This is a genomic window from Rhabdaerophilum sp. SD176 (genome assembly GCF_030143245.1).
Lineage (GTDB): Bacteria > Pseudomonadota > Alphaproteobacteria > Rhizobiales > Beijerinckiaceae > Rhabdaerophilum.
The window spans coordinates 1-56691 of sequence record NZ_JARJNS010000002.1 but is presented as its reverse complement, the minus strand read 5'-3'; the positions used below and the strand labels follow the sequence as shown (position 1 = coordinate 56691).

Annotated in this window: 51 protein-coding genes and 2 tRNA genes (1 of these 53 only partly in view); 26 read left to right on the top strand and 27 right to left on the bottom strand. The window is 64.8% G+C overall.

Annotated elements, in window-relative coordinates; translation table 11 throughout:
- Positions 1–19, top strand: the 3' portion of a protein-coding gene (locus P0652_RS03985) for a GNAT family N-acetyltransferase (protein WP_284177474.1). The gene continues 590 nt to the left of window position 1, outside the view; the window shows 19 of its 609 coding nt (coding positions 591–609); its start codon lies beyond the left edge, outside the window; it ends in the stop codon at positions 17–19.
- An 81-nt stretch (positions 20–100) separates the two neighbouring features.
- Here P0652_RS03985 and P0652_RS03980 read toward each other — a convergent pair whose 3' ends face one another.
- Positions 101–742, bottom strand: coding sequence for an AprI/Inh family metalloprotease inhibitor (locus tag P0652_RS03980; RefSeq protein WP_284177473.1), 642 nt, complete (start codon positions 740–742; stop codon positions 101–103).
- 202 nt (positions 743–944) lie between these two features.
- Here P0652_RS03980 and P0652_RS03975 point away from each other — a divergent pair, with 202 nt between their 5' ends.
- Positions 945–1328 (top strand): MAPEG family protein, encoded by a 384-nt coding sequence (locus tag P0652_RS03975; protein ID WP_284177472.1) that lies wholly within the window; start codon positions 945–947, stop codon positions 1326–1328.
- A gap of 60 nt (positions 1329–1388) precedes the next feature.
- Here the strand turns inward: P0652_RS03975 and P0652_RS03970 are convergent, their stop codons facing one another.
- From P0652_RS03970 to P0652_RS03940, 7 genes are all read right to left on the bottom strand, one after another.
- Entirely contained in the window at positions 1389–2168 is a 780-nt protein-coding gene (locus tag P0652_RS03970; protein ID WP_284177471.1) for a succinate dehydrogenase iron-sulfur subunit, read from the bottom strand.
- 10 nt (positions 2169–2178) lie between these two features.
- Positions 2179–4017, bottom strand: a complete 1839-nt coding sequence (gene sdhA, locus P0652_RS03965; protein WP_284177470.1) for a succinate dehydrogenase flavoprotein subunit — start codon at positions 4015–4017, stop codon at positions 2179–2181.
- Between the two features lie 15 nt (positions 4018–4032).
- Positions 4033–4431: a succinate dehydrogenase, hydrophobic membrane anchor protein gene (gene sdhD, locus P0652_RS03960; protein ID WP_284177469.1), complete on the bottom strand. Its 399-nt coding sequence runs from the start codon at positions 4429–4431 to the stop codon at positions 4033–4035.
- A 4-nt stretch (positions 4432–4435) separates the two neighbouring features.
- Positions 4436–4828, bottom strand: coding sequence for a succinate dehydrogenase, cytochrome b556 subunit (gene sdhC, locus P0652_RS03955; RefSeq protein WP_284177468.1), 393 nt, complete (start codon positions 4826–4828; stop codon positions 4436–4438).
- Positions 4829–4985: 157 nt separating this feature from the next.
- Complete coding sequence (locus P0652_RS03950) at positions 4986–5327, bottom strand: DUF167 family protein (RefSeq protein ID WP_284177467.1); 342 nt, start codon at positions 5325–5327, stop codon at positions 4986–4988.
- Positions 5324–5872, bottom strand: a complete 549-nt coding sequence (locus P0652_RS03945) for a cytochrome P460 family protein (protein ID WP_284177466.1) — start codon at positions 5870–5872, stop codon at positions 5324–5326. The genes P0652_RS03950 and P0652_RS03945 overlap by 4 nt, the downstream gene beginning before the upstream one ends.
- Positions 5873–5929: 57 nt before the next feature.
- Complete coding sequence (locus P0652_RS03940; RefSeq protein ID WP_284177465.1) at positions 5930–6214, bottom strand: YggT family protein; 285 nt, start codon at positions 6212–6214, stop codon at positions 5930–5932.
- A 154-nt stretch (positions 6215–6368) separates the two neighbouring features.
- On the opposite strand from P0652_RS03940, the gene P0652_RS03935 reads away from it, so the two are divergent.
- Positions 6369–6444 (top strand) — tRNA-Ala (locus P0652_RS03935).
- A 258-nt stretch (positions 6445–6702) separates the two neighbouring features.
- The gene (locus tag P0652_RS03930) at positions 6703–9615 is read left to right on the top strand and encodes an EAL domain-containing protein (protein ID WP_284177464.1); all 2913 of its coding nucleotides are present in this window, start codon (positions 6703–6705) and stop codon (positions 9613–9615) included.
- Between the two features lie 38 nt (positions 9616–9653).
- Here the strand turns inward: P0652_RS03930 and P0652_RS03925 are convergent, their stop codons facing one another.
- A complete protein-coding gene (locus P0652_RS03925) occupies positions 9654–10088 on the bottom strand; it encodes a Fur family transcriptional regulator (RefSeq protein ID WP_284177463.1) in 435 nt (144 codons plus the stop codon).
- Positions 10089–10267: 179 nt separating this feature from the next.
- On the opposite strand from P0652_RS03925, the gene P0652_RS03920 reads away from it, so the two are divergent.
- Together P0652_RS03920 and P0652_RS03915 are read left to right on the top strand one after the other, a co-directional pair.
- Complete coding sequence (locus P0652_RS03920; RefSeq protein WP_284177462.1) at positions 10268–11422, top strand: efflux RND transporter periplasmic adaptor subunit; 1155 nt, start codon at positions 10268–10270, stop codon at positions 11420–11422.
- 62 nt (positions 11423–11484) lie between these two features.
- Positions 11485–14658: an efflux RND transporter permease subunit gene (locus tag P0652_RS03915; RefSeq protein ID WP_284177461.1), complete on the top strand. Its 3174-nt coding sequence runs from the start codon at positions 11485–11487 to the stop codon at positions 14656–14658.
- Between the two features lie 136 nt (positions 14659–14794).
- Here P0652_RS03915 and P0652_RS03910 read toward each other — a convergent pair.
- The 3 genes from P0652_RS03910 to mnmA form a co-directional block, all read right to left on the bottom strand.
- Positions 14795–14871 (bottom strand) — tRNA-Met (locus P0652_RS03910).
- 78 nt (positions 14872–14949) lie between these two features.
- Positions 14950–15609: a class I SAM-dependent methyltransferase gene (locus P0652_RS03905; protein WP_284177460.1), complete on the bottom strand. Its 660-nt coding sequence runs from the start codon at positions 15607–15609 to the stop codon at positions 14950–14952.
- Between the two features lie 36 nt (positions 15610–15645).
- Positions 15646–16827, bottom strand: a complete 1182-nt coding sequence (gene mnmA, locus P0652_RS03900; protein ID WP_284177459.1) for a tRNA 2-thiouridine(34) synthase MnmA — start codon at positions 16825–16827, stop codon at positions 15646–15648.
- Between the two features lie 211 nt (positions 16828–17038).
- On the opposite strand from mnmA, the gene P0652_RS03895 reads away from it, so the two are divergent.
- From P0652_RS03895 to sciP, 3 genes are all read left to right on the top strand, one after another.
- Positions 17039–18553: a flagellar hook-length control protein FliK gene (locus P0652_RS03895; protein WP_284177458.1), complete on the top strand. Its 1515-nt coding sequence runs from the start codon at positions 17039–17041 to the stop codon at positions 18551–18553.
- 13 nt (positions 18554–18566) lie between these two features.
- Complete coding sequence (locus P0652_RS03890) at positions 18567–19220, top strand: flagellar hook assembly protein FlgD (protein WP_284177457.1); 654 nt, start codon at positions 18567–18569, stop codon at positions 19218–19220.
- Positions 19221–19299: 79 nt separating this feature from the next.
- Positions 19300–19575 (top strand): CtrA inhibitor SciP, encoded by a 276-nt coding sequence (sciP, locus tag P0652_RS03885; RefSeq protein ID WP_284177456.1) that lies wholly within the window; start codon positions 19300–19302, stop codon positions 19573–19575.
- A 57-nt stretch (positions 19576–19632) separates the two neighbouring features.
- Here sciP and pdxA read toward each other — a convergent pair whose 3' ends face one another.
- Entirely contained in the window at positions 19633–20631 is a 999-nt protein-coding gene (gene pdxA, locus P0652_RS03880) for a 4-hydroxythreonine-4-phosphate dehydrogenase PdxA (protein WP_284177455.1), read from the bottom strand.
- 186 nt (positions 20632–20817) lie between these two features.
- Here pdxA and fliF point away from each other — a divergent pair, with 186 nt between their 5' ends.
- The 6 genes from fliF (at position 20818) to flhA (ending at position 28305) form a co-directional block, all read left to right on the top strand.
- Complete coding sequence (gene fliF / locus P0652_RS03875; RefSeq protein ID WP_284177454.1) at positions 20818–22506, top strand: flagellar basal-body MS-ring/collar protein FliF; 1689 nt, start codon at positions 20818–20820, stop codon at positions 22504–22506.
- Positions 22507–22546: 40 nt separating this feature from the next.
- Positions 22547–23608 (top strand): flagellar motor switch protein FliG, encoded by a 1062-nt coding sequence (gene fliG, locus P0652_RS03870; RefSeq protein WP_284177453.1) that lies wholly within the window; start codon positions 22547–22549, stop codon positions 23606–23608.
- A 10-nt stretch (positions 23609–23618) separates the two neighbouring features.
- Positions 23619–24266 carry a FliH/SctL family protein gene (locus P0652_RS03865; protein ID WP_284177452.1) on the top strand — a complete coding sequence of 216 codons (648 nt, stop codon included), beginning with the start codon at positions 23619–23621 and terminating at the stop codon, positions 24264–24266.
- Positions 24267–24306: 40 nt separating this feature from the next.
- Positions 24307–24654 (top strand): flagellar motor switch protein FliN, encoded by a 348-nt coding sequence (fliN, locus tag P0652_RS03860; protein ID WP_284177451.1) that lies wholly within the window; start codon positions 24307–24309, stop codon positions 24652–24654.
- 29 nt (positions 24655–24683) lie between these two features.
- Positions 24684–26051 carry a sigma-54-dependent transcriptional regulator FlbD gene (gene flbD, locus P0652_RS03855; RefSeq protein WP_284177450.1) on the top strand — a complete coding sequence of 456 codons (1368 nt, stop codon included), beginning with the start codon at positions 24684–24686 and terminating at the stop codon, positions 26049–26051.
- A 112-nt stretch (positions 26052–26163) separates the two neighbouring features.
- On the top strand, positions 26164–28305 hold the full coding sequence (flhA, locus tag P0652_RS03850) for a flagellar biosynthesis protein FlhA (protein ID WP_502947455.1): 2142 nt from the start codon (positions 26164–26166) through the stop codon (positions 28303–28305).
- A 40-nt stretch (positions 28306–28345) separates the two neighbouring features.
- Here the strand turns inward: flhA and P0652_RS03845 are convergent, their stop codons facing one another.
- Positions 28346–29368, bottom strand: a complete 1023-nt coding sequence (locus P0652_RS03845; RefSeq protein WP_284177449.1) for a lysylphosphatidylglycerol synthase transmembrane domain-containing protein — start codon at positions 29366–29368, stop codon at positions 28346–28348.
- 203 nt (positions 29369–29571) lie between these two features.
- Between P0652_RS03845 and P0652_RS03840 the strand changes: the two genes are divergently transcribed.
- On the top strand, positions 29572–30168 hold the full coding sequence (locus P0652_RS03840) for a GNAT family N-acetyltransferase (RefSeq protein WP_284177448.1): 597 nt from the start codon (positions 29572–29574) through the stop codon (positions 30166–30168).
- Positions 30169–30225: 57 nt separating this feature from the next.
- On the opposite strand, the gene fliJ is transcribed toward P0652_RS03840, so the two are convergent.
- Both fliJ and fliI read right to left on the bottom strand, forming a co-directional pair.
- Positions 30226–30645 carry a flagellar export protein FliJ gene (gene fliJ, locus P0652_RS03835; protein ID WP_284177447.1) on the bottom strand — a complete coding sequence of 140 codons (420 nt, stop codon included), beginning with the start codon at positions 30643–30645 and terminating at the stop codon, positions 30226–30228.
- Between the two features lie 50 nt (positions 30646–30695).
- Entirely contained in the window at positions 30696–32039 is a 1344-nt protein-coding gene (gene fliI / locus P0652_RS03830; protein ID WP_284177446.1) for a flagellar protein export ATPase FliI, read from the bottom strand.
- 429 nt (positions 32040–32468) lie between these two features.
- Between fliI and ctrA the strand changes: the two genes are divergently transcribed.
- Positions 32469–33170 (top strand): response regulator transcription factor CtrA, encoded by a 702-nt coding sequence (gene ctrA, locus P0652_RS03825; RefSeq protein WP_284177445.1) that lies wholly within the window; start codon positions 32469–32471, stop codon positions 33168–33170.
- Positions 33171–33343: 173 nt separating this feature from the next.
- Here ctrA and P0652_RS03820 read toward each other — a convergent pair whose 3' ends face one another.
- The 6 genes from P0652_RS03820 to chpT all read right to left on the bottom strand — a co-directional run bounded on the left by P0652_RS03820 (position 33344) and on the right by chpT (position 39884).
- Positions 33344–34189: a CheR family methyltransferase gene (locus P0652_RS03820; RefSeq protein ID WP_284177444.1), complete on the bottom strand. Its 846-nt coding sequence runs from the start codon at positions 34187–34189 to the stop codon at positions 33344–33346.
- Positions 34186–35430 (bottom strand): chemotaxis-specific protein-glutamate methyltransferase CheB, encoded by a 1245-nt coding sequence (gene cheB, locus P0652_RS03815; protein ID WP_284177443.1) that lies wholly within the window; start codon positions 35428–35430, stop codon positions 34186–34188. Before cheB ends, P0652_RS03820 begins: the two co-directional genes overlap by 4 nt.
- 64 nt (positions 35431–35494) lie before the next feature.
- Positions 35495–35860, bottom strand: a complete 366-nt coding sequence (locus tag P0652_RS03810; RefSeq protein ID WP_284177442.1) for a response regulator — start codon at positions 35858–35860, stop codon at positions 35495–35497.
- A 14-nt stretch (positions 35861–35874) separates the two neighbouring features.
- The gene (locus P0652_RS03805) at positions 35875–36360 is read right to left on the bottom strand and encodes a chemotaxis protein CheW (protein ID WP_284177441.1); all 486 of its coding nucleotides are present in this window, start codon (positions 36358–36360) and stop codon (positions 35875–35877) included.
- Positions 36357–39104, bottom strand: a complete 2748-nt coding sequence (locus P0652_RS03800) for a hybrid sensor histidine kinase/response regulator (protein WP_284177440.1) — start codon at positions 39102–39104, stop codon at positions 36357–36359. The genes P0652_RS03805 and P0652_RS03800 overlap by 4 nt, the downstream gene beginning before the upstream one ends.
- 120 nt (positions 39105–39224) lie before the next feature.
- Entirely contained in the window at positions 39225–39884 is a 660-nt protein-coding gene (gene chpT, locus P0652_RS03795) for a histidine phosphotransferase ChpT (protein ID WP_284177439.1), read from the bottom strand.
- A gap of 143 nt (positions 39885–40027) precedes the next feature.
- Between chpT and P0652_RS03790 the strand changes: the two genes are divergently transcribed.
- Positions 40028–40807: a 3'(2'),5'-bisphosphate nucleotidase CysQ family protein gene (locus P0652_RS03790; protein ID WP_284177438.1), complete on the top strand. Its 780-nt coding sequence runs from the start codon at positions 40028–40030 to the stop codon at positions 40805–40807.
- Between the two features lie 15 nt (positions 40808–40822).
- On the opposite strand, the gene P0652_RS03785 is transcribed toward P0652_RS03790, so the two are convergent.
- Complete coding sequence (locus P0652_RS03785) at positions 40823–41302, bottom strand: YHS domain-containing (seleno)protein (protein ID WP_284177437.1); 480 nt, start codon at positions 41300–41302, stop codon at positions 40823–40825.
- Between the two features lie 136 nt (positions 41303–41438).
- Here P0652_RS03785 and P0652_RS03780 point away from each other — a divergent pair, with 136 nt between their 5' ends.
- The 3 genes from P0652_RS03780 to P0652_RS03770 all read left to right on the top strand — a co-directional run bounded on the left by P0652_RS03780 (position 41439) and on the right by P0652_RS03770 (position 45393).
- Entirely contained in the window at positions 41439–42086 is a 648-nt protein-coding gene (locus tag P0652_RS03780; protein ID WP_284177436.1) for a DUF1134 domain-containing protein, read from the top strand.
- Positions 42087–42173: 87 nt separating this feature from the next.
- Positions 42174–42905 (top strand): hypothetical protein, encoded by a 732-nt coding sequence (locus tag P0652_RS03775; RefSeq protein ID WP_284177435.1) that lies wholly within the window; start codon positions 42174–42176, stop codon positions 42903–42905.
- A gap of 82 nt (positions 42906–42987) precedes the next feature.
- Complete coding sequence (locus P0652_RS03770) at positions 42988–45393, top strand: thiamine pyrophosphate-binding protein (protein WP_284177434.1); 2406 nt, start codon at positions 42988–42990, stop codon at positions 45391–45393.
- 22 nt (positions 45394–45415) lie between these two features.
- Here P0652_RS03770 and P0652_RS03765 read toward each other — a convergent pair whose 3' ends face one another.
- The 4 genes from P0652_RS03765 to P0652_RS03750 all read right to left on the bottom strand — a co-directional run bounded on the left by P0652_RS03765 (position 45416) and on the right by P0652_RS03750 (position 51914).
- On the bottom strand, positions 45416–48787 hold the full coding sequence (locus P0652_RS03765) for an error-prone DNA polymerase (RefSeq protein ID WP_284177433.1): 3372 nt from the start codon (positions 48785–48787) through the stop codon (positions 45416–45418).
- Positions 48784–50340, bottom strand: a complete 1557-nt coding sequence (locus P0652_RS03760) for a Y-family DNA polymerase (RefSeq protein WP_284177432.1) — start codon at positions 50338–50340, stop codon at positions 48784–48786. Before P0652_RS03760 ends, P0652_RS03765 begins: the two co-directional genes overlap by 4 nt.
- Positions 50228–51109 (bottom strand): ImuA family protein, encoded by an 882-nt coding sequence (locus P0652_RS03755; RefSeq protein WP_284177431.1) that lies wholly within the window; start codon positions 51107–51109, stop codon positions 50228–50230. Before P0652_RS03755 ends, P0652_RS03760 begins: the two co-directional genes overlap by 113 nt.
- Before the next feature lie 109 nt (positions 51110–51218).
- Positions 51219–51914 (bottom strand): GntR family transcriptional regulator, encoded by a 696-nt coding sequence (locus P0652_RS03750; RefSeq protein WP_284177430.1) that lies wholly within the window; start codon positions 51912–51914, stop codon positions 51219–51221.
- 190 nt (positions 51915–52104) lie between these two features.
- Here P0652_RS03750 and P0652_RS03745 point away from each other — a divergent pair, with 190 nt between their 5' ends.
- From P0652_RS03745 to P0652_RS03725, 5 genes are read left to right on the top strand one after another with little or no spacing between them, the layout of a single operon-like run.
- Positions 52105–53202 (top strand): polyamine ABC transporter substrate-binding protein, encoded by a 1098-nt coding sequence (locus P0652_RS03745; RefSeq protein WP_284177429.1) that lies wholly within the window; start codon positions 52105–52107, stop codon positions 53200–53202.
- 9 nt (positions 53203–53211) lie between these two features.
- Positions 53212–54363 carry an ABC transporter ATP-binding protein gene (locus P0652_RS03740; protein WP_284177428.1) on the top strand — a complete coding sequence of 384 codons (1152 nt, stop codon included), beginning with the start codon at positions 53212–53214 and terminating at the stop codon, positions 54361–54363.
- A gap of 4 nt (positions 54364–54367) precedes the next feature.
- Positions 54368–55279 carry an ABC transporter permease subunit gene (locus P0652_RS03735; RefSeq protein ID WP_284177427.1) on the top strand — a complete coding sequence of 304 codons (912 nt, stop codon included), beginning with the start codon at positions 54368–54370 and terminating at the stop codon, positions 55277–55279.
- Positions 55276–56064, top strand: coding sequence for an ABC transporter permease subunit (locus P0652_RS03730; protein ID WP_284177426.1), 789 nt, complete (start codon positions 55276–55278; stop codon positions 56062–56064). The genes P0652_RS03735 and P0652_RS03730 overlap by 4 nt, the downstream gene beginning before the upstream one ends.
- Before the next feature lie 24 nt (positions 56065–56088).
- The gene (locus P0652_RS03725; protein ID WP_284177425.1) at positions 56089–56478 is read left to right on the top strand and encodes a DUF3307 domain-containing protein; all 390 of its coding nucleotides are present in this window, start codon (positions 56089–56091) and stop codon (positions 56476–56478) included.
- Positions 56479–56691: the final 213 nt, after the last annotated feature.

Genomic DNA, 56691 nt, shown 5'->3' with positions numbered 1-56691 from the left:
GGCCTCGCGCGTCGGCTGAGGCGTTCAGCCGCTCGGCATTGCGGCGGGCACATGAGGTGATAGGGCCACTTCCAACCTGGAAGAGCCCTGATCCGGCCCCTTATTTGGACATGGTCAGCGGAGCGCCGGATTTCGCGGTCGCGCCAGAGAAGTTCTGCTGGCCGGCCTGGCGAAGCCGGGCCACGACACCACCGCCGGGCTCATAAAGGATGACTTCGCTGCCCGCCAGCTCCCAGGCATTGACACGCTGCAACTCCCGATTCTGGCAGCCGGACGTACCGGCGCCATAAAGATCGAGCTTCGGCGCGCTGGAAAGCGTGACACGGCAGCTGGCGCCATTGCTCTCGCGCACGGACCAGTTCCCGATCAGGCCCGTCCGGGTCGGAGCCGATGGCGTGGTATTGACCGGTGGAGCGACCGGCGCGGTCGCGACACGATTGGCGGGGTTGGCGCCTGGAACAGGTGTTTGCGGCGCGGCCGGCGGGTTGATCGTCCCGGTCGCCGGCGGAAAGGGATCGCCGGGCGCAACCGGCGGCGGAGCCGTTGCGACATTGGCGCCCGGAGGAGGCGGCAGAGCCGAAGATTCGACTTCTCCTGCCGGCGCCGGGGTCAATGGAGGCGGCGCGGCGACAATCTCGTTGCGAGGAGCCGGGCGATACGGCTCGCCGGGCAGCAGGGAACCAAGTCGCGAACTGGCCTCGCACCCTGCGAGCAAGCCGCCCAGCGGCAGCAGCAGAAACATCCGGAATCGAAGGCCTTGACGCACGTGAACCACCCTGTCCCAAAACCCGGTTTCTGCAGGTTTCTGCCCATATAATTGCTGACAAGCCATGAACAAGGCCTGACTTTCCGCCCGGAAGCGGACTTGACCGAGGAATCAGGCTTCTTCGAGGCATCCAGCCCGCTGCACCGGGCGTAAGTTGAGGGCCAACCAGGATTCGCCCATGCCTTTTGCTCTCTGGAGCCTGCTGATCGCAGGCCTGATGCCCTACTTCACCGTGGCACTCGCGAAGGCGGGCCCGAACCGGTATGATAACGGAAACCCGAGAGATTGGGCCGGCTCATTGCAGGGTTTCGCCCGGCGCGCGCATGCCGCACACCAGAACCATTTCGAGTTCCTGCCCTTTTACACGGCAGGGATCCTTGTCGCCCATCTCCGTCTCGGTGCGAACGGGGCCGTGGATTGGCTCGCTTTCGGCATCCTGCTCGCCCGGATCGCCTATACCATCGCTTATCTGATGGACCGGCCGACCCTGCGCTCGATCGTCTGGAGCCTCGCCATTTTCGGGGTGATCGGCCTGTTCGCCCTGGCAGGGCGCGGCACCTGACACGAAAAAGGCCGGGGAATGCCCGGCCTTCCTGTCGATCCCGCGTGCCGCACGACCTTTTCAGACCTGCCGCGCCACCATCATCTTCTTGATCTCGGCAATCGCCTTGGCGGGGTTCAGCCCCTTCGGGCAGGCATTCGAGCAATTCATGATCGTGTGGCAACGATAGAGCCGGAACGGATCCTCGAGATTGTCGAGCCGGTCGCCAGTGGCCTCGTCGCGACTGTCGATCAGCCAGCGATAGGCCTGAAGCAGGGCAGCGGGGCCGAGATAACGGTCGCCGTTCCACCAGTAGCTCGGGCAGGAGGTGGAGCAGCAGGCGCAGAGAATGCACTCGTACAGGCCGTCGAGATGCTCGCGGTCCGAGGGCGATTGCCGCCATTCCTTCTCTGGCGCCGGTGTCTCGGTCTTGAGCCAGGGCTCGATCGAGGCATGCTGCGCGTAGAAGCGCGTCAGGTCAGGAACCAGATCCTTCACCACCGGCATATGCGGCAGCGGGTAGATCCTGACCGCGCCGGAAACCTCATCCATGCCCTTGGTGCAGGCGAGGGTGTTGGTCCCGTCGATATTCATCGCGCACGAGCCGCAGATGCCTTCGCGGCAGGAGCGGCGGAAGGTCAGCGTCGGGTCGATCCGGTTCTTGATCCAGATGATCGCGTCGAGGATCATCGGGCCGCAATCATCGAGATCGACGAAATAGGTATCGACTCGCGGATTGCTCTCGCCGTCCGGATCCCAGCGATAGATCCGGAATTCGCGGAGGTTGTTGGCCCCGGCCGGCTTCGGCCAGGTCTTGCCCTCGACGAGACGGGAATTCTTGGGAAGGTTGAACTCGGCCATAACCCGGACCTCAGTAAACGCGCGCCTTGGGCGCGATGTAGCTGACCTCGTTGGTCATCGTGTAGGAATGCACCGGCCGGTAGTCGATCGAGACGGATTTCTTCTCCTCGTCGACCCAGGCCAGCGTATGCTTCATCCACGTCTTGTCGTCGCGGTCCTTGTAATCCTCGCGGGCATGGGCCCCGCGCGATTCCGTCCGGTTCAGCGCCGAATCCATCGTCACCACCGCCTGGGTGATGAGATTGTCGAATTCGAGCGTCTCGAGCAGGTCGGAATTCCAGACAAGGCTGCGATCGGTGACGCGGACATCGTCCGCCGCCTTCCAGACCTGATGGATGTTCTTCGAACCCTCGGCCAGCGTTTCGCCGGTCCGGTAGACCGCACAATTCGTCTGCATTTCACGCTGCATCCGGAGGCGCAGTTCCGCCGTCGGCGTGCCGCCCTTCGCATGGCGGAACCGGTCAAGGCGCGACAGGGCCAGATCGGCCGAATCTGCCGGCAATTCCGCCTGCTTGGCGCCGGGCGTCAGGATCTCGGCGGCCCGGAGGCCGGCGGCGCGGCCGAAGACCACAAGGTCGATCAACGAATTGGAGCCGAGGCGGTTCGCCCCGTGCACCGAAACGCAGGCCGCCTCGCCGATGGCCATCAGGCCCGGCACCACAACATCGGGGTTGCCGTCCTTCAGGGTGACGACCTCGCCATAGAAGTTCGTCTGGATGCCGCCCATGTTGTAATGCACGGTCGGCAGGACGGGGATCGGCTCCTTCGTCACGTCGACGCCGGCGAAGATCTTGGCGCTTTCCGAAATGCCCGGCAGGCGGGCATGCAGGATCGCCGGATCGAGATGGTCGAGATGCAGGAAGATGTGGTCCTTGTTCTTGCCCACGCCGCGGCCTTCGCGGATTTCCATCGTCATCGCGCGGCTGACCATGTCACGCGGGGCAAGGTCCTTCACGCTCGGCGCATAACGCTCCATGAAGCGCTCGCCATCCGAGTTGGTGAGATATCCGCCCTCGCCACGGGCACCCTCGGTGATGAGGCAGCCTGCTCCATAGATACCGGTCGGGTGGAACTGGACGAATTCCATGTCCTGCAGCGGCAGGCCGGCCCGCAGGACCATGGCATTGCCATCGCCGGTGCAGGTATGGGCCGAGGTGGCCGAGAAATAGGCCCGGCCATAGCCGCCGGTCGCCAGCATCACAGTCTGGGCGCGGAAGCGATGGATCGTGCCGTCATCCATCTTCAGGGCGATGACGCCGCGGCAGCGACCTTCCTCGTCCATGATCAGGTCGATGGCAAAATACTCGATGAAGAACTCGGTCGAGTTGCGCAGGGCCTGCCCGTACAGCGTGTGCAGGATGGCATGGCCGGTGCGGTCCGCCGCCGCGCAGGTGCGCTGGGCGGGCGGGCCATTGCCGTAATCGGTGGTCATGCCGCCAAACGGCCGCTGGTAGATCTTGCCATCCTCGGTCCGCGAGAACGGAACACCCCAATGCTCCAGTTCATAGACGGCGGCCGGCGCGTTGCGGCAGAGATATTCGATGGAATCCTGGTCGCCCAGCCAGTCCGACCCCTTCACGGTGTCGTACATGTGCCATTTCCACTCGTCCGGGCCCATATTGGCGAGCGCCGCGGCAACGCCACCCTGTGCCGCCACCGTATGCGAGCGGGTCGGGAAAACCTTGGTGATGCAAGCCGTGCGCAGGCCGGCCTGGCTGCAGCCCACTGTGGCGCGGAGGCCGGCACCACCGGCGCCGACGACCACAACGTCAAAGGTATGGTCGGTGATCGGATAGGCCTTGCCGTTCACGGCCGGGCCGCTGCCATTGGAAGTTCCGTTCGAAGCCATGCGTATCTCCTGCCGTCAGCCGGCAAAGCCAATCTTGAGAATCGCATAGGCCGAGGCGAGGCCGACCGCGATCGCGAAGAAGGTGTTGAGCATGAGCAGGGCAATCTTCCTGCCCTCGCTATGGACGTAGTCCTCGATGATGACCTGCATGCCGAGGCGCATGTGATAGGTGGCCGAGCCGATGAACAGCAGCAGCAGGATGGCCACGAGCGGCTGGCCGACCAGCTTCACCGCGCCGGCATAATCCCGCTTCGAGAGCATCAGCATGATGACCACGAAGGAGATGGTCAGCGGCACATTGGCAACCGCCGTCACGCGTGACTTCCAGAAATGGTCGGTGCCAGACTTGGCAGCGCCAAGGCCACGAACCCGGCCGAGCGGCGTGCGGAGCGAGGTGGAGGATTCTTGGCTCATCGGCTTACCCTGCGAGATAGGCGGCAAAGGCCAGGACGGTGAGGCCCAGCGAAGCGAACAACGTGCCCCAGGCAAGCTTCATGCGCGTTCCACGCTCGAGGCCGGCACCGGTATCCCAGACGAAATGCCGGATGCCCCCGCACATGTGGTGGAACAGGGCCCAGCAATACCCGAAAAGCACCAGCTTCCCGGGGATCGACCCGTAGATGGCCTGCACCGTCCCGTAGGCCGAACTGCCCGAAGCCAGCGCGACAAGGGCAATCACCAGGAGCAGCGTCCCGAAGAACAGCGCCGCGCCGGTGATGCGATGGAGGATCGACATCACCATCGTGATCGAGGGCTTGTAGATTTGCAGATGCGGAGAAAGCGGGCGCTCCGCCGGGCCGGTTCGGGCCATGGATGTCACCTTGTCAAGACTTTGGAACAGATCCAATCAAAGGACCGCCAGTCCCCCTAACCGAGTTTGAAGCACTTCGCAATGCAACGAAGGACAGGTTCAACCTAGGCCGGACCAGCCGGGAAGATCAGAGGCAATGTCGTCGCAGGCTGTCGATCTAGCCGGGTCTGGTTAAGGAATCCGTTGCAGCCCGGGCCCGTGCGGCCAGTTCGGCGCTATTTCCGTCGATCTTCAGGCGCTTGATCCGGGCGGTCTCGCCAGCAACGAGGCGGATATCCCGCGCCGGAATGTCGAGCAGCCCGGCCACCAGCGCAATCACCGCGCGGTTTGCCGCACCCTCTTCCGGCGCGACGCGCACCCGCACCTGCCAGAAACATCGTCCCGCAGCATCCACCCCCACGCCTTCAAGCGCGTCGCGCCCGCCGCGAGGAGTCGCCCGGAGTGTCAGTTCGATTCCGCCGGGGACGATCCGGAACGGAGCGCCTGTCGCCTCGTTCACTTCGGAGCGGCAGCGTAGATCTTCTCCCCGGTAAACGTGAAATCCAGGCCCTTCTGCGGCAGGTGACAGGCATAGCAATTGTCAAGCTTGATCATGTTCAGCGTGCCGTCGGGCTTGAACGACGCATATTCCCAGTCGCCATTGTCCTTTTCGGGCGGGAAAAGATTGGTCTCGCCCCAGCCCTTCTGCTTCTCCATGACACCAACAGCCTTGACACGCCCTGTCGGAACCAGCCGGCCCTGCGGATTCCGGATCGGATTGCCACCAGCCTCGAGCGCGACATCGTGATCCGCCATGACCAGCACGGTTCCCTCGGGGAAAGGCTGGCCCGGCTTCACCTTGGCCAAGGCATCCTTGTTGACATAGAAGAAGCGCACAATCTTCCGATCAGGCTTGTCGACCATGTCATAACGCTGAAAGGTCGTCGCAAAGTCCTTCGGGAAGGCGATGCGGGTCGGCGTGGCATCCAGTGGGAAGTTCTGCCCGTGGACAAGGCCGACTGCGAGCGCCCCGAACAGGCCGACCAGAATGAAACGACGAACCATGCACACCTCCCCTTTTCAGGCAGGATGCGGCGGGCCCGTCTCAGGCGTCAAGAGGCCTCAGAGGCTCCGTGCGTAATAGTTGACGGTGACCTGGACGAATTGCAGGGCCAGCAGGAGAATGACCGGCGAGATGTCGATCGGGCCGAGATTGGGCAGACGCCGGCGGATCGGCGCGAGCAGCGGCTCGGTGATCCGGTACAGGAATTCCCCGATGGCGGAGACGATAGGCTGGCGGGAATTGACGATGTTGAAATTGATCAGGAGCGTCAGGATCACATAGGCCAGCAGGAGAAAGGAATAGATCTCGATAATCGTGTTGAACAGCCAGAGAAGCGGGTTCATGGGCACTCCGTTCGCATCAGTTGCCCCTCTCTTACAGGAGGCCCGCTTCGCCCTGCAAGACAGGCTTCGCGCAGGGGGGCCTTGCCACTCCGGAATGCACTGGAAAAGCAGTTGACTTCATCCCGAGCATCGGTCATTCAGCCGCTTCCGGTCAGGGGCTGTAGCTCAGTTGGGAGAGCGCTGCAATCGCACTGCAGAGGTCAGGGGTTCGAATCCCCTCAGCTCCACCAAGGCCGACCGAGACGGTCGCGGAACGCTCTCACGGATACCCCTGCGCAGTCAGGATCGACAGATCCAATGCACCCTTCCCCCTTTAGTCGTTGTTGACTGTGATCACGGGAAAGCCCGTCGGAACACTGCCGGAACCGGCACGTTAAGCGTGTATTCGCTGGTCTGCATCCATTCTGGCAGGAACAAAGACGAGTTCTTCGATGGATGCAGGCACCAAACCCTTTGCGGGATCGAGGCGAGACGGGCCGAAGGAACCAATGCCGGGCTCGGGGTTCACGCTGGATCCGGAAGAAACCTTCGATCGCCTGACACGGCTGACCGCCGCCACATTGAGCGTGCCGGTCAGCCTCTTCACGATCGTCGAGGAGACGCGGCAGGTCTTCAAGAGCCAGTTCGGCCTCGAAGAACCCTGGGCCACGGCGCGGTCCACCCCGCTGTCGCATTCGCTGTGCCAGCATGTCACGCAGTCCGGTTGTCATCTGGCGATCAGCGATCTCCGGGTTGACGAGACCATGCGCGGCCACCCGGCGCACGAGGCGCTGGGTGTGGTGGCCTATCTTGGCGTGCCGCTGCGCCTCGCCGATGGCACGGTCTTCGGCGCCTTCTGCGCAATCGATCGCGAGCCGCGCGAGTGGACCGAAATGCAGCTCCGGCATCTTGAGGATTTCGCGCGGATCGCCTCGGACGAAGTGACTTTGCGGTTCCAGATCGACCAGCTGGAAGCCCTGCGGCGCGACCTTGACCTCAACAACCAGCGGTTTGAGCACACGATCGCCAATATCGCCCACGGGCTCTGCCTCTACGGGCCTGACGAACGGCTTGCTGTCGCGAACCGGCAATATGCGGAACTCTATGGCCTCGAGTCCGATGACATCCTCCCCGGAACCCCGCTGAGCACCATCTTCGCCAGGCGCCTCGAGCGCGGGACCGATCCGATGATGTCCCGCGAGGACTATCTGGATTGGCGTCGGGAGGCGATGAAGGCCGGAGATCGCCCTCACCTGATCCGCCTGCGGGACGGGCGGACCATCCGGATCTTCGTCAACCCCACCCCCGATGGGGGCTGGGTGGCGATCAACGAGGACATTACACCCCAGCTGGAGATCGAGCGGCAGATCCGCGAGAAGGAATCGCAGTACAAGCTGCTGGCCACCCATAGCGGCGATGTCATCATCCTTCGCGAGCGCGCCGGAAAACGGCTCTACTGCTCGCCGGCCATCGAGACCCTCGCCGGATACACCGCCGAGGAAGCGCTCCTCACACCCGTGAATGAATGGGTCCATCCGGACGACCTTGACGCTGTCGCGAATGCCATGGCGAGCCTCTCCGCCACCAACCCGAAGACAACGGTGGTTCATCGCTTCCGGCGCAAGAGTGGCTCTTGGATCTGGGTCGAGGGAACGCTCGCCCTGGCCAAGGAAGCCGGCGACGAACCGCGCATCGTCTGCAATATCCGCGACGTCACGCGCCGGAAGCAGGCGGAAACCGAGTATCGTGATCTTTTTGAGCACAGCATCATCGGCATCTACCGTATGACACTGGATTACCGGCTCATCCACGCCAATCCGGCTCTGGTCGCCATGGCGGGGTTCGAGACAGAGAAAGCCCTGCTCGATGCGGGCCTCAGGCGCTGGTACCGGGACCCTCTGCGCCAGGAGGAAAAACTTGGCCTCCTGCGCGACCATGGCCTTGTCCGCGATTTCCAGAGCGAAGTCGTCGCCCCGCGCGAAAATCGGCAGATGTGGGTCTCGGAAACGGCCTGGATCGTCACGGCCGAAGACGGGAGCCCGCTCTATATCGAGGGCATGGTGGCCGATATCACGGAGAGCATTGCCTCGCAGGCACGGCTTCGGGAACTGGCAGAAATCGACCAGCTGACCGGGCTCGCCAACCGCGAGAGCCTCCGGGGTCATCTTGACCGCGCGATGCGGGCCGCCGAGTCGAGCGGCATCTACCCCGTTCTGGTCTATATCGATCTCGACCGGTTCAAGTCCGTCAATGACAGTTTCGGTCATGCCGCCGGCGACGAGCTGCTGGCGCAGGTCGGGCGCCGGATCGAGGCCACGACAGGTCGGCGTGGCCTCGTTGCCCGGATGGGCGGCGATGAATTCGCCATTCTCTGCACCGAGCCGGAGGCCATCGCCCAGCTGGACCAGCTGGCCATCCAGATCATCGGCGCGATCAACCAGGTCGTGCATCTCTCGGGCGGGCATCGCGCCAGTGTCGGCGCCAGCATCGGCATTGCCGGCGGCCTGCCGGAAGATACGGAGATCGACCAGGTCAAGCGCCGCGCCGACCTGGCCATGTACCAGGCAAAGCGCGACGGCCGGAATGCCTTCCGCCGGTACAGCCAGGCCCTGGAAGACCAGATCGAGGAACGCCAGCAGATCGAGCTGGGCCTGCGCGAGGCGATCCTGAACGACCATTTCGAGGTGTATTTCCAGCCGATCCTCGACCTGACCCGGCAGGGGCAGAGCGGATTCGAGGCACTGGTCCGCTGGCGGCAGCCAGACGGGACGATGATTTCGCCCGCCAGCTTCATCCCGATTGCCGAGGAGAACGGCCTGATCGTGCCGATCGGCGAATTCGTGATGCGCAAGGCGATGCAGACCGCCGCGACATGGCCGGAACCCCTGCGTGTCGCGATCAACGCTTCGGTGATGCAACTGCGGCACCCGGATTTCATGGGCACGCTGATGTCCGCGATGAGCCGGACCGGGCTTGCACCCGAGCGCATCGAGATCGAGGTCACGGAGTCAGCGCTCCTCGATGACAGCCCGACCACCCTGGCCGTGCTCCAGAAACTGCAGATGCTCGGGGTCCGCGTGGCGCTTGACGATTTCGGGACGGGTTGGTCGTCGCTGTCCTACCTCAACCGTCACCGGTTCGACCGGATCAAGATCGACCGCTCTTTCGTGAAGGGGATTTCAGACCGCCGGAACGAGGCGATCATCCGGGCCATCACCGATCTCGGCAACCGGATCGGTATCGAGATCACAGCTGAAGGGGTGGAGACGGCAGAACAGCTTTCGCTGCTGCGGCAGATGGGCTGCCACGAGGCACAGGGCTTCCTCTATGGCAAGCCGATGCCGGCAGATCAGACCATCGCCTTCGCGCAGGCACGGCTCCGGCCGCCGCCAGGCCAGCGCTATCTCCGCGGTATCCGCTGAAATCCCTGCCTGCAGGATTCCCGGGCCGGGCAGCCCCCTCAGGACCGGCCGGGCAGCTTCCGGCCGTAGAGTTCGAGCCGGTGCCGGACAATCTCGTAGCCAAGCTCGCGCGCCAGCTCGGATTGCAACTTCTCGATCCGTTCGGAATGGAACTCGATGACCTGCCCGGTCTCGATATCGATCAGATGGTCGTGATGGGCGACATCCGCATTCTCGAACCGCGCCCGCCCGTCATCGAAAGCATGCCGCTGGATCGCGCCCCGCTCCTCCAGCAGGCGCAGGGTCCGGTAGACCGTGGACAGCGACAGCGTCGGGTCATGCGCGAAGGCGCGTCGATGCAGCTCGTTCGCATCCGGATGATCAACCGCCTCGGCCAGCACCTGGAGGATGATCCGCCGCTGGTTGGTCATGCGGATGCCGGCCCGGCGCAAATCGGCCTGGTAGCGATCGAAGCGGGTCTTGACGTCGTCCATCTGCGAAAACTAGCCTTGTTGCAAGGCAGGAGCAAGAAGCACCTGCCGGGTTGACCAAGGACGCGCAACGGCTCCTGTCATCTTTCTGGCAGCATGGCGGCGGTACTCACGGAAAGTGACTGGTTTTTCTTTTCCAGCGATGTACCTAGTTCCGCATTCAACTTTCGACGGAGTCGGCAATGCGCCGTGTTCTGACTACATGCCAGCGATCGGCTTTCGCCTTCGTCCTGGCCGCCGCCACCTCCCACGCCCTTGCGCAGGGAGCCCCGCCGGCACCACCGGTGCAGGTCTCGGCCCCGCTGGCGAAGAAAATCACGCTCTGGGATGAATATACCGGGCGTTTCGAGGCGCGCGAGCAGGTCGAGGTGCGTGCCCGCGTCTCCGGCTTCATCGAAAAGGTTCACTTCCGGGACGGGCAGGTGGTCAACAAGGGCGACCTGCTCTTCTCGATCGACCAGCGCCCCTTCCAGCTCAGTGTCGATGCGGCCCGCGCGGATGTTGAACGGGCCAAGGCACAGGTCGCGCTGGCGGAGAACGAGGTCGAGCGCGCCGAAGGGCTGACGCGGAACCAGACGATCACGGCACGCGATCTCGACCAGCGCAAGGCCAATCTGGCCAGCGCCCGGGCCTCGCAGCAGGCAGCGGAGGCCAATCTCAAACAGGCCGAGCTGAACCTCGAATGGACCGAGGTGCGCGCACCGATCGGCGGCCGGATCTCGGACAAGCGCGTCGATGCCGGCAACCTCATCACCGGCGCGCAGGGTGGCGCCACCTTGCTGACCAACATCATCAGCGTCGATCCGATCAACTTCATCTTCGAGGCCTCGGAAGCGGATTACCTGCGCTATTCCCGCCTGCTGCAATCGGGCGACCGGCCCTCGGGCCGGGAAAAGCCGCTGCCGGTCCGGGTGCGGTTGGCCGACGAGGCCGACTGGAAGCGCGAAGGCCGGATGGAATTCGTCGACAACCAGCTCAATGCCCGTTCGGGCACGATCCGCGGCCGCGCGATCTTCGCCAACCAGGACCAGTTCCTGACCGCCGGCACCTTCGGGCGGCTGCAGCTTTATGCCGGCGAGCTCGACGCGCTGATGATTCCCGATGCCGCGATCGTCTCCGACCAGACGAGCAAGCTGGTCTTCATCATCGGCCCGGAAAACAAGGTCGTGCCGAAGCCGGTCGTGCCGGGCCCGATTGTCGACGGACTTCGCGTCATCCGGAGCGGCCTGGCGGCCAATGACCGTGTGATCATCAACGGCCTTGCCAATCCGATGGTCCGGCCCGGCGTCCCGGTGACGCCGCAGCCGGGCGAGATCAAACCGCCGGCGCGCCCCTGAAACCCTTCGCGCGGCCCCCGGGCTGCGCGGCCTGTCCCTGATCCCCGTCCCGAGGCGACGCCATGTTCCGGTTCTCGCATTTCTTCATCGACCGCCCGATTTTCGCGAGCGTGCTGTCGATCCTCGTCACGATTGCCGGCCTGATCACGCAGCGGGCACTGCCGATCTCCGAATACCCGGAAATCGCCCCGCCGACGGTCAATATCACGGCATCCTATCCCGGCGCTTCGGCGGAGATCATCGCCTCCACCGTTGCCGCGCCGATCGAGCAGGAAGTCAACGGCGTCGACAACATGCTCTACATCTCCTCGCAATCGACAGGGGATGGCCGGGTCTCGATCAATGTGGTGTTCAAGCCCGGCACCAATATCGACCAGGCCCAGGTGCTGGTTCAGAACCGCGTTTCCGGCGCGGAGGCGCGCCTGCCGGATGAAGTTCGCCGTCAGGGTGTCCAGGTTCGGAAATCCTCGCCGGACATGATGATGGTCATCCACATGACCTCGCCGGATGGCTCGCGAGACCAGCAATACATCTCGAATTATACCACGCTCTATGTGAAGGACGTGCTGGGCCGCGTCGATGGCGTGGGCAGTATCAGCGTCTTCGGCGCGCGTGACTATTCGATGCGCGTCTGGCTTGATCCGGCCCGGGTTGCGGCCAGGAACCTGACGGCCAGCGAGGTTGTGGCGGCCCTGCGCGCCGCCAACCTCCAGGTCGCTGCCGGCTCGATCAACCAGCCGCCGGCCAGTTCCGACGGCGCCTTCCAGCTCTCCGTCCAGACCCTGGGCCGCCTCACGGATGTCGAGGAATTCGCCAACATCATCATCCGGTCGGACAGCAACGGCGTGGTGCGCGTGCGCGACGTCGCCCGGACCGAACTCGGCAGTCAGGATTACTCGATCAACGCCTATCTGAACAACAAGAACGCTGTCGCGATCGGCGTCTTCCAGCGCCCGGGATCGAACGCCCTGACGACTTCCGAGGCGCTCAGTCGCGAAATGAACCGGATGGCGGAGAATTTCCCGACAGGGTTGAGCTATTCTGTTGTCTACAACCCGACGGAATTTATCCAGGAATCAGTCAACGAGGTCGTCAAGACGCTGATCGAGGCCACCCTTCTCGTTATCGTTGTCGTGGTGCTGTTCCTGCAATCCTGGCGGGCGGCCATCATTCCGATCCTCGCTATCCCCGTCTCGCTGGTCGGCACCTTCCTGATCATGGCCATGGCCGGCATCTCGTTCAACACGCTGTCGCTGTTCGGGCTTGTCCTGGCGATCGGCATCGTGGTCGACGATGCCATCGTCGTGGTCGAGAATGTCGAGCGCTACCTGCGCGAGGGGCATTCGCCCAGCGAGGCCGCACACAAGACCATGGACGAGGTCGGCGGCGCGCTGATCGCCATCTCGCTCGTGCTCTGCGCGGTCTTCATTCCCACGGCCTTCATCGAAGGGTTGCAGGGCTCGTTCTACCGGCAATTCGCCATCACGATCGCGGCCTCGACCGCCATTTCCGCTTTCGTCTCGCTCACGCTCTCGCCGGCCCTCGCGGCCGTGCTGCTGAAGCCGCATGATCCGCATCACAGCGCCGGCGGGCGGCTCGGCGCGCCGATCCGGGCCTTCTTCGGTGCCTTCAACCGGGGCTTCGACTGGCTCTCGAACCGCTACGGCATGCTGACCTCGCGGATGATCCGGCTCTCGATGATGGTCCTTGTCGTCTATGGCGGCCTGATCGGCCTGACGGCTCACCAGATCCGCGTCGTTCCGACCGGGCTCATCCCGCAGCTCGATCGCGGCTACCTGATCGTCGCGTTCCAGCTGCCGCCGGGCTCGACGCTCGAACGCAGCGATGCCGTGATCCGGCGCGCGTCCGACATCCTGCTTTCACGCCCCGGCGTGAAGAACGCCGTGGCCTTTGTCGGGCTCGATGGCGCCACCTTCACCAACGCGCCGAATGGCGGCGTGGTCTTCGTGACGCTGTCCGACTTCAAGGATCGCGAGGCGCTGAAACTCACCGGCAAGGACATCCTGAACGATCTTCGCCGACAGATGTTCACCATCCCGGAGGCGTTCCCGCTTGTGATCGAGCCGCCCGCCGTGCCCGGCATCGGCACCGGCGGCGGTCTGAAAGGCTATGTGCAGGATCGCGGCGGCCGCGGACTGCGTGCGCTCGAGGGCTCGGCCTGGATCATCGCCGGCTCGGCCTCGCAGACCCCGGGCCTCACCCAGGCCTATACCCTGTTCTCTACCCGTACGCCGCAGATCTATGCCGATATTGACCGGACCAAGTCCGAAATGCTCGGCGTGCCGATCGGCCGGGTCTTCGATACCCTGTCCATCTATATGGGCTCCGCCTTCGTGAACGATTTCAACGTTCTCGGCCGCACCTACCGGGTCACGGCCCAGGCCGACAATCCCTACAGGCTCGACCTGCGCGACGTGGCCAATCTCAAGACACGCAACGTCGATGGCGAGATGGTGCCGATCGGCTCCGTCGCCACCTTCTCCAATATCACCGGTGCCTATCGCGTGCCGCGCTACAACCTCTACCCCGCCGCGGAAGTGCAGGTCTCGCTTGCACCGGGTTACTCCTCCGGGCAGGGCATCGCCGCCATCGAGAAGATCGCCCGCGAGCGCCTGCCCTCGGGCTTCGGCTTCGAATGGACGGAAATCGCGCTGCAGGAAAAGCTCGCCGGCAACACGACGATCATCGCCTTCGGCCTGGCCGTGATCTTCGTTTACCTGCTGCTGGCCGCCCTCTATGAAAGCTGGCTGCTGCCTCTGGCCGTGCTCCTCATCGTGCCGATGTGCATCCTCGCCGCAATGATCGGCGTGCGCATCGCCGGGCTGGACCGCAACATCCTCGTCGATATCGGGCTAGTTGTGCTTGTGGGGCTGGCGGCGAAAAACGCGATCCTGATTGTTGAGTTCGCCAAACAGGCCGAGGATGAGGGCCGGTCCCGGATCGAGGGCGCCATCGAGGCGGCGCGAACCCGCCTCCGCCCGATCCTGATGACCTCGCTCGCCTTCATCCTCGGGGTGCTGCCACTCGTCATCGCGCAGGGCGCCGGTGCGGAAATGCGCCAGTCCCTCGGAATCGCCGTGTTCTCCGGGATGCTCGGGGTGACCTTCTTCGGCCTGATCTTCACGCCGGTCTTCTATGTCGTGTGCAGCTGGCTGATGTCCTTCTCGCGGAAGAAGAAGCCGGCGGACGGGGCGGAACCGGCGGAGGCTGCCTGACGCGCAGCCGCTCCCGCGCGCGGGAGCGGCAATCACGGCCGCCGATACCCGTCGCCGGGCGGGGCCCATTTGGGTACAGATGGCCTTGCAGCGGAAAAGCGGGACGGTCGAAAGGAATGTCGACCGTAAAGCGGGATGGTAGCAGTGAGTGGGCTCGAACCACCGACCTTGGCATTATGAGTGCCACGCTCTAACCAGCTGAGCTACACTGCCATCCCTGACGGCAACAGGTGCCGCGCGAGAGCCACCCGCATAAGGGCCCGCGCCGCGCCGGTCAAGGGGCTATTGCAATCAGGCAGCCTCGGCCTTGGCCACCCGGGCATCCCGCAGCCGGACCACGGTGAAGAAGCCGGCAAATCCCACGCGCTTCGCCGAGGCAACCGAGAAACCGGCCTGGTCAGCCCAGGTCCGGATGCGCTGCAACTGGAATTCGGAACGCCATCCGACGCGCTTGGCCAGGGGCGCCGCAGCCTTCTCCAGCATGGCGACGAGACCCTTCTCCGCGCCGATATGATTGACCAGGATGATCTCGCCTCCGGGCTTCACCACGCGCGCGAATTCATCGAGGGCGACCTCGGCATCCGGAACGAGCGTGATCATGTATTGCCCGACAACCGCATCGAACGTCGCGTCGCGGAAGCCCAGCCGGCAGGCATCCATCACGACGAGCCCCGTTACAGCGTGGCCCGGGAGGCCGGCGAGCTTTTGCGCCGCCTTGTCAAGCATCGGCTTTGACAGGTCGATCCCGGTCACGCGGTAGCCGGCCGGGTAATCGCCCAAAGACAGCCCGGTCCCGACACCGACCTCGAGGATCTCCTTGCCGCAGGCCAGGGCGGCCTTGACGGCCTCGTTCCGGCCGGGCAGCAGGATGCGGGAATAGACAAGATCATAGAAGGGTGCCCATTTGGCATAGGCCTTCGTGATGGTCGTCAGGTCGATATCCTTGGCCATGCCCGCTCCCCTGCGATCTGGCAATATTGACGTCGATCAGGCGGCGCCGAGCGCCACCTTCGCCTCTTCCGGCACCGCTTGGCCCGGCGCGCGACGACGACCGATCGTCCCGCCTCCAAGCACGCGTGACTGGCCCTCGCCCTCGGCATAGAGGACGCAGGCCTGCCCGGGCGCCACCCCTTCCTCGCCATCGAGCAGCTCGACGACAAGAGCATCCCGATTCCACCGGACAATGGCAGGCTTGGGCTGTCGCGTGGAACGGACCCGGGCGAAAACCTCGACGCCATTGGCGGGCAGCCGGTCAAGCGGCATGTCGCCCAGCCAGTTGACGTCTCGCAGCTCCAGGCTGCGCACAGCCAGCGCCTCGCGCGGGCCGACAACGACCTCCCGCGTGGCCGCGTCGATCCGGACGACATAGAGCGGGTCGCGCGCGGCGATGCCGAGGCCCCGGCGCTGCCCGATCGTGTAGCGGATAATGCCGTCATGCCGGCCGAGTTCGCGGCCATCGACATGGCGGATGAGACCGGGCAAGGTCGCCTCGGGGCGGAGCTTCTCGACCAGCGCGGCATAATTCCCGCTCGGCACGAAGCAGATATCCTGGCTGTCCGGCTTGTCGGCGATCGCGATACCCATCGACCGGGCGATCTCGCGCGTTTCCGGCTTTGTCAGCGCGGCCAGCGGAAAGCGAAGCCAATCAAGCTGCCTCTGTGTCGTGGCATAGAGGAAATAGCTCTGGTCGCGGTCGAGGTCACGGGGCCGGAACAGCGCCCGGTGGCCATCCGGCATCAGCCGGCTTTCGACGTAGTGCCCGGTCACGAGGCAATCCGCGCCGAGATCCTCGGCGAAACGCAGCAGGTCGCGGAACTTCACCGTCCGGTTGCAATCGACACAGGGGATCGGAGTCTCGCCCGCAGCATAGCTGTCGACGAAACGGTCAATCACTTCCTCGCGGAAGCGGCTCTCGTAATCGAGCACGTAATGCGGGATGCCGAGATGGGCGGCAACATTCCGCGCATCCTGGATGTCGCGCCCCGCGCAGCAGGCGCCCGTCCGGTGCGTGGCCGCACCGTGATCGTAAAGCTGGAGCGTGATCCCGACCACGTCATAGCCGGCTTGTTTCATCAGGGCGGCAGCCACCGATGAATCGATGCCGCCGGACATGGCGACAACAACCCTTGTATCCCCGGGCTTCTTGGCGAGGTCGAGCGAGTTCAGCATCGGCCCCTCCATAGCCCGGATTGCCTTGTCTTTCCAGCCTCGGGGCCGATGGCCGGCATTTTTTGCCGGGCCGGAAGGGCTAAACGGCAAGAACGGACGGGCCATCCCGGTGCGCCCCTGTTGATTATCCATTATATTACAAAGACTTGATCATGGCGCTAAACTGGCCTCCGGCTTGCAGGTCAGGCATCAAACGCAAACAGGATTGCGCATGATGTCGAACACGATGCTGACCAGTCTGACCAATGCCCTGACCGAGATCGCCAATCGCCGTGCCGATATGCGGCCGGGCGAGCGCCAGACCGCTCGGGACGAGAACGAGTCGGACAATTTCGGCTCGCTGGTCTCGGAATGGGCCCGGTCAGCGCCGGGGCAGCAGCGTCAGGAGGCCCGTCCGGTCCCCTCGCGGGAGAATGCCACCGATTCCACGCCCCGGGCCAACCCGGCCGCCGACGAGCAGGAGCTGCCGCGCAGCCATCCGGAAGATGCTGCCGCGAAGCGCGCGGATCGCAGGGAAGACCGGGCCGAAGAGACGCCCGATGCCCGCGTCCGTGAGGATCGCGCCGATGCGCGCCGCGCCACCGGGGAAGCCCACGAAGGGCGCAAGGATGGGGAGAGCGACAAGCCAGAGGGCGAGGACACCGCCGCGGCCCAGTCCGGAAACAACGAGGCCGGAGAGACCGACACAACCGCCAAGGCAGAGGGCGAAGAAGCCGCTGCCGGGGAAACCGCCGCCACAACCGAAGGCGAAGCCACGGAAGCGACTGCCGAAACGGCCGTGATCATAGCCGTCGACACGCCCATCGATGCCGAGGCCGTTCTGGCGGCACCGGCCGCTGTCGCGCCGGCGGGTGACATGCCGGTCGAAGGCGAAGTCCTGGCTGCGACCGGCGCGGTTACCATGGCCACCAAGGCGGCTGCCGATGCCGCCGCTGCGATCGAAGCCAGCGCCGCCCCGGCCAAGGATGCCGGAGCGACCGGCACCGTGACACCGGCCGGCAAGTCCGGCGCGGAAGCCGGCGCGACTGCGGAAGCCGCCAGCCTCGAGCCGGCATCACTCCTTGCGGCAACGGACGCCACCGGTAAAGCCGCCAAGACGTCGGAAACCGCCGCGACCCCGGCCGGGCCGGAGCCAAAGGCGCAGGGCGGCGGCCCGGGCCATCATCCGGTCCGGACGACGCCTTTCGCGGAATTATTCCACGGCATGGGCACCCAGAATGCGATCTATCGCCCGGCGGACATTCTCGCCGGCCTTGACCGCACCCTTCCGACCGCCGCTCCGGGCCAGGCCGAGACGACGGCCATCCGCCCGACGCCGCTGCAGATGCTGCCGATCGAGATCGGCATGCAGGCGGTGCGCGGCGTCACGAATTTCCAGATCCGTCTCGATCCGGCCGAACTCGGCCGCGTCGATGTGAAACTCCAGATCAAGGAGAATGGCGAAGTGAATGCCAGCCTTGTTGTCGACCGCGTCGAGACGCTGCAGATGCTGCGCCGCGATGCCTCCACGCTCCAGCAGGCCTTCGAACAGGCCGGTCTGAAGCAATCCGCCGATGGGCTGACCTTCTCCCTGCGGGGCGAAGGGCAATCGGGCCAGCAGCAGGAACGGGGCCGCCAGGGCTCGTCCCAGCAGGGTCTTGATGACATCGGCACCACCCCCCAGATGGGCGAATTGGTGATGCGTCGCGCCCTCATCCCCAACACCAGCCTTGATCTGATGATCTGAACGCGAGGGCACCATGACGACTGTTTCCAATATCAGCTCGGCGAGCACGACGGGCACGAGCAGCACCTCTGCTGCCCGGATCGCGGACAATTTCGACCAGTTCCTGCAGCTGCTGACCACTCAGCTGAAGAACCAGAGCCCGCTGGATCCGCTGGATACCAACCAGTTCACCCAGCAGCTGGTCCAGTTCGCGGGCGTCGAGCAGCAGATCAAGACAAACGACAATCTTGCTTCGCTCCTCACCGCCAACAAGACCGCGAACCTGAACAATGCGCTGGGTTTCGTCGGCGCCAATGTCACGGCCGATGGCACGACAACCTCGCTGCAGAACGGCAAGGCCACCTGGCAGATCAACGCGCCGAAAACCGGCACAGCCACGATCACCATCAAGGACAAGAGCGGCAACGAGGTATACGCGGCCCAGAAGGTCATCACCGCGGGCGACCAGAGCTTCGTCTGGGACGGTCGGACGACCAGCGGCACCAATGCCCCGGCCGGGGAGTACACGATCGTCGTGGCCGCGCGCGATGCAGCCGGCCAGGCCATGTCGATCAAGTCAGAAATCAGCGGCACCGTCGACAATGTCGATGTCACCAGCGAAGTCCCGGTGCTCAAGATCGGCGATATCAGCGTGCCGATGACATCGGTCAAATCGATCCGTCGATAACAGGGGGGAGACTTAGGCGTTTTTTAAGAGGCGGACCCTAAACTCATGGATGTAGTAGTTGCGTTTTGTGAGCGTACCCATGAGTGAACCACTTCGCCCGCGTGTGAAGTATGTCATCGGTCCCGATGGCAGCCCCCTGACCATCGCCGATCTGCCGCCGCCGGAAACCCGTCGGTGGGTGATCCGCCGGAAGGCCGAAGTGGTCGCTGCCGTCCGGGGTGGCCTGCTTTCCCTCGAGGAGGCTTGCTCGCGCTATACGCTGACAGTCGAGGAATTCCTGTCCTGGCAGCATTCGATCGACGAGCACGGCCTTGCCGGGCTCCGCACGACCCGCATCCAGCACTACCGCCAGTAACAGGCGCTCTTCGCGCCAGACAAGGCCCGCTTCGGCGGGCTTTTTGGCGTCAGGGGTTCAACCCCGCTCTTTGATCATCCGGCGGGCTACAGCGATGGCCTCGCCGAGACTGGCCGGATCGGCAACGCCCTTCCCCGCGATATCAAACGCCGTGCCGTGATCGACGGAGGTCCGGATGATCGGCAGCCCGATTGTCACGTTGACGCCCTTCTCGATCCCGTTGAGCTTGACCGGTATCAACCCCTGGTCGTGATATTGCGCCACGACGATATCGAAGGCGCCCCGTCTCGCCCGCATGAAGACCGTATCCGGCGGATAGGGCCCGCTGGCCTGGAGCCCCTCTGCCTGCGCGGCAGCAATGGCCGGCGCGATCACCGCGCTGTCCTCGCTGCCGAACAGCCCGCCTTCGCCGGCATGCGGGTTCAGCCCGGCCACGGCGATTTGCGGCCGCGCGATGCCAAGGGCCCGGCAGGCCTGATGCGCCAGCCGGATCGTGCGCAGCACCCGCGCCTCGGTGACAAGCTCCAGCGCCTGCCGCAGCGATACATGGATGGAAACCAGGATTACCCGGAGCGGGCCTTCCGCCAGCATCATGGCGAAGTCACGCGTGCCTGTCCGGTCGGCCAGGATCTCGGTATGCCCCGGGAAGGGTACCCCGGCGGCATGCAGCGCTTCCTTGTGGATCGGCGCGGTGACCAGCCCCGCTACCTTCCCCGCCATCGCAAGGTCGATCGCGCGGAGGATCGCAGCATGGGCCAGCGCGCCCGCTTCGGCCGAGACCACGCCATAGGGAAGATTGCTCGGAACCGAGCCGGTATCGATCATCGCCAGCGGCGAATCGGTACCGCCAATTTTAGGATTCATCTTGAGGGGCTGGTCTTGCTCCCATGAGACGATGCCACGTCGGGACCCGATCAGGGAAAAGGCGCGCCGCATCTGGGCCGGATCGCCGAGAACGACCAGCCCTTCCGGACCATGGATCTCGACATGCCGGGCAATGATTTCGGGGCCGATTCCCGCAGGATCGCCCATGGTAATCGCGAGAGGAGCGGACATGTCGACATTCCTGGGCGTTGTGGCGGATGGAATCGTCCGGCCGGAAAAATGCGCATTCGTCCCGAACTGGTTCAAAAAAGGTCAGGACATTAACGGCCCGGTAACCATCCACCGGGCAATTCTTGCCTAGCGCAGGAAACGCGACGCACGCAATTCGCGTCGGACAGAAAGCTGGATGGTGGGGCAGTGAACGGCATCCTCGAACTCGTGAACCGGTTGGGACCGCAGCGCCTGGTGGCGATGGGGGCCGTAACCCTTGCTCTCGTGGGCTTCTTCGCCTTCGTGATGACGAAGATGTCCGGCCCGAATATGGGCGTTCTCTTCAGCGATCTCCCGGTCCAGGATTCAAACGCCATCGTGCGGGACCTGGAAAACCGCGGCGTCCGCTACGAATTGCGCGGGGATGGCACCACGATCCTGGTCCCCCGCGATCAGACCACTCGCCTCCGGATGGAATTTGCCGGCAAGGGCATGCCCGCCGGCGGCACCGTCGGGTACGAGATCTTCGACAAGAGCGACAGCTTCTCGGCCACCAGCCTCGTTCAGGGCGTCAACCAGCTCCGGGCCCTCGAAGGCGAGCTCTCGCGCACCATCCGCAGCATTGAGCGGGTGCAGCAGGCCCGTGTCCATCTTGCCATCCCCGAGAAGCGCCTGTTCGAACGCGACCGGCAGGAGCCCCGCGCCTCGATCGTGCTGAAGGTCCGGGGTGAACTCGAACCGGGTCAGATCCGGGCGGTGCGCCATCTGGTGGCCACGGCAGTCCAGGGTCTGAAGCCCGAGCGGGTCTCCATCGTCGACGAGACCGGCCGCCTGCTGGCTGACGGCGCCGGCAACGAGACCGACGCCGCCGCCCTCGCCGCCGACAAGCAGAGCAACCACGAGCGCCGCCTGCGCAGCCAGGTCGAGGACATCGTCGCCAGCATCGTCGGCCGCGGCCGGGCCCGGGTGCAGGTGGCTGCCGAGATGGATTTCAACCGCGTGCAGCAGGTGACCGACAGCTTCGATCCCGAAAGCCGGGTGATTCGCTCCACACAGACGCGGACCGAGAACCAGCAGAGCCAGGAAAGCCGGGACAACCAGGTCACCATCGGCAACGAACTGCCGCAGCAACAGCAGCAGAATGCGCCGGCCAACCCGCAGCAGCGGGATGCAACCCAGCGCAACGAGGAAATCGTCAATTACGAGATTACCAAGACCACCCGCACCGAGATCATCGAGGCGGGCCGGGTGAAGCGCCTCTCGGTCGCCGTGCTGGTCGACGGGATCTACACCCCTGGCGCCAACGGCCAGATGAGCTATCAGCCGCGCCCGGCCGAGGAACTCGAACGGATCGCAGCCCTTGTGCGCTCGTCGATCGGGTTCGACCGCAACCGGGGTGACCAGGTCGATGTGATCAACCTCCGCTTCGCCGAGGGCGTGGCGGCGGTCGAGGGCCGGACGCCGACCTTCACCGAGCAGATGCTCGCCCTGACCAAGGAGGACGTGCTCCGCATGGTCGAGATCGGCGTCTTCGGCCTGCTGACCCTGCTCGTCACATTGCTGGTGGTCCGCCCGCTGCTTCGCCAGATGGGCATCGGCGGCAAAGGCCGCAGCGACTCCTCGTTGGTTGCTGTACCGCAGATCGGGGGGCTCCAGAGCGTGATCGACGCCTCCGGCATGGTGCCCGGCGCCACCGGACCGGCCGGCCAGCCCCTGGCCCTGCCCGCACCGGGCCAGGCCGGCACGATGGTCGCCGCGAACTCGAACCAGGCAAACGTCAACACGATCCAGCACGCACTCCAGCAGGGCGCGATCGATAGCCTCGGCCGCATCGTGCAGGAAAACCCGAGTGAATCCGTGGCGATCGTTCGCCAGTGGATCGCCCAGACACGCTAACCGCTAGAGCCGGACACGGATCAGGGCCCAGGGGGCAGGAATGGCGAAGACGAGTACAGCGGAAAAGACGCCGGATACCGCTCCGGCACCGAACAAGGAGCTGACACGGTTCCTCTCCGGCCCGGAAAAGGCGTCGATCATTCTGCTCGTCCTCGGCGAGCGCTATGGCGGCCCGGTCTGGGAAGCGCTGGACGAGGACGAGATCCGCACCGTGTCCCGCGCCATGTCCCGGCTCGGCGCGGTCACGGCGGAAGCGGTCGAGGCCCTTGTCGCGGAATTCCTGTCGATGATGGCCCAGGGTGGCGCCGTCACCGGCGACTATGACCGCACCGAAGCGCTGCTCAGCAAGCTGCTGCCGAAGGACAAGGTCTACTCCCTGATGGAGGAGATCCGCGGTCCGGCCGGGCGAAACATGTGGCAGAAGCTCGGCAACGTGCAGGACCAGGTGCTCGCCAACTATCTCAAGGGCGAATATCCGCAGACCGTGGCGGTGATCCTCTCGAAGATCCGCTCGGAGAATGCGGCCCGTGTCCTGTCGCTGCTGCCGCATGAATTCGCGCTCGAAGTGGTGAACCGGATGCTCAATATGGAGCCGGTGCAGAAGGAAGTCCTCGCCCATATCGAGGAGACATTGCGCACCGAGTTCATTTCCAACCTGTCGCAGACCTCGCGCCGCGACAGCCATGAAATGATCGCCGAGATCTTCAACTCCTTCGACCGGCAGACGGAAAGCTGGTTCCTCGCTGCGCTCGACGAGCGCAACCGCGAGGCTGCGCAGAAGATCCGGTCGCTGATGTTCACCTTCGACGACCTGGCGAAGCTCGATCCGGGCTCGACCCAGACCCTGATCCGCTATTCGGATCGCGATATCCTCGCCGTCGCACTGAAGGGCGCCGCGCCCGCCATGAAGAAGTTCTTCTTCCAGCAGATGTCGACACGCGCCGCGAAGAACATGGAGGAACTGATGCAGAGCCGTGGTCCTGTCCGCCTCAAGGAGGTCGACGAGGCCCAGACCCGAATCGTCATGCTGGCAAAGGAACTGGCCTCGAAGGGTGAAATCACCATCGGCAAGAACCGCGCCGAAGACGAACTGATCTACTGAAGGCCACGCCATGTCGACCGCTCGCTCCGCCTTCACCTTCGGCCGGGATTTCACCAAAGCCGGCTCGGGCCTGCCCTTCATCGAGCCCGGCCAGCGTGTGCCGGTGCCCTATCCCGAGCATGCGCGCCTTGTCGAGGAAGCCCGGCAGGCAGCCTACCAGCAGGGAATCGAGGAAGGCCGGCAGATGCAGGCCAACCATGAGCAGATCCGGATCGCCAATGGTCTCGACGCCATCAATGCCCGGCTCGAGATCGCAACGATCGAAATGCGGCGCCTCGAGGAGACGGCGCGGAGCGAGGCCCTCGCCTTCGCGATGCTCTTCGCCCGCAAGATCGCCGGACGCCTGATCGAGACCGCGCCGGTCGGCGCGATCGAGGCGACCGCACGGGCGATCTTCAATGATCTCCGCGGTTCGCCCCATGTCGCGGTGCGCGTCGCGCCCGATCTCGTCGATCCCTGCAAGGAGCGTCTGATGGGCCTCCTGAAAGAGAACGGCATCGAATCGCGGCTCTTTGTCTTTCCGGATCCGGAAATCGCCCTCGGGGATTGCCGGATCGAATGGTCCGATGGCGGCATCGTCCGCGACCGAAACCGGCTTGAAAACCTCGTCGAGACATCGGCGAAGATGCTGTTCCCCGATGCCGGGGACGACAACTGAAAAGACTGAAACCCTCACAGATCGAAAGGCTTGAGGACCCATGGCCACTGACAACAATTTCCAGCTCCAGGATCTGGAATCGACCGCTGATCTTGTCGCCGCTGCCTATGGCAGCGACGGCGAGACCCCGCTCTCGTCCAAGACCGCGGCGGATCTCGAGCATGTCTTCGATGTGCCGGTCCAGGTCTCGGCCGTGCTCGGCCGCTCCAAGATGGGCGTGGGCGAACTCCTCCGGATGAGCCCCGGCCATATTCTCGAACTCGACCGCCGCGTCGGCGAGGCCATCGACATCTTCGTCAATGACCGTCTCGTCGCGCGTGGCGAGGTCGTTCTCGTCGATGACAAGCTCGGCGTGACCATGACGGAAATCATCAAGTCCGACCGCTGACCGGTCAGGACGGACGAGGAGACAGAACCATGCGGCTTCTGATTGTCGGAACCTTGCGCGGTGAATTGATCACCGCCGCGAAGATCGCCCGGGAGAGGGGCGCGTCGGTCGCACAGGTCGACGGGATCGAGGCCGCCCTGTCCCATCTGCGGCAGGGCAAGGGCGCCGACCTGGCCATGGTCGATGCCCATCTGGACATCGCCGCCCTCGCGCAGGGCCTCGCCGCCGAGCATATGACGCTGCCAATCGTGGCGTGCGGCGTCGCGAACGACAAGCGCGCGGCCGTGGCCGCCATCGAGGCTGGCGCGAAGGAATACATCCCGCTCCCGCCGGATCCGGAGCTGATCGCGGCGATTCTCGAGGCCGTCAGCAAGACCGAGACCTCCATCGTCTTCCGGGACGAGGCGATGGGCCGCGTCATCAAGCTGGCACAGCAGATCGCGGGTTCGGACGCGTCCGTGCTGATTACCGGGGAATCGGGCGTCGGCAAGGAAGTCATGGCGCGTTTCCTCCATGAGAAATCGCGGCGCTCGGGCAAGCCCTTTGTCTCGGTCAATTGCGCCGCGATCCCCGATAACCTGCTGGAAAGCGAGCTGTTCGGCCATGAGAAGGGCGCCTTTACCGGCGCCATCGCCCGGCGCGTCGGCAAGTTCGAGGAAGCCGATGGCGGCACGCTGCTGCTGGACGAAATCTCGGAAATGGATGTTCGCCTGCAGGCCAAGCTGCTCCGGGCGATCCAGGAACGCGTGATCGACCGCGTCGGCGGAACCCGGCCGGTTCCGGTCGATATCCGCATCATCGCGACCTCGAACCGCAACCTCGCCGAAAGCGTGAAGGCCGGCGAATTCCGTGAGGATCTTCTCTACCGGCTCAATGTCGTCAACCTGAAGATCCCGCCGCTCCGGGAGAGGCCGAACGACATCATCGAGCTCGCGAACCATTTCGCCAAGCGCTACGCCCAGATGAACGGCCTGCCGGTCCGCCCGATCAGCCACGACGCCAAGCGGATGCTGCTGGCCAACCCGTGGCGCGGCAACGTGCGCGAGCTGGAAAACACGCTGCACCGGGCCGTCCTGCTGGCCGGCGGCATCGATATCGGGCCGGATGCGATCCTGACGCCGGAAGGCGAATCGATTGCCCGCGACGCCAACGAGGCCACCGCCCGGAAGGTGGCGGAAGCCGCCGAGGCCGCCACACGGGCCCTGGTCGGCCGCACGGTGGCCGATGTCGAGCGGGAGCTGATCCTCGATACGCTCGATCATTGCCTCGGCAACCGCACCCATGCAGCGAAGATTCTCGGCATCTCGATCCGGACCTTGCGCAACAAGCTCAACGAATATGTTGCCGTCGGCATCGACGTGCCGGAGCCCGGCGCCGCGCGGATTGCCGCGCTTTAACTTTTCCCTGACGAAAGTAACCGGGCGTTAACCATAAACCCGGCAAAAATTGCCCAGTCGACCGGTCAGACCCGACCGGATTCGGCGTGCAGCAACGCATGGGGGCAGGGGAATGAGTGACGCGAGCCTTGGCGGCAAAGGGAGCCTACCCGGCCTCCAGACGCCAAAATTCATGACACCTCAAGAGCTTGGCGCTTTCCTGAAGCGGGGCGACATTGCCCTCGCCATGGGGATCCTGACGATTCTGGTCGTCCTCATCGTGCCGCTGCCGCCGATGATCCTCGACCTGCTGCTGGCCTTCTCGATCATTCTCGCGGTCCTGATCCTGATGACGGCGCTCTTCATCGCGGCGCCGCTGGAATTCTCGTCCTTCCCGACGATCCTCCTCATCGCGACAATGCTTCGATTGTCGCTGAACCTCGCCTCGACCCGCCTGATCCTCCAGAACGGCCATACCGGCCAGGGTGCGGCCGGCCACGTGATCGAGGCCTTCGGCAATTTCGTGATGGGCGGAAACTTCGTGATCGGAGTCATCGTCTTCGTGATCCTCGTCATCGTCAACTTCGTCGTCATCACCAAGGGCTCGAGCCGTATCGCCGAAGTCGCAGCCCGCTTCAGCCTCGATGCGATGCCAGGCAAGCAGATGGCGATCGACGCCGATCTCTCTGCCGGCCTGATCGATCAGGATGAGGCCAAGGCGCGCCGCAAGGCCCTCGAGGACGAGAGCGCCTTTTTCGGTGCGATGGACGGTGCCTCGAAATTCGTGCGTGGCGATGCGATTGCCGGGATCCTGATCACTTTCATCAATGTCGTGGGCGGTATCATCATCGGCGTCGCCCAGAACGGCATGACCTTCAATGATGCGGCGAAGGCCTACACGCTGCTGACGGTCGGCGACGGCCTCGTCACGCAGATCCCGGCGCTGATCGTCTCGACCGCGGCCGGCCTGCTGGTCTCGAAAGCCGGCGTGACCGGCGCCGCCGACAAGGCCCTGTCCAAGCAGCTGGCCAGCTCGTCGAAGGCGCTCGGCATGTCCTCCTTCGTGATGGTGGTCATCGCCATCCTGCCGGGCATGCCGGCCATTCCTTTCCTGGGCCTCGCCCTGCTGGCCGGCTACATGGCCTGGCGGCTTGACCGGCAGGAAAAGCAGGCCAACATCGATGCCGCCGCCGAACAGGCCATGGAGCAGGTCGTGGCCCAGCAAAAGGCCTCCGACCCGCCCGTGCAGGAAGCGTTGCGGCTCGACGAATTGCGGATCGAGATCGGTTACGCCCTCCTGCCACTGGTGCAGGGCCAGAACGGCGAGGACAAGATCACCGAGCAGATCAAGGCCCTGCGCCGGACGCTGGCGACCGAAATGGGCTTCATCCTGCCGTCGGTCCGGCTGGTCGACAACGTCCAGCTTGAATCGAACCACTACGTCATCAAGATGAAGGAAATCGATGCCGGCAATGGCGTGGTGTTCCCGAACCAGTACATGGCGATGGATCCGGCCGGCGAGCAGGTGCAACTGCCGGGCGCCCATATGCTGGAGCCGACCTTCGGCCTCCCGGCCACCTGGATCGACGAGAGCCTGCGTGACGAGGCGCAGCTGCGTGGCTACACGGTGGTCGATCCGGCCACGGTCATCGCCACCCACCTCACCGAAATCATCAAGAACAACATGTCCGAGCTGCTCTCCTATGCGGAGGTGCAGAAGCTGCTGAAGGATCTCTCCAAGCCGCATCAGGACCTCGTGAAGGATCTGACCGGCGGGGCCATCACGATCACCGGCATCCAGCGCATCCTCCAGTTGCTGCTCGCCGAGCGGGTCTCGATCCGCGATCTCGGCACCATCCTCGAGGCGGTGGCGGAGGTGGCCGGCACGGTGACCCGGGATCCGCGCATGATCGTCGAGCATATCCGCTCACGCCTCGGCCGGCAGATCTGCGCCCAGCATACCGGGCCGACCGGCCAGCTGGCGCTGATCACCCTGTCACCAAGCTGGGAAGATGCCTTTGCCTCGTCGCTGGTCGGCGATGGCGAGATCAAGCATCTCGCGATGCAGCCTTCGCGCCTGCATGATTTCGTGATTGCCCTGCGCGACCGGTTCGAGGAAGCGGCGCGGCTGGGCGAATTGCCGGTCCTGGTCACGTCGAACGCGGTCCGCCCCTATGTGCGGATGATCGTCGAACGCTTCCGGCCCCAGACGGCCGTGCTGGCCCAGGGCGAGATCCACCCTTCCGCACGGCTGCGGACGGTCGGCTCGATCTGACGCCGCCCCCGCGCATGAAAGCCTCGCGACGCCGGCCGCCTCAGGGCGCCGGCGTCGTGTCGTCTGCGGGTTGCCGGAGCTGGGATTTCTCGAAGGCCAGAACCACCGGGATCGAGATCGCGAGCGGGATCAGCAGGTACAGCAGCCGCCAGACCAGCAGGGCCGCGAAGACCTCCGTGGCCGGCATGCCCGGCATCACCTTGAGGAAGATGACTTCCATCACCCCGATCCCGCCCGGCGCCTGAACCAGAAGCCCCGCCGAGAAGGACAGCAGGAACGCACCGAGGACAATCATGAAGCCCGGATTGCTCTCGCCCGGAAGCGCGAAATAGATGATCCCCGCTGCCCCCAGCAATTCCATCGGCGCGGCGATCCACTGCCGCCAGACGATATGCAGGCCGGGATATTCCAGCTTGAAGTTCCGGATGACCAGCGGCTTCAGCTGCAGCCAGGAACCGATTGTATAGAGGAGACAAAAAGCCAGCATCCCGAAGCCGATCAGCCGCGTCATCAAGGGGCTGAGCGGCAGCAGCGGCTGCACGATCTCCGGCTCGTAGAGGAGCACGAGCCCGCCGAGGAGAATGGTTCCGAAACCGAAGGTAAAGGAGCAGAGCGCGACGAGCACCGCCACTTCCGGCGCGCTGAGGCCCTTGGCCGTATAGGCCCTGTAACGGACCATGCCACCGGAAAAGACCGATGCGCCGATATTATGGGAAATGGCATAGGTCGTGAAAGAGCAGATCGTGATGTAGAGCCACGAAATGCCCTTGGTCCGGTTGAGATGGATCAGGGCGATCCGGTCATACCAGGCCAATGCCCAATAGGCGAAAAGCGTGGCCGCCGCCGCGAGGAGGTAGCCCTGCATCGGGATGACCGCCAGCTTCTGTCCGATCACGCGGGAGATAATGGCGAGACTTTCGAGGACACCGGCATTGTCGAGCAGCGCCTTGGTCGCGGCATCCGTGGCTGCCTCGCCCCTGAGTTTGTCATAAAGGACCTTGAGAGAGAGAATAACGGCCAGCAGGCCGACGATCGGCCAGAACCAATCCTTGAAGCGCTTCATCTGTCCCCCGACCCTGGCCCTCTTGGCGGGCCTGACCCGCGTTTCACTGCCCGACATCCCCCAATGTGGCAAGACCTTCGGACGAATTCCGTCCCGCCGCCGGAAACCTGTCGGACGCACGCGGCTGGGGAGAGGGCAGGCGTGGATCTTGCCATGCCGGAGCGGGCCTGCTCAAACGGATCCGGCAAAGGATTCAGGTTTCGATGCAACAGGATGGCTACACCCTTCTCGAGCCGCAGAAACTTGCGGCCCTGGTGACCTATCTCGTCCATGACCTCGAGACCATTCCGTCCGAGCCGGTATGGCCGGAAGGCTTCGCTCTGGAACGGCTGAATGGTGCAGCGATCGAGCGCTATCGCCGCCTGTTCTCTGCTGTCGGCGCGGAATGGCTGTGGTTCAGCCGCCTGCGCATGCCCGACGTCGCCCTCTGGGAAATCCTGATGGCGCCGCCCGTCGAGGTCTATGCCCTCGTCCGCGACGGGAAGGATGCCGGCCTGCTCGAACTGGATTTCCGCGATGCAGAAGCGCCGGAACTCGCGTTTTTCGGGGTTGTCCCCGATGCCCTGGGCCAAGGGATTGGCAAAAGGTTGATGGCAACGGCGCTTCTGCGCGCCAAGGTGGCCGGGATGGACCGTCTTCACGTCCATACCTGCTCGCTCGACCATCCGCGTGCGCTGGATTTCTATTGCCGGGCCGGGTTTCGACCGATCCGGCGCGCCATCGAGGTCTTCGATGATCCGAGGCTGGACGGTACCCTGCCCCGCGATGCAGCACCCTGGCTGCCGCTGCTCGAACCCTGACAGAACAGGAAAAGGCCCGTTTCCGGGCCTCCTCTCGATAGGTTCTGACAGATAGGCTTAGAGCCGGCCGGCGGCGTAGCGCATGCGGGCGGCGATCCGGTCCGTCTCGATCTGGTCGCGGAGCGCCAGTTCGGCACGTTCCGCCGCCTTCTCGCGGTCTTCCAGGATCTCGACCTTCTTGAGCTCCTCGAACGCCTCGTTGAGGGCGGCCTTGGCCTCCTCCAGCTGGTCGTTCAGCTCACCCGCCGAATGCAGCAGGTTGTCGCGCCGCGTCCGTGCGGCCTTGGCATAGGTCGGGTAGGCGAAATGAGCGGTATCGGAAATGCCGGCACGCCGTTCCTCGTTCTCGATCTCGCGGTCGAGCTCCGTGGCCATGCGCTGGAATTCAGCAATCATGGCCTCGATCTGGGCAACACGGCGGCGCTTTTCGTCAACGTGGAACCGCTTCAGACGGATCAACGTATCGCGCGACTTCATGGTCGTTATACTCCTTGACCGAAACCCGGAAACACGCCCGGGGGCCCGGATCAAGCACCAGCCGGCGTTGACCTCAGGCGGTTAACAATATCCGCGAGACGGATATAGCTTTCGCGTAAGGAGGTTGATTCTTCCTTACCTTGGCCAAGAAAAGCTTCGAGTTCCGGAAAAGCGTCGATCGCGCGGTCAACTTCGGGCGACGAACCGCGCCGGTAGGCCCCCAGGCGGATCAGTTCTTCCATATCGGTATAGGTCGACATCAGGCCACGCGCTTCCACGATCGTGGGGTAGAATTCCGGATCGCACGAACGCGGCATCGTCCGTGATACGGATTTCAGCACGTTGATGGCGGGATAGCGGCCACGCTCGGCGATCTTCCGTTCCATCACGATATGGCCGTCAAGAATGCCGCGTGTGGCATCAGCGACCGGCTCGTTATGGTCATCACCATCGACGAGGACCGAGAAGATACCGGTAATCGTACCGCTGCCGATCTCGCCCGGTCCGGCGCGTTCGAGCAGTTTTGGCAGTTCGGCGAAGACTGACGGCGTATAGCCCTTGGTCGTTGGCGGCTCGCCCACGCCGAGACCGATATCGCGCTGCGCCATGGCAAAGCGCGTAATCGAATCGATCATGCAGAGCACATCGAGCCCTTCGTCGCGGAAGAATTCGGCGATCGACAGCGTCAGATAGGCGGCCTGCCGGCGCATCAGGGCGGTCTCATCCGACGTGGCCACCACCACAACGGAACGGGCCAGACCTTCTTCGCCGAGGTCGTCCTGCAGAAATTCCTGCACCTCGCGGCCGCGCTCGCCGACCAGGCCGATCACCGAGACATCGGAGACGGCGTTCCGCGCCAGCATCGAAAGCAGCACGGATTTGCCGACTCCCGAACCGGCGAAGATGCCCATGCGCTGCCCGCGGCATACGGTCAGGAAGGCGTTGAGCGCACGGACGCCGAGATCAAGCGGCTCGCCGACACGCTGGCGTTTGTGCGCTGCCGGCGACTCGCCACGGAATGGATACGGACGCGGCCCGGATGCGATCGGGCCCTTGCCGTCGATCGGACGGCCGAAGGAATCAACGACGCGACCCAGCCAGGCCCGTCCAGGCCGGATTGTGGCACGGCGCGACAACACATGCGCCGGGCAGCCGCGGCGAAGGCCGTCCACCGGGCCGAACGGCATGGCCAGCGCACGGCCCGCATCGAACCCGACAATCTCGCAGGGGATCCGCTCTCCGCTCTGGGTCTCGATGCCCACCAGTCCGCCCAGTTCCATATGGGTGAGCGGGCCCACGATCTCGATCATCAGGCCGCGAACAGCAGCGACCCGGCCGAATACCTCGTATTCGGCGATATCCTCGACGACACTGCGCAAGGCTTCGACAGGCATCCCCGCCCCCATCCGCTGGCCAGCCGCCCGAACGACCGCTGATTCGCTCCGAATCACCGGCAAATTCTAGCTCAGAACAGGCAGGAGAGGCGAGCGCGGGCCCGGGCTATCCCGCACCGATTGGCGGGCTTGCTCCATGGCGCAGACGGCAGCCGGCAAAAAGAATGAGTCAGTCGAATCGCTTAGGCGGATCTGCTGGGAGATCGAATCAACTCGGCCCGAGACGAAAAATTTCACAAAAATCATCGGCATTTAGGAAAAATCCTGAAGAAACAGCATCAAGCTTGCCTTAACGAATTACGCTTTGTTAACTCTTCGGGCGTAATTTGTGACTGAAGTTTTAAGGCATGGACCGCGAGCCGGATCGTCGCTGACGGTATCGATTCGTCCTGCGGACACAGCATGGATTATGGGGCCGGGGACCAGAAAATGCGCGTTCTCCTGATTGAAGACGACAATGCCACCGCCAAGAGCATCGAACTGATGCTCAAGTCGGAGAACTTCAACATCTACCTGACCGATCTCGGCGAAGAAGGGATCGATCTGGGCAAGCTGTACGATTACGACATCATTCTGCTCGACCTGAACCTCCCGGACATGTCCGGCTACGAGGTGCTGCGGTCGCTGCGCGTGGCCAAGGTCAAGACGCCGATCCTCATCCTTTCGGGCATGGCCGGCATCGATGACAAGGTGAAGGGCCTCGGCTTCGGCGCCGACGATTACCTGACCAAGCCGTTCCACAAGGACGAACTGGTCGCCCGCATCCACGCGATCGTGCGTCGTTCCAAGGGCCACGCCCAGTCCGTCATCCAGACCGGCGATCTCGTCGTCAATCTCGACCAGAAGACGGTCGAGGTCGGCGGTCATCGCGTCCACCTGACGGGCAAGGAATACCAGATGCTCGAGCTGCTCTCGCTGCGGCGCGGGACGACGCTCACCAAGGAGATGTTCCTGAACCATCTCTATGGCGGCATGGACGAGCCGGAACTGAAGATCATCGACGTCTTCATCTGCAAGCTGCGCAAGAAGCTCGCCAATGCCTCCGAAGGCCGGAACTATATCGAGACGGTCTGGGGCCGCGGTTATGTGCTCCGCGAGCCGCTCGAAACCGACGAGCGTATCCCGGCCTGATCGACCTTACCTGCTGCCAAGAACAAAACGGCCCGCTTCGCGCGGGCCTTTTTGTTGCGTCCGGATTGCCCCGGGGAAAGGCGGGTCTATCGGGGTCGGCAATGCCGCAACCCCGCCTGTTCAGGCGGGGCCTTAGGCCGTTTTCGTGGTCTGTGGAGGTTCTGGCCGAGCCGTCAGGCGATGGCCGTGCGCGCCGCCGGATCGGCGCGGCGCATCAGCGGCACATGGAGCATCCGCTCCTTCGGATGGCTGGTGAACCGGTCGGTGACACCGAACGTGCTCTCGGCGCCACCCAGCAGCAGGAACCCGTCTGGCGCGAGGCGATCGGCGAGGCGGTCGAAGATCTTGGCGCGTGTCGGCCTGTCGAAATAGATCAGGACGTTACGGCAGAAGATCACGTCGAAAGTGCCCATGGTCTTGGGCTCTTCGAGCAGGTTGAACTTGAAGAAATTCACCCGCTTCACGACCTCGGGTGAGATCTGCCAATTGTCGCCGACCTTCTGGAAATACTGCAGGAGCATCTTGGTCGGCAGGCCACGCTGCACTTCGAACTGGTTGAAGATGCCCGATTTGGCCTTGGAGAGGATCGCTTCCGAGATGTCGGAGGCGTGGATCTCGACCGGCCGGCCAGCCAGCTGGGCCTTGAGTTCGTCCAGCACCATGACGAGCGAGTACGGCTCCTGGCCGGACGAGCAGGCCGCGCACCAGATGCGCAGCGTCTTGCCCGCAGGGCGGCGTGCCAGCAATTCGGGAATGATCACATTGCGGAAATGCTCGAACGGCGTCTTGTCCCGGAAGAAAAACGTCTCGTTCGTCGTCAGCGCATCGATCACCCGCTGGGCGAGGCGGCGATCGCCGCGCTCCGCCCGCGTCATGAGCTCGTCGATACTCGGAAGGCCCTCCTCGCGGAGCACCGGCGAGAGGCGCGCCTCCACGAAATAAGCCTTCTCGGTGGTCAGGACGATACCCGCCGCCTTGTTGATGAAATCAATGACACGAAGAATGACAGGTGCGCTCATGGGGCTTGTCCTTCGAGCAGCGCGACGGCGAGCTCGCCAATTTTTTCAGGAGGCAGAATCGAACTGGCCAGACCGGCCTCGGCAATGGACCCGGGAATTCCCCAGACGACGCTGGACGCCTCGTCCTGGACGAGAACATTCGCGCCGCGGCGCGAGAGATGGAGAGCCCCCTCGGTTCCGTCCCGCCCCATCCCCGTCAGGGCGATGGCGAGGGCCTCGTTTCCATAGGCCTCGGCGGCGCTTGAAAAGAGCAGATCGATCGAAGGGCGCCACGGACCGCGGGCCTCGGAGGGGAGCATGGCAATGACATGCTGGCCATCCGCCTTCCGGCGCACGACGGTATGGCAGCCGCCCGGCGCGAGATAGATCGTGCCCGGCTGCAGCGACTTTCCTTCGACCGCCTCGACGGCCGGAAGTCCGGCATGCTGCTTGAGATGCGATGCGAAAATCGAGCCGAAAATCGGCGGCATATGCTGGGCGATCACCACGGGAACCCGCGCGATCAAGTTCTTCATCCGCCCGAGCGTGAGCACGAGAGCCTGCGGTCCGCCGGTCGACGCCCCGATCACCACCATCTTCGGCCGTACACGCTCCAGTGGCCGGACCTGCGGCCCCGCTGAACGATCGGCAGGGGCGGCAGCGCTGGCAGGAACCGGTTGCCGGAAGGGCGCAACCGGGGAAGCGGCAGATGGGATGCGCTGGATCGGGCTGGTCGCCGGGAAAGGCGAACGGGCGACCGGCGGCGCCACTGGCGGTCTCGCCGGAACGGCAGGAGATGCCGCCCGGGTGATCGCGCGGACACCGCCCACGGCGAGCACCTTGGCGACCAGCGCCTGCCGGAAATCAGCCGAGGTGGAGACCTCGCGATGATTGGATGGCTTCGGCAGGTAATCGGTCGCGCCGCGCATCAGCGACCGCATGGTCAGTTCGGCCCCGTGAACCGAAAGCGACGACACGACGATCACGCGGGATTGCGGAGATTTCGCCAGGATCAGCGGCAGCGCGGTGATCCCGTCCATGTCAGGCATGTCGAGATCGAGCAGGATGATGCGCGGCGCAACGCCCGGCAGCGCGTCGATGATCTCGCGGCCCGACTTGAATGCGCCGACAACCTCGATTCCGCTGGTTTCCGAAAGCCACTTGGACAGCAGGCCACGGACAACCACCGAATCATCGACAACGGCCACCCGCACCGGCTGGACCATCTGTCTCGGAAACGGGGCGTGGGGCAGGGCCGCCATTCACAAACTCCGGGGCTCGGAAGCCCGTTGGGGTGGCAGGCCCGGAAAGGCCCGTCAGGAAAACTCAGACGAGGCCGACTTCACCGAATTTCGAGCACAGGATTTCCTTGTCGAACGGCTTCATCACATATTCGTCCGCGCCCGAATCCATGGCCTTGGCAATATGGCTGATATCGTTCTCGGTGGTGCAGAACACCACTTTCGGCCGGTCACCGCCGGCCATCTGGCGCAGCTTCAGCAGGAATTCGTAGCCGTCCATGTTCGGCATGTTCCAGTCGAGCAGGATCGCATCCGGCATCTTGGATGCCACGCGATCCATGGCCTGCTTGCCATCCTCGGCTTCGGTGATCTCGAAATCGAGACCCTCGAGAATCCTCCGGGCGACTTTGCGAATGACGCTGGAATCGTCGACAACGAGGCAGGTTTTCATGGTCATCGTCCTTATCAGGCCGCCTGAAGGCTCATGGTCTCGAGAAGCGCATGGAGATCGATCTCGATCATCAGCTCTCGTTCAAGCTTGTGGACCCGGCGCGTGAACCGCGCCCAGTTGGTTCCCATATTCGCGGGCATCGGCTCGCTGGAATCGCCGGAAAGCGAAAGCACATCGCCAATCTCGTCCACGACAAGGCCAAAGACCTCACCCAGCCACTCGACGCCGACAGCCATCGGTTCCTGCTCGCTCTGCCGTTCGGTCCGGCGGGAATTCAGGAGATAGCCAAGATCAAGGATCGTGACGATGTGGCCGCGCAGGTTGACGAGGCCGGCCACGGCGCGGTCCGCCTTGGGCACGGGTGTCATGGCCGTGATCGAGAAGACATCGCGCACCGAGGTGATCGGCAGGCCAATAAGCTGGCCTTCGATCCGGACCGAGACCAGCTGGATCTCGTCCACGATGCTCATGTCGCGACGCATGCGTTGTTCGGCGCTCATGCCGCAGCTCCCCATTGCGTGGTCGAATAACCGCCGAGCACGTCACCGACCGAGCTCATCAGGCCCTGGCGGTCAAACTTGCCGACGAGATCATAGAGGCCGGCCACCTTGCCCTTCTCGATCAGGCGCGGGCCGGCGCGGCTGACGAGGCCGATGACCGGCGGGGACGTACCGTCCTCGGCCAGTTCGCGGACGAAGGAGAAACCCTCGTCGCCCGGCTGGTCGAGATCCATCACGATAACCGAAGGCTTCTGGCGGGCGATGGCGACACGAGCAGCCTGCAGCGAAGGCAGGACGGCGATCCGGTAGCCGGCATTCTGGAGCAATGGCGCGAACAGGGCGCGGAAGAACTCCGAGCTCTCGATGACCATGACATCAACCTGCTCGTCGGAAGCGGGCTTTTCCTGCCCTTCCGGCGCCACCAGGTCGGAGACATCCACGATCTCGACGGCCTTGCCGTCAATGATCGTCGCGCCGACAGTGCCCGGCGTGGCATGGCTGGTATCGATCTGGATCGACACCTCGACCACATCGACGATCTCGTCCACCGCCATGCCGATTTCGCGATCCTGCTGATGGAACACCAGCACCGGCTGGCGGGCTTCGAGATCAAAGCCTGTCTGCGGCTGGTAGCCGAGGATCGGCATCAGGCGGCCCTGATACTGGACAACGGCGCGGCCACCGGTATCCTCGATCTTCGCATGCTCGAATTCCTCGAGGCGACCGATAAAGGCGAGCGGGATGGCCTTGAGATTGGCGCCCCCGGCCCGGAAGAGCAGGAGCAGCGAACGTTCGGCGCTGGCCATGAGTTCCGCAGCGAGTTCGGCTTCGGACTGGGCGGCCGTCTCGCGGGTCCCGTTCTCCATGACGGAGCGGGCAACGCCAGCCGGTTCGAGGATCAGGATGACAGAGCCATCCCCCAGGATCGTCGCGCCGGAATAGACCGACATATGCCGGAGCTTCGAGGAGATCGGCTTCACGACGATTTCCTCGGTATGCAGGATCGAGTCGACAATGATGCCGAAGCGATGACCCCCGACATGGCAGACAACCACCAGCCGGTCATCCGCCTGGTTGCCCGTTGCCAGCGAACCACCCTGCCGCGGCAGGTTGAGCACATCGGCGACATCGACCACCGGCAGCAGGCGCTGGCGAAGGCGCAAAGTGGCCTGCCCGTTGAGCGTTTCGATCCGGACCTCACCAGATTCCTGGGTGCGGACAAGCTCCGCCACGGAAATCTGCGGGATGGCAAAGCGCTGGCCGGCAGCCTCGACAATCAGAGCCGAGGCAATGGCCAGCGTGAGCGGCAGCTTGATCGTGACGGTGAGACCGCGCCCCGCCCGCGAACGGAGATCGACGATCCCGCCCACCTGCTCGACATGGCTGCGCACCACATCGAGGCCGACGCCTCGACCGGAAATGTTGGTGACTGCGGCGGCGGTCGAGAAACCCGGCTCCATCACGAAGCGCAGGATCTGCTCGTCGCTCATCCGGGCGATATCCGCCTCGGTGCTGAGACCGTTGCGCAGGGCCTTCGCCTTGACCCGCTCCACATCGATACCGCGGCCATCATCCGAGACCTCGACAATGATGTAGCCGCTCTCCTGCGCCGCGCGCAGATGGATGGTGCCATGCGCCGGTTTCCCGGCGGCGACACGCTCGTCCGGCATTTCGAGGCCATGATCGGCCGCGTTCCGCACCATGTGCAGCAGCGGGTCCTTGATCATCTCGAGAAGCTGGCGGTCGATTTCGGTTTCGGCGCCGCTCTGGATCAGCTCGATCTTCTTGCCGAGTTCCTCGGAGAGATCGCGGACGACGCGGCTGAGCTTGGTCCATGCGCTGCCGATCGGCTGCATACGCGTCTGCATCACGCCGTCCTGCAACTCGGCAGTGATATGCGAAAGCCGCTGCAACGGGCTCTTGAAATCGGCATCGTCACGCTGGCGCGCGATCTCCAGCAACTGGTTGCGGGTCAGCACCAGTTCGGAAACCATCGTCATCAGGCGATCGAGCGTTCCCACCGCAACCCGGACAGATTGCTTGGACACGGAATTCTCGTTGCTGGCCTGGGTCTCGGACACCTCCGGCTCGGCCTTGGCCTCGACCTTCGGCGCGGCCTTCTTTTCCTTGCGCGGTGCTTCCTTCGGGGCCTCGGCAACCGGAGCGGGCGGCGGAGGCGGCGCGACCGGCGCAGGCTCGGCGAAGGGCGGCATTTCCGGGCCAGGCGCATCGCGGAAGGCGCGCTCCAGCTCGTCGAGCGTCACCTCGTCCTCGCGGAGCGAGCGTTCGAGAATCTGGAAGGACAGGTTGCCCTTTGATTCGATTGTTGCTGCCGGCGGCGAAGCAGCGGCGATGGCCGGCGCGCCGGCGGGCTCGTTGGCCAGTGCACGCAGGGCCTGGACAAGATCCTCGTCATCGCCTTCGGGCTCGGAACCGCTGCGCTCGAGTTCGGCGATGATTCCCTTGATCCGGTCGATCGTCTTCAGGATCATCGTTACCGCCGGAGCAGTCACGGGCTTGCCGTCACGGAAGCCGGAAATCACGTCCTCGCCGGCATGGGCCAGATGTTCGAGACGCGGTAGACCCAGGAAGCCGCAGGTACCCTTGATCGTGTGGACCAGCCGGAAGATCAGCGCCAGCGTGGCGGAGTTGTTGGGATCCCGCTCGAAGCGCACCAGCTCGGCATCGACGATGTCGAGATGCTCGGAGGTTTCAACCACGAAGTCTTTGAGGAGATCGTCCATGCCGCTTGACCTGACTTGTTATGCGCCACCCGGGCGCCCTCAATCAGGACAAACTTACCGCCAGAAGGGTTTATGATTAGTTGTTACAAACCGCCCGGACGAGAGATCAGGCAAATTTCCTTAGACATTCGCCGGTTTGGCGACGATCCGGACCGCCTGATCGTCGAGCGTGATGGAAACGCTCATGGTGGAGGCGCGGGCGATCTCGCCGGTATAGAACACCTGGAAGCCATGGGCATCGACCTGCCCGCTCTCGCTCTTCCCGTCCAGCAGGTCGAGAACATGCGGTCCGAGGCGCGGCTTGGGCCCCTTCGCCAGCACGAGAAACTCGGGCGCTTCGGCATCGCCCTCCATCGTGACGTCGATAGTCCCGCCCAGCGGCACGGAGGCCAGCGCGATCACAACGAGGTTCATCAGCAGTTTCACACGGTTCTTCTCGACGAAAAGCCGGGGCGTGTTCCAGTTCAGCGCCACTTTCTCGTCCTGCATGAACTGGCTGGTCAATTGCTGGGCGTAGCCGAGATCGACGGCCGAACCGGCGGATCCGGCCGCGCCGAAAGCAATCCGGGCAAATTGCAGCCGCGCCGAGGCCTGCCGCGCGCTCTTGCGGATCAGCTCGAGTGCGAGGGCCTCGGTTTCCGGGCTGTCATCCTCGTCGAGCAGTTCGAGCCCGTTGACGATGGCCCCGACAGGGCCGACTGCATCATGGCAGACCCGGCTGCACAGCAGGGCGGCCAGATCGAGTGCACCCAGATCGATCCGCTTGAGCTCTTCCGACATCAGGACCCCCCGTCGCCGTGACGATGTCGTCACGTTGTCATGTTCCGGCTGCGGTGATACATCTCGTCGTGACTCTCGCCAACCCCGGCGGGGTCCTCGCCCACGAAAAAGCCGCTTTGAGCCCAGGGATGGGGCCGGGTCGGATGCCAATTTCTCCCCATGACCGTGATCGGATCGGCCGCGAGATGGCGCGCATCGCAAGGATGGGCGGCGAATCACTGCTGTGCTATCGAAGTCCTGATTGCGCGCGCAGCCTCAAGCCGGACGGTTCGCCTGTCAGTGCCGCGGATATTGCATCGGAACAGGTGATCGTGGCTGCCCTGCGCGAATGCTTCCCGCAATGGCCCGTGATCAGCGAGGAAGGCGAGGTCGACGTTCCACCCGACTCGTCGACCTTCTTCCTCGTCGACCCGCTCGACGGCACCCGCGCCTTCCTGGCCGGACGGCCGGATTTCTGCGTCCTGATTGCCCTGATCGAGCGGGGCATCCCTGTCGCCGGCGCGATCCATCAGCCCGTGGGCGAAGGCACCTGGTGGTCCGGCATCCATGCCTTTCGCGGCGACCCGTCCCATGATGCGGAAATGCTGGTGCCTGATCCGGGCCAACGATCGGGCGGTGTCATCGCCATCGTCTCGGCCGAACATGCCGGCGAGGCCAGCCGGCTCCTCTGTGGCCGGATGGACATTGCTGAAATCCGGTCGGAAAACTCGGCCTTGAAGTTCGTTCGCCTCGCCGAGGGCGAGGCCGATCTTTACCCGCGCATCGGGCGGACAATGCAATGGGATGTCGCGGCCGGCGATGCGCTCCTGCGTTGCCTGGGCGGCGGCGTGCGAGGCCTGGACGGGCAGGCGCTCGCCTATGGCCGGAGCCAGCTGGGTTGGGCCAATCCCGATTTCGTGGCCTACCGGCGGCTCCCGGCCTGAAGGCATTTCCGGAATTCAGGGAACCATGTCGCGCCGCACCAGCGGCCAGTTGCGCTCGGCAAGGTCGAGCCGGGCCGGATCACGCAGGAAAATGGCGCGGGAATTGCCGTCACGGAACAGGAATAGCCGATTCTCCGCGATGACGAAGGTCTGCGGATTGCCCGCAACGGCGAAACCCGCCGCGATACCGAGCGGATCATGGCCGCCGAATGCCGGTATGTAGGGCCGGGGATCGGCCTCGAAGGCCGCCTGGTTGGCCGGCGAGATGAAATGCCACACGCGCCCGGCATGGACAGTCTGCAGCTGGGACCGGCCAGGAACCGCGCGCTCTTCGAGGAAATAGGCGACCGGATCGAAGCCGAACAGGGCGGCGCCGGAATTCGGATCGGCGATGATCTCGTCGGAAAGACCGATCGCCTGGCCCAGCGCGGACGTGGCCGGCAAGGCCAGCGCAAGCCCGAGCAGGACGACGCGGCGGGTGGCAGAAGCGGTCACGGCGCTGCATTCTTGGCTGCGCCGATCTGCCGCCATGAGAACGCCTTTTTGTCCGCTGAACCTTTTGTTCATAACGAATCGCTTACCATTTCCACCTGATTTTGCGGCACCGGCTGTTCAATCCATCGAGGTTTCCATGACCGATCGCTTCTTCCGGAAGACCCGTCCCCGCGACACGCTGGCCGGGTTTGCCCGGTTCGGCTGGAAGGCCCGGACCGCCCTTCTGCTGCTCCTGACCTCGCTGTTCATAACTCAACTTTCTTTCCGAGCCGTTGCACAGGAAACCCGGTCCGGGCGCAGCAACACATTCCGGTCGCAGGAGCTGATCTCCTCGGGGCACCAGTTCTTCGGCTCGGTCTCGCGCGGGCTGGCGCTGACCATCGAGGAGGCCACGCGCCGCTGGGGCGAGCCGAACGGCTACATCCTCGGCCAGGAAGCGGGCGGCGCCTTCATCGGCGGCCTGCGTTACGGCGAGGGCGTGCTCTATACCCGCAATGCCGGAGACCGGAAGGTCTTCTGGCAGGGCCCCTCCATCGGCTGGGATTTCGGCGGCGACGGCAACCGGACCATGATGCTCGTCTACCGCCTGCCGCGGGTCGATGCGCTCTACCAGCGCTTCGCCGGCGTCGACGGCTCGGCCTATTTCATCGGCGGCTTCGGGATGACGGCCGTCACGGCCAACAACATCGTGATCGTTCCGATCCGGTCCGGCGTCGGTGCCCGGCTCGGGATCAATGTCGGGTATCTCAAGTTCACCAGCCAGTCGACCTGGAACCCGTTCTGAATCCGGCCTCACGCCGAGTTGACGGCCGCTCCTTTGACCTGAAGGCATTTTCATGCCAACGGGTTAGCGGAAAGGTACGGGTTGGCCATGATCGAGCTGGTGCTCGTCTTCATCCTTGGCATGGCAATGGCGGGCGTGATCTGGCTGATCATGCTTCCCGCCTTCTGGCGCCGCGCGACCCGCCTGACGCGCGATCGGCTCGAGCGCAACCTGCCGATGTCGGTCAACGAGATTGCCGCCTTCCGTGATCGGACACGCGCCGAGAGCGCGGTCGAGATTGCCCGGCTTGGCATGCAGCTCCAGAAGGCGCAGGCCTCCGTGGCGGCGGCCCGTGCCGAAACCGGCGAACGGATCCAGGCCCAGGCCCGGCTTTCCGAGGAGATCGAGACCGAGAGGCGCCGGATCCTGGCGCTGGAAGCGGAGATCGGGTCACTGCGCGTCGAGATCCAGACCCGCGACCTCCGCATCGCCGATCTGGAATCCGAGCGCGACCATGACCGCGCAGCCATTGACGGGCTCGAGCGGCAGGTCACGGCCCAGATTGCCCAGCAGGAGGCCGCAACAGAGCTGGCGGAGAACCGGCGCATTGCGCTCGACGAGGCACGTGTTCTTGCGGAGCGGGCCCGCGAGGCCTTGGCTGCGGAGACCCAGCGCAGCAGCCAGCTGCGCAACGACCTTCAGGCGAAGACGGCGGAACTGCGCGATCTGGAGCGCAAGGTCGCCGGCATCGAGAACGGCGCGCTGCTCCAGCGGATCCGCGGCGGCGAGGAAACCTACCAGTCCGCGATCCCGCTGGTCCGGCAGAAGCAGGTCGGTTGAGCCACGGGCGGGGTTGCAAGCCCCGCCAAGTTGCGCATGATCTGCCGAAATCCCTTTTGATCATCCTTTTCCGGAGTGTTCCATGAGCCTGCCCCCCGCCAATCCGCTGGACTGCCTGGCCGATATCGAACGGCGGGTGCTCTGGCTGGCCTCCTGGACCATCCACAACGCCAACCACCTGCGGGCTTCCGGGGAAGTGAAGGTCGGCGGCCATCAGGCCTCCTCGGCCTCGATGGCGACGATCATGACGGCGCTCTATCTTTCAGCCTTGCGCCCGGAAGACCGCGTGGCGGTGAAACCCCATGCCTCGCCGATCTTCCACGCGATCCAGTACCTCGCCGGCAACCAGACCCGGGCGAAGCTGGAGAATTTCCGCGGCTACAAGGGCGCGCAGAGCTATCCCTCGCGGACGAAAGACATTGACGATGTCGATTTCTCCACCGGCTCGGTGGGCCTCGGTGTGGCTCAGACACTCTTTTCCAGCCTCGTGCAGGATTACGTGAAGGCCCATGGCTGGATGAAGGACAGCCCGGAAGGCCGCATGGTCGCGCTGGTCGGCGATGCCGAGATGGACGAGGGCAACATCTACGAGGCGCTGATCGAGGGCTGGAAGCACGGCCTGAGGAACACGTGGTGGGTGGTCGACTACAACCGCCAGAGCCTTGATGCCGTGGTCCGCGAGGGCCTCTGGGAGAAGTTCGAGCGGATGTTCGAGAGCTTCGGCTGGGACGTGGTCATCGTGAAACATGGCAAGCTGCAGGAAGCCGCCTTCGCGGAACCCGGTGGCGAAGTGCTGCGGAACTGGATCAATACCTGCCCGAACCAGCTCTATTCCGCGCTCACTTTCCAGGGTGGAGCTGCATGGCGGAAGCGCCTCAATGACGAGATCGGCGATCAGGGCCCCGTGACCCGGCTGATCGAGCGCCGCTCCGACGCGGAACTCGCCTCGCTGATGGGCAATCTCGGCGGGCATGACATGCCCTCGCTGCTGGAGGCCTTTGAAAAGGCCTCTCGGCATGACCGGCCGACGCTCTTCATCTGCTACACGATCAAGGGCTTTGGCCTGCCCCTGGCTGGCCACAAGGATAACCATGCCGGCCTGATGACGGAGGCCCAGATGGAGGGTTTCCGCAAGGCCGCCGGCATCCGCCCCGGCCATGAATGGGACAAGTGGGAAGGGGCCCGCCTGCCCGCCGAGACGCTGCAGGATTTCGTGAACCGGGCACCGTTCTTCTCGAAAGGCACCCGCCGCCGCGAATCGCCGGCCATTCCCGTTCCGGCCCGCCTGCCGGCGCCGGCTGCCGGAGGCAAGCCGGTCTCGACCCAGATGGGCTTCGGCCAGATCCTCAACGAGATTGCCCGCGAGGACAGCCCGCTTGCCAGCCGGATCGTGACGACGGCGCCGGATGTGACCGTCTCGACGAATCTCGGGCCATGGGTGAACCGGCGCGGGCTCTTTGCCCGCGAGAGCATGGCCGACACGTTCAAGGCCGAGCGGATCCCCTCCACCTATACGTGGGAATTCTCGCCGCGCGGCCAGCATCTCGAACTCGGCATCGCCGAATCCAACCTCTTCATCGCCCTTTCGGCCTTCGGGCTCAGCCATGCCATCAATGGCGAGCGCCTGCTCCCCATCGGCACGGTCTATGATCCTTTTATCCTTCGGGCGGCCGACCAGTTGAACTATGCCTGCTACCAGGATGCGCGCTTCCTCCTGGTGGCGACGCCCTCGGGTGTGACGCTGGCGCCGGAAGGCGGCGCCCATCAATCCATCGCGACGCCGCTGGTGGGCATGGCGCAGGACGGGCTCTGCGCCTTCGAGCCTGCCTTTGTCGACGAACTCGCGGTGATGATGCGCTTCGCCTTCGACTACATGCAGCGCGATGGCGAGGCCGAGCCCGACAGCCGCACCTGGCTGCGCGATGCCACCGGCGGTTCGGTCTATCTGCGCCTGTCGACCCGCCCGCTGGAGCAGCCCCTGCGCGAGATGACGCCAGAACTCGAGCGCGACATCGTCGATGGCGGCTACTGGATGCGGCGGCCGGGCCCGAATGCGCAGATCGTCGTCGCCTATACCGGCACACTGGCACCGGAGGCCATCGAGGCCGTCGGCCTGATGGGCGAGGACCGGCGTGATGTCGGCCTGCTTGCGATCACCTCGGCCGACCGGCTCAATGCTGGCTGGACCGCCGCGCAGCGCGCGCGGGAGAACGGGCTGGTCCATGCCCAGAGCCATGTCGAGCGCCTGCTGGAAAACGTGCCGCCGCACTGCGCGCTGATCACCGTGGTCGATGGCCATCCGGCCACGCTTGGCTGGCTGGGTTCCGTCCAGGGCCATCGCTGCCGCGCGCTCGGCGTCGAACATTTCGGCCAGACCGGCACCATCGCCGATCTCTACCGGCATTATGGTATCGATGCCCGCGGCATCCTGAAGGCTGCCGAGGGAATGACGCGCGGCAAGCCGATCCGCCATTTCCGGATTGCGTGACCGGCCGGTCAGCCGGAGGCCGTCAATGGAAATCCCGTGATTTCGGGATGACCCGCACATCGCGCGGGTGGCGGCCCCGCGGTGGCGCATGAGGCCCGCGCGGCACCTGCGGCCGAAGAAACTCGTCCGCCCGCGCCACGTCGATATCGGCCCGGTGGATCGTCGAGAGCTGGTCCAGCAGGGCTGAACGGTCGATGATCCGGCTGGCCATCAAATGGACCACGCCTTCCGGACTGCGCTGGATGCGCCCCTCGACCTGCATAAGCCGCGCGGCCATCACTTCGCGGCGGAACTGCTCGAAAAGTCGCGCCCAGAGCACGAGATTGGTGATACCGGTCTCGTCCTCGATCGTCACGAAGATCGCATTGCCCTTGCCCGGCCGCTGCCGCACCAGCACCAGCCCGGCATTGCGGACGAACCGCGCATCCGGCGCGGCATTGGCCGCCCGGCATGTCAGGACCCGCTCGACTGCCAGGACGGGGCGGAGAATCGCCATTGGATGCGCCTTCAGCGAAAGCCGGATCGTCTGGTAATCCGCAGCAACCTGCTCACCGAGCGCCATTGCGGGCAGCGTGACTACCGGCTCGGGCGCGAGTTCCGGCGCATCGGCGGCAAGGAAGAGCGGCAGCGGCGCATCATCCGGCAGGCGGCGGATCGCCCAGAGGGCCGCACGGCGATCCAGCCCGAGGGAACCGAACGCATCGGCATCCGCCAGCAGGCGCAGCGAGCGCGCCTGCAGCCGGACGCGTCGGGCAATATCCTCGATCGTCGGGTAGCCCATGCCGCGCGCCGCGACGAGCCGGCCGGCCTCGGCTTCCTGCAACCCGTCGACCTGCCGGAAGCCGAGCCGCAGCACGAGGGCGCCCTGCGCATCGCGTTCCAGCGTATTGTCCCAGAAGCTGTGATTGATATCGACCGGGCGGATCTCCACCCCGTGCTCGCGGGCATCGCGGACGATCTGCGCCGGCGCATAGAAGCCCATCGGCTGGGAATTCAGCAAGGCCGCCGCAAAGATCGCGGGATGGTGGCATTTCAGCCAGGAGGAAATGTAGACCAGCTTGGCGAAGGAAGCGGCATGGCTCTCCGGGAAGCCGTAGCTGCCGAACCCCTTGATCTGCTCGAAGCAATTCTGCGCGAAAGCCCGGTCATAGCCGCGCGCCACCATGCGCTCGACCATCTTGGCCTCGAAAAGGTGGATCGTCCCGACATTGCGGAAGGTCGCCATGGCCCGGCGGAGCTGGTTGGCTTCCACATCGGAGAATTTCGCCGCCACCATCGCGAGTTGCATCGCCTGCTCCTGGAAGAGCGGCACGCCCATGGTCTTGCCGAGCACCTGGTGAAGTTCGTCTGCCGGGCCATGTTCCGGGGCGGGCGAGGGAAAGCTTACCTGTTCCAGCCCCGAGCGACGGCGCAGGTAGGGATGGACCATGTTGCCCTGGATCGGCCCCGGCCGGACAATCGCCACCTGGATGACGAGATCGTAGAAGACCTTCGGCTTCAGCCGCGGCAGCATGTTGATCTGCGCCCGGCTTTCCACCTGGAAGACGCCGATCGAATCCCCCCGGGTCAGCATGGCATAGGTGGCGGCGTCGTCCTGCGGGATATCGGCCAACCCCCAGTCGATCCCCTCATGGGTGCGGAGCTCGTCCAGCGCCTTGCGGATGCAGGTCAGCATGCCGAGCGCCAGAACATCGACCTTCATCAGCCCAAGGGCGTCGATATCGTCCTTGTCCCATTCGATGAAGGTCCGGTCCTCCATCGCCGCATTGCCCACCGGCACCAGCTCGTCGAGCCGGTCCCGCGCCAGCACGAAGCCGCCGACATGCTGCGAGAGATGGCGCGGATAACCCAGAAGGCGCAGCGCGAGCCGCACAGCGCGATCGATCATCGGATTGTCGGGGTCGAGCCCGGCCTGGAGGATATGCTGGCGGCGGATATCCGTGCCCCAGCTGCCCCATTGCGTCGAGGCCAGCCGCGCGGTCACGTCCTCCGTCAGGCCGAGGGCCTTGCCCACCTCGCGGATGGCACTGCGCGGCCGGTAGGTGATGACGGTGGCGGCAATGCCGGCACGATGGCGGCCATAGCGCTCATAGATATGTTGAATAACCTCCTCGCGCCGCTCATGCTCGAAATCGACATCGATATCCGGCGGCTCGCGGCGTTCCTCCGAAATGAAGCGTGCGAAAAGGAGGTTATGCTCCTTGGGATCGACCGCCGTGATGCCCAAAACGTAGCAGACGGCGGAATTCGCCGCCGAGCCCCGCCCCTGGCAGAGAATGCCCTTGTCCCGCGCTACGCGGACAATGTCGTGGATCGTCAGGAAATAGCGGGCGTATTCGAGTTTGGCGATCAGCGTGAGTTCGGCCCGCAGCTGGGCCTCGACCTTCGGCGGAACCCCCTCGGGATAGCGGATCGCCGCATGCCGCCAGGTCAGTTCCTCCAGCCAGCCCTGCGCGTCCTTGCCGGGAGGGACCGGCTCGTCCGGATATTCATAGGTCAGCTGGTCAAGCGAAAAGTCGATCCGGGCGAGAAGAGCCTGCGTTTCCGTCAGCGCCTCCGGGCAATCAGCAAAAAGCCGCGCCATTTCCTGCGGCGCCTTGAGATGGCGCTCGGCATTGACCTCCAGCCGCCGCCCCGCGCGCTCGATCGTCACGCCTTCACGGATGCAGCTCATCACATCCTGCAGGTCGCGGTCCGCCGGCGTGGCATAGAGCACGTCATTGGTGGCCAGGAGCGGCACACCGGCCTTGGCGGCCATGGCCTTCAGCCGGGCGAGCCGGCGGCGGTCATCGCCCCGGCGATGCTGGCTGGCCCCGAGCCAGACCGCCCCCGGGGCAGCGGCAGCCAGGGCCTCGAGCGCGCCCGATGCAGGCTCCGTTCGGGCCGGTGGCATCAGAACCAGCAGGAGATCACGCGGATCGGCGAGCAGGTCAGCGAGCAGGAGATGGCATTCGCCCTTCTCCGAGCGCCGCTTGCCGAGGGTCAGCAGCCGGCAGAGCCGCCCCCAGCCGGCACGGTTTTCCGGATAGGCGAGGAGATCCGGCGTGCCATCGGCAAAGACCAGCCGCGCCCCCACCACCAGCCGGAAGGTTGCAGCCCGCGCCACAAGATCCTCCGGCGAGTCCTCCGGGTTTATACGCGGCAGGAACACATAATCCCCCGGCGAGGAACCATCCCGCAGCTTGAGCGGCGAAAGCGCGCCCGCCTCCTTCAGGTCACGCAGGGCGGCGTGGGCGCGCACCACGCCGGCCACGGTGTTGCGATCGGCGACGCCCAGGCCCGAATGGCCGAGCCGCAGCGCCTGCATCAGCAGCTCCGCCGCCGGGGAAGCCCCGCGCAGGAACGAGAAATTCGTCGCCGCCGCGAGTTCGGCATAGGCCGCTGCGCTCCTCATGCGAAAAGCCCGTGCAGGAACCAGCGCGGCGGCTGCCCGGAATGGCCGTAAAATCCCTGCCGGAACACCCAGAAGCGCCGCCCCTCGGCATCCTCGATCCGGTAGTAATCGCGGGCGAGCGTGCCCGCCTCGACCCGCCACCATTCCGGCGCGATTCGCTCCGGCCCCTCGGCACGGGCGACTTCATGCAGCACCCGGCGCCAGCGGAACCGCAAGGGCGGGCCATCCGGCACCTCGGCCAGGGCCTCGATCGCCTGGGGCGGATCGAACAGCCGGATCGGCCGGCGCGGCCCCTCCCCCGGCTCCGGCTCAGGCCAGAGCAAAGTCACAGCCCCCCGCTGCGCAGGGACAAACCGCGCCGCGCGTACCGGATCATGCGTATCCTCGGCCTCGGCGCGCAGCACACGCGCGGCACCGAACCGGGTGCTGAGCCGGTCGATCAGGTCCTCCAGCGCCAGATCCTCGAGGCGATGGCCGTCGAAATCCGGCTGGACCTGCCCGAAAGCCTCGCTGGCCAGCACCGCCAGCCGGACGGAATCGAACCCGAATCCGGGATCGATCGGATCGGCCAGCGTCTCGATCCTCAGGGCGAAGAGCCGTTCGATCACCTCTGGATCGCGGCAGGCATGCCCGGTTTCCACCACAAGGCGGCGCACCTGCCCGTCACTGCGGAACAGGCTGAGCTCGAACCGGCGGCCACCCTCGCCTCGCGCCTCGAGCATCTGCACGAGATCGCCGGCCAGCCGCCTGACGAGGGCAAGAACCGCGTCGAATGCCAGCAGGGGCTCCGGAAAATGTCGCTCGGCCAGACATTCCGGCAGGTGTCGCAGCGGCGTGATCCGGGCATTGTCCTGCCCGAGCACACGCCGCAGCTTCGTAACAAGCCCCGCCCCGAACCGGGCCGCCAGCACACCGGGCGGGCAGGCCTCGAGCGCGGCGAGATCCTTCAGCCCGGCCCGGTTGAGCGCCAGCAGGACCTCCTCTCCGGCCTCCAGCGCGGCTACCGGCAGGGCCCGCGTTTCCGCCGCCACGGCGGAAAGGCAATCTGCACCGCCGAACCGCGCCAGCGCCCGGGCAGCATCCGGCGTGGGCGCCAACGCGAGGACGGGCGCATGGCCGCGCTGGCGGAACCGGTGGCGGATCCGGCGCATCAGCCCGGCTTCCCCGCCGAAGAGATGCGCGCATCCCGTAATATCCAGCATCAGCCCGTGGGGCGGATCAAGCGCCACCATCGGCGTGAACATCTCGCTCTCCGCGGCAAGGACGGAGAGGGCCGCCACATCGCGGGCCGGATCAGCCGGATAGACGGGCAATCCGGGCAGGCGCGCCCGTGCATCGGCGAGAGTCATGCCCGGATGCAGACCGAGGGCGAGGCCGCGTGCATCCACCGAGGCAAGCCGCATCGCACCGCGCTGCATCTCGACAAGGACAAGCGGCGGGCTATCCGGCCCGGCGGAGGCCGGAATCCGCCCGCTCGCCCGCAGGATTTCGGTCGGCAGGAAGGGCAGGAACAGCGCGAGATAGCGTTGCCCCGCCGGATTGCGGGCGGTCATGCAGGTGGTTTTGGGCGGCAGCCCCGGCATGCCGGGATTCGAAGACGGCTCGGTCACGGTTCCACTCCACGCACCATTCACGAAGATCGAGCCCCTGGCGATGCTTCAGCAGCCGGAGGCGGAAACAGGGCGGCCCCGGCGCCCGGGCCTCCAGCGCGCGGGAAAGACCCGGGCGCACCTGCCAGCGTGTTGTTGCGGCGCTGGGCGTGGCAGGGGCGGCCGCGCGCATCATCAGGATCGGCAGGGCCGCCTCCTGCGCAGCCAGGGCCAGCCGGCGGCTGCTTGTCAGGTCGAAGGCACGATGATCGCCCCAGAATTCGAGCAGTACCGCCCCGAGAGCCGGACAACGCGCGGCTTCCACGCCGGCCTGCAGCAAGCTGGCCACATCGCGCGCCCGCACGAGGACGAGGCGGGAAGGATCAAGCCCGAGTTCCGGCAGGCCCGCCGGATGCAGCGCGCCGGTCTCCCCATCGAGAAAATCCTGCCGCACCAGCACGATCGGCCGCGCATCTGCCGCCCGACGGGCAAGGGCGAGCATCAGGCCGCCCGCTGCCGCGGCATCCGCGCCTTCGATCGCATGGAATTCATGCAGGGCCCCGCGGGCGAGGCCACCCTGCAGCGCTTCATCCAGCGCTGGCAGGCCGAAGGAAACCCGGGCCGGATGTCGAGCTCCAGCCGCCGGCATGGCCCGGTCGGAAAGCAGCGCCCGGGCCAGCCGGACGCGTCGAAATGCGAGATCTGCCGAAGGATCGGCCATCGGGGCAGGCATGATTCTGTTCCTGTTATGTTCTAATATAAGAACAGGGAACGGGACGGAGTCAAGCGCCTGGGACACCTTGTATGAAGGAGCAGACAGATCCTGTCCGGCAGGGAAACAGCTACAGGCCGGCAGCCTCGGCCTTGTCGCCGACCATGCCGAGCTTCTCGGCCACCATCCGCACGAGATCGCCGCGCACGGCCTCGATATGGTCCCGCAGGAAATCGCAGGCCTCGGCGAAAGCACCCTCCCGGCAGAGCGTGCGCAGATGGGCGTGGTCGGATTCAGCGCGGCGCATGGCAGGCAGGGTCGCCAGTTGCAGCCGGGTATAGCGCTCGCTCACCTGCAGCAGCCCGGCCACGATCCCCTCGGTCCGCGGCAATTCGGCACGGGCATAGAGCGCGAGATGGAAGCGCGCGTTGAGCACGCCGAACTGGCTCGTGTCCCGCGCGGCGATCGCGGCCGAGAAGGCGGCATGCACCTCGTCTACCCGCTCGAAATCCTTCGCGGCCAAACGCGGCCCGGATTGCGCGAGCAACCGCGGCTCGAGCATCAGCCGGAGATCGAACACATCATTGATCTCCTCCAGCGACAGCCCGGAAACCACGGCCCCCTTGTGCGGGATGATGCGCACCAGCCCCTCGGCCTCCAGCTGGAACAGCGCCTCGCGCACGGGAATGCGGCTGACCCCGTATTGCTCGGCCAGGAAATCCTGCCGCAGCTGCGTGCCGGCCTCATGGGTGCCGTCGAGGATGGATTGCCGCAACTGCTCGACGATGGCCGAGGACAGGGTGCGATGCTTGAGGGAGCTGGCCATGAACGCATTCTCGAAAAGGGAACTGCCCGGAAGCAGGTGCGTCCTTCCATGCCACCAATCGGCCCCGTGGAAAAGCGTGCAGCACCCGATCCCCTCCCGTAGCGGTGATCCGGCCTTGAATCCCGGTTCGGGTTTGCTAGGTTCCCGCTGGTGTTTCTTGCAGTCCTGCCTTCTTCCGGGAGTCCCTGAGATGATCCGTTCCTGGCTTCGCGCCTCGCTCGTCTGCGCCCTCGCCCTCGCCGCCCCGCTCGCGGCCCGGGCCCAGCAGGAACTGAAGATCTTCAACTGGTCCGATTACGTCGATCCGGCCGTGCTTGACGCCTTCACCAAGGAAACCGGGATCAAGGTTGTCTATGACACCTTCGACCAGATGGAAGCGGTGGAAACCAAGCTCATGGCGGGCAAGACCGGCTATGACCTCGTGGTCGTCACAGCTTCGTTCCTGCCCCGGCACATTCCGCTGAAGCTTTACACTGAGCTGGACCGGTCGAAATTGCAGAACCTCCAGCATATGTGGCCGGAAATCACGAACCGCCTCGCCAAATACGATGCTGGCAACAAATATGCCGTCAACTACATGTGGGGCACCACCGCGATCGGCTACAACACGAAGAAGATCAAGGAACGCCTCGGCGCCGATGCGGTGATTGACAGCTGGTCGATCGTCTTCGATCCGGAAAAGCTCAAGAAGCTTGCCTCCTGCGGCGTCCATGTGCTCGACGCAACCGAGGAAATGTTCCCGGCGGCCTTGCGCTATCTCGGCCTCGATCCGGATTCGAAGAAGGAAGCTGACCTGCGCAAGGCCGCTGACCTGCTCGCGAAGATCAAGCCGAGCATCCGCAAGTTCCATTCCTCGGAATACATCAATGCCCTGGCGAATGGCGATATCTGCCTCGCCGTCGGCTATTCGGGCGACATCCTCCAGGCCCGCAAGCGGGCCAAGGAAGCCAAGAATGGCGTCGAGGTGGCCTATGCCATTCCGAAGGAAGGCGCGCTGATGTGGTTCGACAGCTTCGTCATCCCCAATGATGCCGGCAACAAGGACGCCGCCTACAAGTTCATCGACTTCGTGAACCGACCGGAAATCGCCGCGAAGAACTCGAACTTCATCCAGTATGCGTCCGGAAACCTCGCCGCACAGAAGCATCTCGATGCCGAGATCCTGAACGATCCTGGCATCTACCCGCCGGCTGCTGTCCTCTCGCGCCTCTACACCATCACGCCCTATGACGAGAAGACGCAGAAGACCGTCAACCGGCTCTGGACCCGTGTGAAGACCGGCCGCTGAGCGGCGGACATGGCGCGAAAATCGCTTGGGAACATCCGGCGCTCATTCGCGCCCTGGGCGGATCCGGCCGCAATCCCGCAGGTGCGGTTCGAAAGCGTCACCAAGCGCTTCGACGACATCGCGGCCGTGAGCGACCTCACGCTCAGCCTCTATCCGGGTGAATTCCACGCCCTGCTCGGCCCGTCCGGCTGCGGCAAGACCACGCTGATGCGCATGCTCGCGGGGTTCGAGACCCCGGATTCCGGGCGTATCCTCCTGGACGGGCAGGATCTTGCCGGCATTCCGCCCCACCTCCGGCCGACGAACATGATGTTCCAGTCCTATGCGCTCTTCCCGCATATGAGCGTCTTCGACAATATCGCCTTCGGCCTCCGGCAGGGGAACCTCAAACGGGAGGCGATTGCCGCGCGCGTAGCGGAAATGCTCGCGCTGGTGAAGCTCGAGGGCTTCGCCGGCCGCCGGCCTGACCAGCTTTCCGGTGGGCAGAAGCAGCGCGTCGCCCTCGCGCGGGCGCTGGCGCGACAGCCGAAGGTGCTGCTGCTCGACGAGCCCCTCGGAGCGCTCGACAAGAAACTGCGCGAGGAGACGCAATACGAGTTGATGGACCTGCAGGCCGAACTGGGCCTCACCTTCCTGATGGTCACCCATGACCAGGACGAGGCGATGGCCATGGCAGACCGGATCTCGGTCATGGAGCGCGGCCGCATCGCCCAGGTCGGCGCACCGGAAGAGATCTACGAGATGCCGGCCAATCGCTACGTGGCCGAATTCGTTGGCGATATCAACGTTTTCGAAGGCGTGGTCGATGAAGTCAAAGGCGAGATCATCTCGCTCGACGGACGGCACGGGCCGATTATCCTGGATGATCCGGACCCGTCACTCGCGATCGGACAGACAGTCAGTGTTGCAATTCGGCCCGAGAAAATCAGCATCACGCTCGAGGAGCCAGCCCAGCCGACGAACAAGATGACGGGCGAGATCTGGGATATCGGCTATCTCGGCGATTTCACCATGGTCCAGGTCAAGCTGGACGGCGAGGCCGGGCAATTGGTCAGGGTTGCCCTGCCAAACCGGTCCCGGCGCGCCGAGCGCCCCATCGCCTGGGAAGACCGGGTCTGGCTCTCCTGGGATGTCGAGGCCGGCATCCTGCTGCGCGGCTAGGCCGATGGAGACCGGCACCTCCCTCCCGGGACGGGGCTGGCCGGCACCGCGCTGGCTCGTCGTCGGACTGCCCTATGCCTGGCTGCTGGCCTTCTTCCTGCTGCCCTTCCTGATTGTCCTGCGGATCGCGCTGTCGGACACGGCACGCGCCCTGCCGCCCTATGCCCCGCACTGGACCGGCTGGGCCGAGGTCTGGGGCTTCCTGCAAGCGCTTGATCTCGAAAGCTTCGCCACACTGATCGCCGACACTCTGTATCTCGATGCCTATCTCTCCTCGCTGCGGCTCGCGGCCACCGCCACGCTGGTTGCCCTGCTGATCGCCTTCCCTCTCGCTTATTCCATGGCCTCGGCACCGCGGCGCTGGCAGCCGGCCCTGCTGATCCTCGTCATCCTGCCCTTCTGGACCTCCTTCCTGATCCGCGTCTATGCGTGGATGGCGATCCTGCGGCCGGAAGGCGTACTCGACGCCCTGCTCCGGGGCCTCGGCATAATCGACGAGCCGCTGGGGCTGATGAATACCGAGACGGCGGTGCTGATCGGGATGGTCTATTCCTACCTGCCCTTCATGGTCCTGCCGATCTATACCAGCCTCGAACGGCTGGACCGAAGCCTGCTGGAAGCGGCGGCCGATCTCGGCGCCACGCCGTTCCGGCGCTTCATTTCGATCGTCATCCCGCTTGCCCGGCCCGGCATCTATGCCGGATGTTTCCTCGTCTTCATCCCGGCGATCGGGGAATTCGTGATCCCCGACCTGCTCGGCGGCCCGGAAACGCTGATGATCGGCAAGGTCCTCTGGACGGAATTCTTCTCGAACCGCGACTGGCCCCTCGCCTCGGCCGTCGCGATCCTGCTCCTGCTGATCCTCGCCGTACCGCTCTTCGCGTACCAGCATTTCGCACGGAAGGAGGCGCCATGAACCGCCTCCGCGCCCCGCATCTCCTCGCCCTCGTCTTCGGCATCGCCTTCCTCTATCTGCCGATCCTCGTGCTGGTGCTCTATTCCTTCAACGCCTCGCGGCTGGTGACGGTCTGGGGCGGGTTCTCCACCCGCTGGTATGCCGCCCTGCTGCAGAACCAGGCCCTGCTTGATGCGGCCTGGCTCTCGCTGAAAGTAGCGCTCGTCTCGGCCAGCCTGGCGACCATCCTCGGCCTGCTTTCCGCCCTCGCCCTTGCCCGGTTCGGGCGCTTTGCCGGCCGCACGCTCTTTGCCGGCATGATCGCGGCCCCCCTTGTCATGCCGGAGGTGATCACCGGCCTGGCCCTTCTCCTGCTTTTCGTCGGGCTGGATGCAGAGCGTGGCTTCTGGACCGTGACCATCGCCCATGTCACGCTCACCGCCTGCTTCGCCACCATCGTCATCCAGGCCCGGCTCGTCATGCTCGACCGCAGCCTTGAGGAAGCCGCGCAGGATCTCGGCGCGACGCCCCTCCGCGTGTTCCTCGCCATCACCCTGCCGATGATCGCACCGGCCATTCTGGCAGGTTGGCTGCTGGCCTTCACGCTCTCGCTTGATGATCTCGTCCTCGCCTCCTTTACCTCTGGGCCGGGCTCGACAACGCTGCCGATGCGGATCTATTCCTCGGTCCGGCTGGGCGTCACGCCCGAGATCAACGCCGCCTCGACCCTGATCATCGCCCTTGTTGCCACCGTGGTGGTGCTTGCCTCGCTGCTGATCAAGCGCGATGCTCTCTCCCGCACGTGACCCCTCGACCGTGAGCACTGCCGGATGCCACTCCTGACCCCCCTTGTCTTCTGGCTGCTCGCCGCCCTCACGTTGAAGCATTTCCTGGCCGATTTCGTCCTGCAGAACCGCTGGATGGCATCGGGCAAGGAGGCCCCGGCGGGCTGGGGCCTGCCTCTGGCCTGCCATGCCGGCCTGCATGGCCTTGGCACGGCCCTGATCGCGCTTGCCTTCGTTCCGGAGGGCTGGTGGCTGGGCCTGGCGGATTTCATCATCCATGCCGCGATTGACCGGGCGAAGGCGCTGGTCGGCCGGCACTTCCGCCTCGAGCCGGAGGCTCCTGCCTATTGGTGGCTCTTTGGCTTCGACCAGTTTCTCCACCAGGTGACGAACCTGCTGCTCGGCGCGACGATGATCTGGCTTCTCGTCAACTGAGTGCCGTCGGCGGCAACTGCTGGCCTCCTGCCGGTTGGTTCGTAAAGAAGACCAGCAAAGAGAGCAGCATTCTGTTGGCTTCAAGCGCGCGAAAACGAACGCCGCTGGATGTTCACAGACGCAAAATCGTTGATTTATTGCGATTTTTCAGACGTGTGTGGACGCCCCCTTGGATGCAAGCAGAATCTTGGGCACGGTCGGGCATGTGATCAG

Bases quoted from the DNA above. Each gene is read 5' to 3' on its own strand.
- P0652_RS03800 (WP_284177440.1), bottom strand. From the start codon at position 39,104: ATGGACGATCTCCTCAAAGACTTCGTGGTTGAAACCTCCGAGCATCTC.
- fliJ (WP_284177447.1), bottom strand. From the start codon at position 30,645: ATGAAGTCGCGCGATACGTTGATCCGTCTGAAGCGGTTCCACGTTGAC.
- P0652_RS03755 (WP_284177431.1), bottom strand. From the start codon at position 51,109: ATGCCTGCCCCGATGGCCGATCCTTCGGCAGATCTCGCATTTCGACGC.
- fliG (WP_284177453.1), top strand. From the start codon at position 22,547: ATGGCGAAGACGAGTACAGCGGAAAAGACGCCGGATACCGCTCCGGCA.
- P0652_RS03775 (WP_284177435.1), top strand. From the start codon at position 42,174: ATGATCGAGCTGGTGCTCGTCTTCATCCTTGGCATGGCAATGGCGGGC.
- P0652_RS03895 (WP_284177458.1), top strand. From the start codon at position 17,039: ATGATGTCGAACACGATGCTGACCAGTCTGACCAATGCCCTGACCGAG.
- P0652_RS03925 (WP_284177463.1), bottom strand. From the start codon at position 10,088: ATGGACGACGTCAAGACCCGCTTCGATCGCTACCAGGCCGATTTGCGC.
- P0652_RS03780 (WP_284177436.1), top strand. From the start codon at position 41,439: ATGACCGATCGCTTCTTCCGGAAGACCCGTCCCCGCGACACGCTGGCC.
- P0652_RS03820 (WP_284177444.1), bottom strand. From the start codon at position 34,189: ATGAGCGCACCTGTCATTCTTCGTGTCATTGATTTCATCAACAAGGCG.
- P0652_RS03940 (WP_284177465.1), bottom strand. From the start codon at position 6,214: ATGAACCCGCTTCTCTGGCTGTTCAACACGATTATCGAGATCTATTCC.
- fliI (WP_284177446.1), bottom strand. From the start codon at position 32,039: ATGCCTGTCGAAGCCTTGCGCAGTGTCGTCGAGGATATCGCCGAATAC.
- chpT (WP_284177439.1), bottom strand. From the start codon at position 39,884: ATGTCGGAAGAGCTCAAGCGGATCGATCTGGGTGCACTCGATCTGGCC.
- P0652_RS03920 (WP_284177462.1), top strand. From the start codon at position 10,268: ATGCGCCGTGTTCTGACTACATGCCAGCGATCGGCTTTCGCCTTCGTC.
- P0652_RS03930 (WP_284177464.1), top strand. From the start codon at position 6,703: ATGCCGGGCTCGGGGTTCACGCTGGATCCGGAAGAAACCTTCGATCGC.
- pdxA (WP_284177455.1), bottom strand. From the start codon at position 20,631: ATGTCCGCTCCTCTCGCGATTACCATGGGCGATCCTGCGGGAATCGGC.
- P0652_RS03725 (WP_284177425.1), top strand. From the start codon at position 56,089: ATGCCACTCCTGACCCCCCTTGTCTTCTGGCTGCTCGCCGCCCTCACG.
- mnmA (WP_284177459.1), bottom strand. From the start codon at position 16,827: ATGCTGAACTCGCTCGACCTCGCCAAGAAGCCCGGGGATACAAGGGTT.
- flbD (WP_284177450.1), top strand. From the start codon at position 24,684: ATGCGGCTTCTGATTGTCGGAACCTTGCGCGGTGAATTGATCACCGCC.
- P0652_RS03750 (WP_284177430.1), bottom strand. From the start codon at position 51,914: ATGGCCAGCTCCCTCAAGCATCGCACCCTGTCCTCGGCCATCGTCGAG.
- P0652_RS03890 (WP_284177457.1), top strand. From the start codon at position 18,567: ATGACGACTGTTTCCAATATCAGCTCGGCGAGCACGACGGGCACGAGC.
- P0652_RS03915 (WP_284177461.1), top strand. From the start codon at position 11,485: ATGTTCCGGTTCTCGCATTTCTTCATCGACCGCCCGATTTTCGCGAGC.
- P0652_RS03970 (WP_284177471.1), bottom strand. From the start codon at position 2,168: ATGGCCGAGTTCAACCTTCCCAAGAATTCCCGTCTCGTCGAGGGCAAG.
- fliN (WP_284177451.1), top strand. From the start codon at position 24,307: ATGGCCACTGACAACAATTTCCAGCTCCAGGATCTGGAATCGACCGCT.
- flhA (WP_502947455.1), top strand. From the start codon at position 26,164: ATGAGTGACGCGAGCCTTGGCGGCAAAGGGAGCCTACCCGGCCTCCAG.
- ctrA (WP_284177445.1), top strand. From the start codon at position 32,469: ATGCGCGTTCTCCTGATTGAAGACGACAATGCCACCGCCAAGAGCATC.
- P0652_RS03790 (WP_284177438.1), top strand. From the start codon at position 40,028: ATGCCAATTTCTCCCCATGACCGTGATCGGATCGGCCGCGAGATGGCG.
- P0652_RS03765 (WP_284177433.1), bottom strand. From the start codon at position 48,787: ATGAGGAGCGCAGCGGCCTATGCCGAACTCGCGGCGGCGACGAATTTC.
- P0652_RS03865 (WP_284177452.1), top strand. From the start codon at position 23,619: ATGTCGACCGCTCGCTCCGCCTTCACCTTCGGCCGGGATTTCACCAAA.
- P0652_RS03845 (WP_284177449.1), bottom strand. From the start codon at position 29,368: ATGAAGCGCTTCAAGGATTGGTTCTGGCCGATCGTCGGCCTGCTGGCC.
- sciP (WP_284177456.1), top strand. From the start codon at position 19,300: ATGAGTGAACCACTTCGCCCGCGTGTGAAGTATGTCATCGGTCCCGAT.
- P0652_RS03770 (WP_284177434.1), top strand. From the start codon at position 42,988: ATGAGCCTGCCCCCCGCCAATCCGCTGGACTGCCTGGCCGATATCGAA.
- P0652_RS03805 (WP_284177441.1), bottom strand. From the start codon at position 36,360: ATGAGCGCCGAACAACGCATGCGTCGCGACATGAGCATCGTGGACGAG.
- P0652_RS03735 (WP_284177427.1), top strand. From the start codon at position 54,368: ATGGAGACCGGCACCTCCCTCCCGGGACGGGGCTGGCCGGCACCGCGC.
- P0652_RS03810 (WP_284177442.1), bottom strand. From the start codon at position 35,860: ATGAAAACCTGCCTCGTTGTCGACGATTCCAGCGTCATTCGCAAAGTC.
- sdhA (WP_284177470.1), bottom strand. From the start codon at position 4,017: ATGGCTTCGAACGGAACTTCCAATGGCAGCGGCCCGGCCGTGAACGGC.
- P0652_RS03840 (WP_284177448.1), top strand. From the start codon at position 29,572: ATGCAACAGGATGGCTACACCCTTCTCGAGCCGCAGAAACTTGCGGCC.
- P0652_RS03905 (WP_284177460.1), bottom strand. From the start codon at position 15,609: ATGGCCAAGGATATCGACCTGACGACCATCACGAAGGCCTATGCCAAA.
- P0652_RS03740 (WP_284177428.1), top strand. From the start codon at position 53,212: ATGGCGCGAAAATCGCTTGGGAACATCCGGCGCTCATTCGCGCCCTGG.
- P0652_RS03945 (WP_284177466.1), bottom strand. From the start codon at position 5,872: ATGGTTCGTCGTTTCATTCTGGTCGGCCTGTTCGGGGCGCTCGCAGTC.
- P0652_RS03760 (WP_284177432.1), bottom strand. From the start codon at position 50,340: ATGACCGCCCGCAATCCGGCGGGGCAACGCTATCTCGCGCTGTTCCTG.
- sdhD (WP_284177469.1), bottom strand. From the start codon at position 4,431: ATGAGCCAAGAATCCTCCACCTCGCTCCGCACGCCGCTCGGCCGGGTT.
- P0652_RS03730 (WP_284177426.1), top strand. From the start codon at position 55,276: ATGAACCGCCTCCGCGCCCCGCATCTCCTCGCCCTCGTCTTCGGCATC.
- P0652_RS03745 (WP_284177429.1), top strand. From the start codon at position 52,105: ATGATCCGTTCCTGGCTTCGCGCCTCGCTCGTCTGCGCCCTCGCCCTC.
- P0652_RS03980 (WP_284177473.1), bottom strand. From the start codon at position 742: ATGTTTCTGCTGCTGCCGCTGGGCGGCTTGCTCGCAGGGTGCGAGGCC.
- sdhC (WP_284177468.1), bottom strand. From the start codon at position 4,828: ATGGCCCGAACCGGCCCGGCGGAGCGCCCGCTTTCTCCGCATCTGCAA.
- cheB (WP_284177443.1), bottom strand. From the start codon at position 35,430: ATGGCGGCCCTGCCCCACGCCCCGTTTCCGAGACAGATGGTCCAGCCG.
- P0652_RS03975 (WP_284177472.1), top strand. From the start codon at position 945: ATGCCTTTTGCTCTCTGGAGCCTGCTGATCGCAGGCCTGATGCCCTAC.